At 71.3% G+C, this 56,946-nt stretch carries 48 protein-coding genes and 2 tRNA genes (2 of these 50 cut by a window edge); 23 read left to right on the top strand and 27 right to left on the bottom strand.

Features of this window, described 5'->3' with window-relative positions; all coding sequences use genetic code 11:
• Both ACGWYJ_RS06835 and ACGWYJ_RS06830 read right to left on the bottom strand, forming a co-directional pair.
• Window positions 1–355: the start of an NUDIX domain-containing protein gene (locus ACGWYJ_RS06835; RefSeq protein WP_395104721.1), read on the bottom strand. 602 nt of this gene lie to the left of the window's left edge; only the first 355 of its 957 coding nucleotides appear in the window; its start codon is at window positions 353–355; its stop codon lies off the left edge, out of view.
• Window positions 348–2,432 carry an RNA degradosome polyphosphate kinase gene (locus ACGWYJ_RS06830; RefSeq protein WP_395104720.1) on the bottom strand — a complete coding sequence of 695 codons (2,085 nt, stop codon included), beginning with the start codon at window positions 2,430–2,432 and terminating at the stop codon, window positions 348–350. The genes ACGWYJ_RS06835 and ACGWYJ_RS06830 overlap by 8 nt, the downstream gene beginning before the upstream one ends.
• A gap of 304 nt (window positions 2,433–2,736) precedes the next feature.
• Between ACGWYJ_RS06830 and ACGWYJ_RS06825 the strand changes: the two genes are divergently transcribed.
• The gene (locus ACGWYJ_RS06825) at window positions 2,737–3,495 is read left to right on the top strand and encodes a metalloregulator ArsR/SmtB family transcription factor (RefSeq protein WP_395104718.1); all 759 of its coding nucleotides are present in this window, start codon (window positions 2,737–2,739) and stop codon (window positions 3,493–3,495) included.
• Between the two features lie 507 nt (window positions 3,496–4,002).
• On the opposite strand, the gene ACGWYJ_RS06820 is transcribed toward ACGWYJ_RS06825, so the two are convergent.
• On the bottom strand, window positions 4,003–4,326 hold the full coding sequence (locus ACGWYJ_RS06820; protein WP_395104717.1) for an STAS domain-containing protein: 324 nt from the start codon (window positions 4,324–4,326) through the stop codon (window positions 4,003–4,005).
• Between the two features lie 238 nt (window positions 4,327–4,564).
• Between ACGWYJ_RS06820 and ACGWYJ_RS06815 the strand changes: the two genes are divergently transcribed.
• The 3 genes from ACGWYJ_RS06815 to ACGWYJ_RS06805 all read left to right on the top strand — a co-directional run bounded on the left by ACGWYJ_RS06815 (window position 4,565) and on the right by ACGWYJ_RS06805 (window position 6,973).
• Entirely contained in the window at window positions 4,565–5,044 is a 480-nt protein-coding gene (locus ACGWYJ_RS06815; protein WP_395104715.1) for a MarR family winged helix-turn-helix transcriptional regulator, read from the top strand.
• 283 nt (window positions 5,045–5,327) lie between these two features.
• Window positions 5,328–6,149: a L,D-transpeptidase gene (locus tag ACGWYJ_RS06810; RefSeq protein ID WP_395104714.1), complete on the top strand. Its 822-nt coding sequence runs from the start codon at window positions 5,328–5,330 to the stop codon at window positions 6,147–6,149.
• A 50-nt stretch (window positions 6,150–6,199) separates the two neighbouring features.
• A complete protein-coding gene (locus ACGWYJ_RS06805; RefSeq protein ID WP_395104713.1) occupies window positions 6,200–6,973 on the top strand; it encodes a choice-of-anchor P family protein in 774 nt (257 codons plus the stop codon).
• 196 nt (window positions 6,974–7,169) lie between these two features.
• On the opposite strand, the gene ACGWYJ_RS06800 is transcribed toward ACGWYJ_RS06805, so the two are convergent.
• From ACGWYJ_RS06800 to ACGWYJ_RS06765, 8 genes are all read right to left on the bottom strand, one after another.
• Window positions 7,170–7,559, bottom strand: coding sequence for an ATP-binding protein (locus tag ACGWYJ_RS06800; protein ID WP_395104712.1), 390 nt, complete (start codon window positions 7,557–7,559; stop codon window positions 7,170–7,172).
• 291 nt (window positions 7,560–7,850) lie between these two features.
• Window positions 7,851–8,945 carry a hypothetical protein gene (locus tag ACGWYJ_RS06795; RefSeq protein WP_395104711.1) on the bottom strand — a complete coding sequence of 365 codons (1,095 nt, stop codon included), beginning with the start codon at window positions 8,943–8,945 and terminating at the stop codon, window positions 7,851–7,853.
• 15 nt (window positions 8,946–8,960) lie between these two features.
• Window positions 8,961–13,190 carry an FxSxx-COOH system tetratricopeptide repeat protein gene (fxsT, locus tag ACGWYJ_RS06790; protein WP_395104710.1) on the bottom strand — a complete coding sequence of 1,410 codons (4,230 nt, stop codon included), beginning with the start codon at window positions 13,188–13,190 and terminating at the stop codon, window positions 8,961–8,963.
• On the bottom strand, window positions 13,190–14,272 hold the full coding sequence (locus ACGWYJ_RS06785) for an AAA family ATPase (RefSeq protein ID WP_395104709.1): 1,083 nt from the start codon (window positions 14,270–14,272) through the stop codon (window positions 13,190–13,192). Before ACGWYJ_RS06785 ends, fxsT (ACGWYJ_RS06790) begins: the two co-directional genes overlap by 1 nt.
• A 19-nt stretch (window positions 14,273–14,291) precedes the next feature.
• Window positions 14,292–15,854: a hypothetical protein gene (locus ACGWYJ_RS06780; RefSeq protein WP_395104708.1), complete on the bottom strand. Its 1,563-nt coding sequence runs from the start codon at window positions 15,852–15,854 to the stop codon at window positions 14,292–14,294.
• 243 nt (window positions 15,855–16,097) lie between these two features.
• Window positions 16,098–17,525, bottom strand: a complete 1,428-nt coding sequence (locus ACGWYJ_RS06775) for an MFS transporter (protein WP_395104707.1) — start codon at window positions 17,523–17,525, stop codon at window positions 16,098–16,100.
• 456 nt (window positions 17,526–17,981) lie between these two features.
• Complete coding sequence (locus tag ACGWYJ_RS06770) at window positions 17,982–20,060, bottom strand: hypothetical protein (protein WP_395104706.1); 2,079 nt, start codon at window positions 20,058–20,060, stop codon at window positions 17,982–17,984.
• Window positions 20,061–20,304: 244 nt separating this feature from the next.
• Complete coding sequence (locus ACGWYJ_RS06765; RefSeq protein ID WP_395104705.1) at window positions 20,305–20,490, bottom strand: hypothetical protein; 186 nt, start codon at window positions 20,488–20,490, stop codon at window positions 20,305–20,307.
• A 350-nt stretch (window positions 20,491–20,840) separates the two neighbouring features.
• Here ACGWYJ_RS06765 and fxsT (ACGWYJ_RS06760) point away from each other — a divergent pair, with 350 nt between their 5' ends.
• Entirely contained in the window at window positions 20,841–23,372 is a 2,532-nt protein-coding gene (gene fxsT, locus ACGWYJ_RS06760; protein WP_395104704.1) for an FxSxx-COOH system tetratricopeptide repeat protein, read from the top strand.
• A gap of 9 nt (window positions 23,373–23,381) precedes the next feature.
• On the opposite strand, the gene ACGWYJ_RS06755 is transcribed toward fxsT (ACGWYJ_RS06760), so the two are convergent.
• From ACGWYJ_RS06755 to ACGWYJ_RS06705, 11 genes are all read right to left on the bottom strand, one after another.
• On the bottom strand, window positions 23,382–24,638 hold the full coding sequence (locus ACGWYJ_RS06755) for an FxsB family cyclophane-forming radical SAM/SPASM peptide maturase (RefSeq protein ID WP_395104703.1): 1,257 nt from the start codon (window positions 24,636–24,638) through the stop codon (window positions 23,382–23,384).
• 84 nt (window positions 24,639–24,722) lie between these two features.
• Window positions 24,723–25,241, bottom strand: coding sequence for a GNAT family N-acetyltransferase (locus tag ACGWYJ_RS06750; RefSeq protein WP_395104702.1), 519 nt, complete (start codon window positions 25,239–25,241; stop codon window positions 24,723–24,725).
• 363 nt (window positions 25,242–25,604) lie between these two features.
• A complete protein-coding gene (locus ACGWYJ_RS06745; RefSeq protein ID WP_395104701.1) occupies window positions 25,605–26,459 on the bottom strand; it encodes an MBL fold metallo-hydrolase in 855 nt (284 codons plus the stop codon).
• A 375-nt stretch (window positions 26,460–26,834) separates the two neighbouring features.
• Window positions 26,835–28,091 (bottom strand): ABC transporter substrate-binding protein, encoded by a 1,257-nt coding sequence (locus ACGWYJ_RS06740; RefSeq protein ID WP_395104700.1) that lies wholly within the window; start codon window positions 28,089–28,091, stop codon window positions 26,835–26,837.
• Entirely contained in the window at window positions 28,009–29,121 is a 1,113-nt protein-coding gene (locus tag ACGWYJ_RS06735; RefSeq protein ID WP_395104699.1) for a branched-chain amino acid ABC transporter permease, read from the bottom strand. The genes ACGWYJ_RS06740 and ACGWYJ_RS06735 overlap by 83 nt, the downstream gene beginning before the upstream one ends.
• Entirely contained in the window at window positions 29,114–30,001 is an 888-nt protein-coding gene (locus tag ACGWYJ_RS06730) for a branched-chain amino acid ABC transporter permease (RefSeq protein WP_395104698.1), read from the bottom strand. The genes ACGWYJ_RS06735 and ACGWYJ_RS06730 overlap by 8 nt, the downstream gene beginning before the upstream one ends.
• A complete protein-coding gene (locus ACGWYJ_RS06725; RefSeq protein ID WP_395104697.1) occupies window positions 29,998–30,756 on the bottom strand; it encodes an ABC transporter ATP-binding protein in 759 nt (252 codons plus the stop codon). The genes ACGWYJ_RS06730 and ACGWYJ_RS06725 overlap by 4 nt, the downstream gene beginning before the upstream one ends.
• Complete coding sequence (locus tag ACGWYJ_RS06720; RefSeq protein ID WP_395104696.1) at window positions 30,753–31,541, bottom strand: ABC transporter ATP-binding protein; 789 nt, start codon at window positions 31,539–31,541, stop codon at window positions 30,753–30,755. Before ACGWYJ_RS06720 ends, ACGWYJ_RS06725 begins: the two co-directional genes overlap by 4 nt.
• Before the next feature lie 130 nt (window positions 31,542–31,671).
• Window positions 31,672–32,541, bottom strand: coding sequence for an IclR family transcriptional regulator (locus ACGWYJ_RS06715; RefSeq protein WP_395104695.1), 870 nt, complete (start codon window positions 32,539–32,541; stop codon window positions 31,672–31,674).
• 191 nt (window positions 32,542–32,732) lie between these two features.
• Window positions 32,733–34,274, bottom strand: a complete 1,542-nt coding sequence (locus tag ACGWYJ_RS06710; protein WP_395104694.1) for a class I adenylate-forming enzyme family protein — start codon at window positions 34,272–34,274, stop codon at window positions 32,733–32,735.
• 159 nt (window positions 34,275–34,433) lie between these two features.
• Window positions 34,434–35,084: a TetR/AcrR family transcriptional regulator gene (locus ACGWYJ_RS06705; protein ID WP_395104693.1), complete on the bottom strand. Its 651-nt coding sequence runs from the start codon at window positions 35,082–35,084 to the stop codon at window positions 34,434–34,436.
• Between the two features lie 116 nt (window positions 35,085–35,200).
• Between ACGWYJ_RS06705 and ACGWYJ_RS06700 the strand changes: the two genes are divergently transcribed.
• From ACGWYJ_RS06700 to ACGWYJ_RS06660, 9 genes are read left to right on the top strand one after another with little or no spacing between them, the layout of a single operon-like run.
• Complete coding sequence (locus ACGWYJ_RS06700; protein ID WP_395104692.1) at window positions 35,201–36,043, top strand: alpha/beta fold hydrolase; 843 nt, start codon at window positions 35,201–35,203, stop codon at window positions 36,041–36,043.
• On the top strand, window positions 36,040–36,351 hold the full coding sequence (locus tag ACGWYJ_RS06695; RefSeq protein WP_395104691.1) for a hypothetical protein: 312 nt from the start codon (window positions 36,040–36,042) through the stop codon (window positions 36,349–36,351). The genes ACGWYJ_RS06700 and ACGWYJ_RS06695 overlap by 4 nt, the downstream gene beginning before the upstream one ends.
• A 2-nt stretch (window positions 36,352–36,353) precedes the next feature.
• On the top strand, window positions 36,354–37,196 hold the full coding sequence (locus ACGWYJ_RS06690; RefSeq protein ID WP_395104690.1) for a hypothetical protein: 843 nt from the start codon (window positions 36,354–36,356) through the stop codon (window positions 37,194–37,196).
• A complete protein-coding gene (locus ACGWYJ_RS06685) occupies window positions 37,186–37,533 on the top strand; it encodes a non-heme iron oxygenase ferredoxin subunit (RefSeq protein WP_395104689.1) in 348 nt (115 codons plus the stop codon). Before ACGWYJ_RS06690 ends, ACGWYJ_RS06685 begins: the two co-directional genes overlap by 11 nt.
• Window positions 37,530–38,831: an aromatic ring-hydroxylating dioxygenase subunit alpha gene (locus ACGWYJ_RS06680; RefSeq protein ID WP_395104688.1), complete on the top strand. Its 1,302-nt coding sequence runs from the start codon at window positions 37,530–37,532 to the stop codon at window positions 38,829–38,831. Before ACGWYJ_RS06685 ends, ACGWYJ_RS06680 begins: the two co-directional genes overlap by 4 nt.
• The gene (locus tag ACGWYJ_RS06675; protein WP_395104687.1) at window positions 38,828–39,334 is read left to right on the top strand and encodes a 3-phenylpropionate/cinnamic acid dioxygenase subunit beta; all 507 of its coding nucleotides are present in this window, start codon (window positions 38,828–38,830) and stop codon (window positions 39,332–39,334) included. The genes ACGWYJ_RS06680 and ACGWYJ_RS06675 overlap by 4 nt, the downstream gene beginning before the upstream one ends.
• Window positions 39,335–39,347: 13 nt before the next feature.
• Window positions 39,348–40,166, top strand: a complete 819-nt coding sequence (gene hcaB, locus ACGWYJ_RS06670; protein ID WP_395104686.1) for a 3-(cis-5,6-dihydroxycyclohexa-1,3-dien-1-yl)propanoate dehydrogenase — start codon at window positions 39,348–39,350, stop codon at window positions 40,164–40,166.
• The gene (locus ACGWYJ_RS06665) at window positions 40,163–41,134 is read left to right on the top strand and encodes an LLM class F420-dependent oxidoreductase (RefSeq protein WP_395104685.1); all 972 of its coding nucleotides are present in this window, start codon (window positions 40,163–40,165) and stop codon (window positions 41,132–41,134) included. The genes hcaB and ACGWYJ_RS06665 overlap by 4 nt, the downstream gene beginning before the upstream one ends.
• Entirely contained in the window at window positions 41,131–42,327 is a 1,197-nt protein-coding gene (locus ACGWYJ_RS06660; RefSeq protein WP_395104684.1) for an NAD(P)/FAD-dependent oxidoreductase, read from the top strand. The genes ACGWYJ_RS06665 and ACGWYJ_RS06660 overlap by 4 nt, the downstream gene beginning before the upstream one ends.
• On the opposite strand, the gene ACGWYJ_RS06655 is transcribed toward ACGWYJ_RS06660, so the two are convergent.
• The 3 genes from ACGWYJ_RS06655 to ACGWYJ_RS06645 all read right to left on the bottom strand — a co-directional run bounded on the left by ACGWYJ_RS06655 (window position 42,317) and on the right by ACGWYJ_RS06645 (window position 43,543).
• Entirely contained in the window at window positions 42,317–42,751 is a 435-nt protein-coding gene (locus ACGWYJ_RS06655) for a hypothetical protein (RefSeq protein WP_395104683.1), read from the bottom strand. The two genes, ACGWYJ_RS06660 and ACGWYJ_RS06655, sit on opposite strands and share 11 nt — an antisense overlap.
• A gap of 622 nt (window positions 42,752–43,373) precedes the next feature.
• Window positions 43,374–43,447: transfer RNA gene (locus ACGWYJ_RS06650), tRNA-Phe, on the bottom strand.
• Between the two features lie 18 nt (window positions 43,448–43,465).
• A tRNA-Asp gene (locus ACGWYJ_RS06645) sits at window positions 43,466–43,543 on the bottom strand.
• A 400-nt stretch (window positions 43,544–43,943) separates the two neighbouring features.
• Between ACGWYJ_RS06645 and ACGWYJ_RS06640 the strand changes: the two genes are divergently transcribed.
• The 6 genes from ACGWYJ_RS06640 to ACGWYJ_RS06615 all read left to right on the top strand — a co-directional run bounded on the left by ACGWYJ_RS06640 (window position 43,944) and on the right by ACGWYJ_RS06615 (window position 49,374).
• Complete coding sequence (locus tag ACGWYJ_RS06640) at window positions 43,944–45,731, top strand: adenylate/guanylate cyclase domain-containing protein (RefSeq protein WP_395104682.1); 1,788 nt, start codon at window positions 43,944–43,946, stop codon at window positions 45,729–45,731.
• A gap of 111 nt (window positions 45,732–45,842) precedes the next feature.
• The gene (locus tag ACGWYJ_RS06635; protein ID WP_395104681.1) at window positions 45,843–46,697 is read left to right on the top strand and encodes a glycerophosphodiester phosphodiesterase; all 855 of its coding nucleotides are present in this window, start codon (window positions 45,843–45,845) and stop codon (window positions 46,695–46,697) included.
• Between the two features lie 58 nt (window positions 46,698–46,755).
• Window positions 46,756–47,019 carry a hypothetical protein gene (locus tag ACGWYJ_RS06630; protein WP_395104680.1) on the top strand — a complete coding sequence of 88 codons (264 nt, stop codon included), beginning with the start codon at window positions 46,756–46,758 and terminating at the stop codon, window positions 47,017–47,019.
• On the top strand, window positions 47,012–47,299 hold the full coding sequence (locus tag ACGWYJ_RS06625) for an SH3-like domain-containing protein (protein WP_395104679.1): 288 nt from the start codon (window positions 47,012–47,014) through the stop codon (window positions 47,297–47,299). The genes ACGWYJ_RS06630 and ACGWYJ_RS06625 overlap by 8 nt, the downstream gene beginning before the upstream one ends.
• The gene (nthA, locus tag ACGWYJ_RS06620; protein ID WP_395104678.1) at window positions 47,286–47,909 is read left to right on the top strand and encodes a nitrile hydratase subunit alpha; all 624 of its coding nucleotides are present in this window, start codon (window positions 47,286–47,288) and stop codon (window positions 47,907–47,909) included. The genes ACGWYJ_RS06625 and nthA overlap by 14 nt, the downstream gene beginning before the upstream one ends.
• A 154-nt stretch (window positions 47,910–48,063) precedes the next feature.
• Window positions 48,064–49,374: a sensor histidine kinase gene (locus ACGWYJ_RS06615; RefSeq protein WP_395104677.1), complete on the top strand. Its 1,311-nt coding sequence runs from the start codon at window positions 48,064–48,066 to the stop codon at window positions 49,372–49,374.
• A gap of 38 nt (window positions 49,375–49,412) precedes the next feature.
• Here the strand turns inward: ACGWYJ_RS06615 and ACGWYJ_RS06610 are convergent, their stop codons facing one another.
• Entirely contained in the window at window positions 49,413–51,068 is a 1,656-nt protein-coding gene (locus ACGWYJ_RS06610; protein WP_395104676.1) for a cyclic nucleotide-binding domain-containing protein, read from the bottom strand.
• A gap of 877 nt (window positions 51,069–51,945) precedes the next feature.
• Here ACGWYJ_RS06610 and ACGWYJ_RS06605 point away from each other — a divergent pair.
• From ACGWYJ_RS06605 to ACGWYJ_RS06595, 3 genes are all read left to right on the top strand, one after another.
• Window positions 51,946–52,818: a helix-turn-helix domain-containing protein gene (locus ACGWYJ_RS06605; protein WP_395104675.1), complete on the top strand. Its 873-nt coding sequence runs from the start codon at window positions 51,946–51,948 to the stop codon at window positions 52,816–52,818.
• Window positions 52,819–53,119: 301 nt separating this feature from the next.
• Window positions 53,120–53,338, top strand: a complete 219-nt coding sequence (locus ACGWYJ_RS06600) for a DUF397 domain-containing protein (RefSeq protein WP_395104674.1) — start codon at window positions 53,120–53,122, stop codon at window positions 53,336–53,338.
• A gap of 281 nt (window positions 53,339–53,619) precedes the next feature.
• Window positions 53,620–56,472, top strand: a complete 2,853-nt coding sequence (locus tag ACGWYJ_RS06595) for an FAD-binding and (Fe-S)-binding domain-containing protein (protein WP_395104673.1) — start codon at window positions 53,620–53,622, stop codon at window positions 56,470–56,472.
• A 13-nt stretch (window positions 56,473–56,485) separates the two neighbouring features.
• Here ACGWYJ_RS06595 and ACGWYJ_RS06590 read toward each other — a convergent pair whose 3' ends face one another.
• Window positions 56,486–56,946 carry the final stretch of an ABC transporter substrate-binding protein gene (locus ACGWYJ_RS06590; protein ID WP_395104672.1) on the bottom strand. Its footprint extends 814 nt past the window's final position, so only the last 461 of its 1,275 coding nucleotides appear in the window; its start codon lies beyond the right edge, outside the window; its stop codon occupies window positions 56,486–56,488.

The following is a 56,946-nucleotide window of genomic DNA, read 5'->3' as shown; positions in this document are numbered from 1 at the left end:
CGGAATGCTCCGTGGACAGCGCGGCCTGCCGGGCGGCCCAGTAGTCGACGCGCTTGATCCGGTCGTCCTTGGGATAGATGACGGACGGCAGCCGGCGCCCCAGCCGCGGCACGATCCCGGTCTCCTCCGCGACCTCGCGGACGACGCCCGTCAGCACATGCTCGCCGCTCTTCAGCTTGCCCTTGGGGAACGACCAGTCGTCGTACTTGGGACGGTGGACCAGCGCCACCTCCGGACCGGCCACCCGGGTGGCGCCGTCGCGCCACAACACGGCGCCCGCCGCCTGGATCGGCTCGCGCTCCTGCTTCGCGCCGGGCGCCTTGGAACGGCCGCCCTGGCGGCGCCGCTCACCCATCGACCGTCCTCCAGCGCCTGCTCCGCACCAGGTACGTCTGGATGTCCTGCAACGGCTCGTCGGTCATCTCCGCCCGCCGCGTCCAGGTCCCGTCCCCGGCAAGCCACCAGGTGGCGGTGCGGTCGTCCATCGCCCGGTCGATCAGGTCGATCAGCTCGGCGCGATGCACCCGGTCGGTCACCGTGACCAGGGCCTCCACCCGGCGGTCCAGGTTGCGGTGCATCAGGTCGGCGCTGCCCAGCCACACCTCGGGGTCGCCGCCGTTCTCGAACGCGAACACCCGGGAGTGCTCCAGGAACCGGCCCAGCACGCTGCGCACCCGGATCGTCTCCGACAGCCCCGGGATCCCGGGGCGCAGCGCGCAGATGCCGCGCACCCAGATGTCCACCGGCACGCCTTCCCGCGAGGCCCGGTAGAGGGCGTCGATGACGTCCTCGTCCACCACCGAGTTGGCCTTGATGCGGACGCGCGCCGGACGTCCCGCATGGTGGTGCTCGATCTCACGCTCGATCCGCCGTACCAGCCCCGACCGCAGCCCCTGCGGCGCGACCAGCAGCCGGTTGTAGGTGCTCTGCCGCGAGTAGCCGGTCAGGTGGTTGAACAGGGCGCTGACGTCCTCGCCCACGTCCGGGTCGGCGGTCAGCAGCCCGAAGTCCTCGTACAGGCGGGCCGTCTTGGGGTGGTAGTTCCCGGTGCCGATATGGCAGTAGCGGCGCAGCGAGCCGTCCGCCTCCTGCCGGACGACCAGCGCGAGCTTGCAGTGCGTCTTCAGCCCCACGAAGCCGTACACGACATGGCAGCCGGCCTTCTCCAGCTTGCGCGCCCAGGCGATGTTGGCGCGCTCGTCGAACCGCGCCTTCAGCTCCACCACGACCACGACCTGCTTGCCGGCCTGGGCGGCGTCGACCAGGGCGTCCACGATCGGGGAGTCGCCGCTGGTGCGGTACAGCGTCTGCTTGATCGCCAGCACCCGCGGGTCGTCGGCCGCCTCCTCGATCAGCCGCTGGACGGTGGTGGTGAACGAGTCGTAGGGATGGTGCACCAGCACGTCGCGCTCGCGGATCGCGCCGAAGATGTCGGCGTCGGCGGGCAGCGCCTCCTTGGAGGGGACGAAGGCCGGGTAGCGCAGCTCGGTGCGGTCCAGGTCCGCGATCGCCGACAGCCCGGCCAGGTCCAGCGGGCCGTCGAGCCGGAAGATCTGGCCCTCCTCGATCTCCAGCTCGGTGGTGAGCAGGTCGAGCACGCCGTCGGAGATGGAGTCCTCCACCTCCAGCCGGACCACCGGGCCGAAGCGGCGGCGCAGCAGCTCGCGCTCCAGGGCCTCCAGCAGCCCCTCGCTGATGTCGTCGTCGATCTCCAGATCCTGGTTGCGGGTGACCCGGAACGCGTGGTGCTCCACCACCTCCATGCCCACGAACAGCTGCCCCAGGTGCGCCGCGATCACGTCCTCCAGGGGCGTGAACCGGTTGGGGGACGCCTCGATGAAGCGCGGCAGCACCGGCGGCACCTTCACGCGGGCGAACATGGTCGCCTCGGTGTTCGGGTCGCGGACGATCACCGCGAGGTTGAGCGACAGCCCGGAGATGTAGGGGAAAGGGTGCGCCGAGTCCACCACCAGCGGCGTCAGCACCGGGTAGATCCGGTCGCGGAACAGCCGCCGCATCCGTTCCCGCTCGGTCTCGGCCAGCTCGTCCCAGCGCAGCAGCTCGATGCCCTCCTTGGCCAGGGCGGGCAGGATGTCGTCGCGGAAGGCGGCGGCATGCCGCAGCATCAGCTCGCGCGCCACGGCGGAGGTGCGCTCCAGCACCTCCCTGGGCTGCCGTCCGCTCGCGGACTGGACGGCGAGGCCGGTGGCCATCCGCCGGGCCAGGCCCGCCACCCGGACCATGAAGAACTCGTCCAGGTTGCTGGCGAAGATGGACAGGAAGCGCACCCGTTCGAGCAGCGGCAGGCCGGGGTCCTCAGCGAGTTCGAGGACGCGCTGGTTGAACCGCAACCAGCTCTCCTCGCGGTCCAGGAAACGGTCCTCGGGCAGCTCATCGGCGCCGTGGGGGAGAGGTCCTGGCTCGATGCTCATGACGGTGATAATCCCCGATCAAGATGAACGAGAGTGGAACTTTGATGTTGCGGATGTTTCAGTGCTGGATTGGATACGCGGTTCATGCCCGCGGTTCCGTGGAGCAACCGATCGCGGCGGTCGTTCCTTCGCGCACGGCTCGGTCACGCCCCCGTGTCCGTGGGGCGCGTCGCCGCTGTGAACGTGCGATTCCTCCACTACAAACAGGGTACGTCGCGGCGAATCAGGCAAGTCAGATCATCAGACGCTATGGAGTGCTATCCGGTGATCTAGTCCTGGCGGGCGCCGCGTACCGTATGCGCTCATGAGGGGAAGCGACCTGTTCGTCTACGGAACGCTGCGGTTCCCCGAGATCCTGGAGATCCTGCTGGGTCGCGTGCCCGCGCTGTCACCGGCGTCCGCGCGGGGCTGGCGGGTGCGGGCGCTGCCCGGGGTGGCCTATCCCGGGATGGTCGCCGATCCGGACGGCGTCGCGGACGGGGTGCTGCTGGGCGGGCTGACCGAGGCGGAGTGCCGGCTGCTGGACGCCTACGAGGACCCCGAGTACGAACCCACGCTCATCACGCTGGACGGTGGCGGGCGGCGGGCGCGCGCCTATGTCTGGACGGGCCCGACCGAGCCGTACGACTGGGATCCCGTCCATTTCGCCGAGCACGAGCTGGCCCGCTTTCTCATGCACGCCTTCGACGTTCTCGGCGACCCGGTCCGGCGCCGGATCCTGGAACTGCTCGCCGACGGCGAGCGGGCGGCGGGCGAGATCAGCGCCGTGGTGCAGGAGGAGTTCGGGATCTCCCAGCCCGGAGTGTCCCAGCACCTGCGGGTGCTGCGCGAGAACGGCTTCACCACGGTGCGCGCCGCCGGGACCCGCCGCCTGTACTCGGTCGACCCGGCTCCACTCCGCGAGATCGACATCTGGCTGGAGCGCTACCGGCGGTTCTGGACGCAGCGGATGGACGCCCTGGACACCGAGATCGCCAGGGGAAGGCGGGAGCGCGGGCAGCGAGGCGACGGCCGGGTCTCGTCCGCGCAAGAAGGCGCGGGGGAAGAAGGCACGGGCTCCTGACGCGCGTCGCCCCGAAAACCGCAGGAGAATTTGTCAGACCCATGGGGAATCATTCGTGGTATGAGCAGAGACTCCCATTCGGGGTTGCAGTGCCCGCACTGCCGCACGCATCTCACGCTCGTCGCCGCTCCGGGCCAAGACTCCACTTCCCCACTCCTGCCGCCGCCTCCCGTCCCCGCTCGCGAGGAATGGACCCCGCCGCCCGTCGGTGAGGTGCTGGCCGAATACGCACACCGATCCATTGACACCGCCACGGCACGCCGTGGCGCCGCACGCGTCCGCGACAGTTTCAACAGGGCCCGTCAGGCCGCCGCGCAAAAGCGCAACGAACAGAGGGCCGCCCGGCGCGGCGGGGCGTCCGGAGACCATTCGCCTCCGGACGCCGCGCCGCCGGGCAAAGCGCCTTCGGGCAGGTCAAGCCCGCGTCGAGCGGCTCCGGGCAAGGCCGCGGGCGATGCGGGAGGCGCGTTCGGAAGCGCGGTGATCCGCAGCGCCTGACACGGGCTTTCAGGAACCGGGGTGGTGACGCGGAAGGACGAGCAGCCGCTCCAGCCCGCAACGTTCAATGAGCATTCGCACCTGTGGCGAGACGCCGGACAGCCGCAGCGTGCCCCCGCGTTCCCGCACTTTCTTGGCCGCGTACACCAGGACGGACAGGCCATAGGAGTCGCAGAAGGAGAGATCGCGGAGATCGAGCGCCAGCAACGGCCGCTCCTGCGCGGCCAGCGTCTCGTCGATCGCCGTCCGCAGCGTTCCGGCGCGCGCGAGGTCGAGTTCCCCGCTGAACGTCAGCACCCGCCAAGACGCCAGGGCATCCGCTCTTGTGGACATCGCCCCTTGCGGCATGCCGCATCACATCCCCCCATGTCGGCGCTTTGCGTTCCCGTCGGCCCCGTCCAGTAATCACCCTTCACTCGGTGACCTGGTGTCATAGGGACAACATCTGACCGCCGCATTACCTCGATCTCACCTTTCGGACACCCGCGTCCCCTCAGCCCCGCCCCGTAGCGTCCGCCGTGGCCGCCGCACCGGTATGCCGGCACGGACGGGGTGTGTAACAGTGGAGGGCATGGTCGCCACGCCGGGTCAGGGAGCCGCCGAGTCGGCGGCCGCGCTCGACGAGGTGGCCGGAAGCCTGATCGACGTGTGGGCGCGGACGCACAACGCGCCGGACGTGCCGGTGCCGGCGACCCAGTTACGGGCGCTCTTCGTTCTGGAACGGGGCCCGGTGAACATCAGCAGCCTGGCGACCGAGATGGGCGCCCTGGTGTCGTCGGCGAGCCGGCTCTGCGACCGGCTGGAGGCCGGGGGCCTGCTGCTGCGCGACCCGGGCCGTGACCGGCGCGAGGTCACGGTACGGCTCACCGCGGAGGGGCGGGAGCTGCTCGACCGGCTGGGGCGGCGGCGGCGCGAGGAGCTCGCGCGGGTGCTGTCCACGATGTCGTCCCCCGCCAGGAACGCCCTTCTGTGGGGGCTGGCCCAGTTCCACGAGGCCTCGGTGACGGGGCAGGACGGCGAGGGCGAGTCCTCCTTCCCGATGCCCGCCTGAGGCCGCGTGCGCGCCCGGCGGAGCGGGCACGCGCGGAACGCGCCGGAAGCGGTAGTCGCGTAACCGCTATTTCCCTGGTTCGGCACCGCTTCCGGGTTGCCTGGTTTTCCGGGATTCATTGGATATCCAGCCGGATCTCGATAATTTCGTGTGGCAAAACTGCATGGCCTTGCTGGAATTCCGCGCACGGCCCCGGTGACCGGCGTTAGCATCCCGGCAGTACGGTGACCGTCCATGGGCATTCCGGGGGAATGTGGAATGCGTTCGGCTTCGGGGGGAATTGTTGACGCTTCGTGAACGCGCCGTCGTGGCCGCGCGCCCGGCGGGGGCGCGCGTCCTCCTCTCGGCCGGTGCCGCGGCGGCGCTGGCGCTGGCGGGCGGCTGCACGGACGCCCCCGAGCGCTCCGCCGCGGCCAAGGGAGCGGACCCGTCGGCCGCGCCGTCCGCCGAGGTGCCCGAGGCCACGACGCACACGACCGTGCACGGGGCTCCCTACGACCTGGCGCCGGCGTCCCCGGCGGGCGGGCTCGTCGTCCACCCGATCACCCGGCAGACGGTGCTGGACGCGCCCGGTGGCCGTCCGGTCGCGACCCTGCCCACCACCCAGCTGGGCAGCCCGACCTGGGTCCCCGTGGTGAGCCGGTCGGGGGCCTGGGTCCAGGTGCTGCTGCCCAGCAAGCCCAACGGGTCGACGGGGTGGATGTCCACCGCGCAGGGCGGCCTCCGCACCGCGCGCACGTCCTACCTGGTCAAGGTGGACGTGTCGCGGCGGCGGCTGACGCTGCTGCGGTCCGGCAGGACGGTCGGCCGATGGACGGTCGCGGTCGGCGCGCGCCGCACGCCCACGCCGGCCGGGCGGACGTTCCTGCTCGCGCTCCTGCAACCGTCGAGCCGCACGCCGAGCCCGTTGCTCATCCCGCTGGGCACCCATTCGGCGACCCTCGACAGCTTCGGCGGGGGTCCCGGCACGGTGGCCCTGCACGGCTGGCCCGACCCGTCGGTCTTCGGCAAGGCGGTCACCCACGGCTGCGTCCGGGTCCCGGACGCCGCCCTGCGCGCCCTGTCCCACGTACCGCTCGGAACCCTCGTGCTCATCACCGGCTGAACGGCGCCGAACGCCGTCCGGCCTCAGATATCCCGAAAGAGGAAACCATCATGCGTACCCGCACGTCTTTTGCCAGAGCGAGCCTGCTCGCCACCGTCACCGTCACGATGGCCGCGGCCGTCACCGGCGTCGTCATGGCGCCCGGAGCGCGCGCCGACAACGGTGGGGAGGAACGCAGAACGCAAGGCTACGGCTCGTCCGCCTACGGGCTGTCGCTGACCGGGCCCATCCCGGTCCAGCCGTTGCCCTCCGTCTGGTCGGCCTCGTCCGAGGTGCGCAGGAGCGTGCTGAAAGAGAACAGCACCCGGCTGCTCAGCGCCAAGGCGCTGGAGAGCGGCGCGGCGGCCGGCCGGGCCGACGCCACGGTCAGTGACCTGCGCATCCCCGCCCTGGAGCTGATGGCCGAGGCGATCACGGCCAAGTGCGGCATGGGCGGGGCCTCGTCCCGGCTGGTCAACGCCAGGCTGGCGGGGCAGCCGCTGGAGTCGGCGCCCCGTCCCAACACCACCGTCCCCGTGAAGCTCCCCGGCCTGGGGCCGGCGTGGGTGACGCTCAACAAGCAGGAGCGGCTGAGGGACGGGCGGCTGTCGGTCACCGGGATGGAGACCTCGATCCCGCTCGGGCCGCTCGGCAGGGAGACCGTCAAGACGGCGAACGCCGTCTGCGGCCATGGGAAGTGGGCGCACGACCACCCCTGGGAGGCCACCGAGCAGGACTCCTCCTCCGGCGAGTCCGCCGCGGGCGGCCCGGCTCACGGGCAGCAGCCCGCCGCTCCGGCTCCCAAGCCGTCCCCGGTGCGGGGCGACCTCGCGGTGACAGGCTGATCCCCGTTCCGTGCGACCGCCCGGCCGTTCTCCGGCCGGGCGGTCGCCGTTGTCGTCGTCGTGCGGTGCCGCGGTGCTTAGGCGGTGGGTGCGGTGCTGTGGCGGTGGGTGCGGGGCTTGGGGTGGGGGTGCGGGGCTGAAAGCGGGTGCGGGGCTCGGGACGGTTCCGGTCGTGTCCCTCACGCTCGGGCGGCGGCTAACCGGCCAGGGACTTCTCAAAATGAACGATCGCGCCGTTCCTGTCGGCGCGATCGGTGATGTCGAGTTCCTCGGTGAAGGCCCTCATGAGTTGCAGGCCCCGTCCGTTCTCGGAGATCGGTAGGACACCGCGCCCGCGTTCCCAGACCGTGGTGTCGCCCGATCCTCCGCCGTCTATCACGTCGACCACGACCTTCGTGCCGTCCATCTGCGCGCGGACCTCGTACTCGCGGCTGTCGTCGGCGTGCTGGATGACGTTCGCGCACGCCTCGCCGACCGCCAGCGCGATGTCGGCGCGGACGTCGGAGGTCACGCCCAGCCCTCGCAGCGACGCGTCGAGCGTGTGCCGTACCAGCGGCGCGCTTTCCGCGGCCCGTGGCAAGGTCATCTCAATAACGACCTCCATGGCACCCTCCATCCTCCTTGATCGACCAAGGTTTCCCGGCCCGTCCGGGAGAAAACAGCATGCGGCACCGCTCAATCGCATACCCGGCGGTTGCTCGCCGAATCGTTAAGACCTGCCTGTGTTTCCCCTCGCCGCCGTAAAGCAATGGCCGGTCCGGTGGCCTCCGAGCGATCGGAGCGGGACGCGAAGTTCATCCGCCTTGGCCGGCAAAAGACCGGGAATTATGTGCGCGGGAACCCGTGCCGGCGCGGGCGGAGAACGCGGCCGTTTCGGCTATTCCGGTTCAAAGAGGAGGCGGACGATCGCCCTCTTGAACTCCAGGAAGGCCAGCGACTCGCCGCCGAGTCCGTGCAGCGCCACGAGCAGGGCCTGGAGGCCGCCGGGATACCCGAGGCAGGTCCTGATGATCTCGTAGACGTCGGCGCGCGCGGTGCGCGAACGGGGGATCACGCCGGCGATGTCCCGGGGCAGCGCCCCCACCGCGCGTTCCCGCTCCGGCTCGCTCATGAGCTGGGCGATCTCCAGCGCGCGGTCGACCAGCTCGAACAGCACCGGGGGCGGCACGTCGCCGCCCGCGTACCGGAGGTCGCCGAAGCGTCCCAGCCCGGCCGGGCCGGAGATCTCCTCGGGCCGCACCGTCCGCGGCGCGAGATCCTCCGGTGTCCGCACCAGCGTGCCCGTGCCCGGCTCGGCGGGCAGGCCGGGCGGCGGGCCCAGTCCCGGCAGCGTGGCCCAGGCGGTCTCGCGCAGCTCCTTCACCGCGATGTCCAGCGGACGGTAGTCGTGCCGGTTGAGGAGCCCCCTGCCCTGGCTGACCACGTCGTCGTAGACGCGCCGCGTCACGATCAGCGCCAGGTCCGCGCCCGACGCGCTGAGCACCCGCTTGAACGGCCCGGCGTCGAGGATCCGGAACGCGTCGTTCACGGCCTTCCCGACCACCCCCTGGCCGTCCCATTCGACCGGCCCGGTGTTGACCGCGACGCGCAGCGGCATCCGCGTCGCCTCGCTGGAGAACTCGTTGTGGCGGCGCACCTCGGCGCGCAGCCGGAACGCGATCGAGGTGATCAGCAGGGCGGTGTCGACGTGCGGCGGGACGATCAGCATCACGCCGTCGCCGCGGTCCTCGCGGTAGCAGGAGTCGAACGGGCATCCCTCCGCGTCGAAGGCGGTCCGCAGCGCGGCGTACAGGGCCTGCCGCAGGTGCGCGCGGGCGGCGTCCCCGCGGGTCGCGGCGCCGAACGAGGCGATGTCGCAGACGAACTGCGAGCAGAGACCGGACGGGCGCCATCCGCCGTGGTCGTTCGGCGGGGGGGAGGCGGCCGCCGGGGGACGGTTGTCGGAGGGCGGTTCCGGGGCGTAGGTGTGCACGTCGTCCCCTCGCTGCTACAGGGATGGGAGGTCGATGTCGCATTCGAGGAGGTCGTCCCGGGCCGCCGCCCGTACCTCGGGATGGCCCTCGCCGAGCAGTCCGCTCAGCGCCTCGCGTGCCGCTGTGCCGGTGCCGGGGTCCGGCGTTCCGGACAGGGCGCGGCCGATGACGGCGAGGTTGTGGGCACAGGCCAGTGTGTACGGATGGCTCGGGCCGTGCCGGGCCTCGAAGCCGTCACGGGTGCGGGAGGCGAGGTCGTGCGCGGCCTGGAGTTCACCGAGCAGGTAGAGGTCGTTGGCCATTCCGGCCGCGCCGCACAAGGCGTGGAAGTGGTCGCGGCCCGGCCCGCCGTCCCGCTCCAGGGCGGCGACGGCGTTCCGGTCCAGTTCCAGGGCGGCCTGGACGTCACCGACGCGGCGCATGACGGACGCGAGGTCGATGGCGCAGGCGCTGGTGAACGGATGGTCGTCGCCGAGCGTCCGGCGATAGCCGGACAGCGCCTCCTCCGCCAGGACGCGGCCCAGCCCTGGGGCACCGGCGGCGGACCCGGCGAGGGCGGCGGTCGTCTTGGCCGCGAGCGTGGCGGGGTGGTCGGCGCCGAACCGCCGCAGGTGGGCATCCACGGTCTGCTCTGCGAGCCGTGCCGCGTTTGTGAGCCGTCCGGCCTTGCGTAGGGTCGCAGCTCGGGTTCGCTCCGCGTGCAGGACGAGCGCGTGGTCACGGCCCAGAACGTCGAGTGCCGGAGTGAGGACCGCATCGAGCCTGCGCAACGCCTCGTCGTACGAGCCCAGCGCGTGCAGGTCCCTGGCGAGGCGCTGGGTGGCTTGGACGACGTCACGGTTCACCGTTCCGCCATCGTGCACGGCGCTCAGCCGGTCGAGCAGCGTGGCGTCCTGGACGTGCGCCTCGTGGAACCGTCCCAGCAGGTAGAGGCCGGTCGCGACCTGCCCGGCGGCGTGCAGAGCGTTCGGATGGTCGCCGCCGTACCGCTGCCGCGTCCGTCTCCAGATGGCGTCGTCCAGGTCGTAGGCGGACGCGAAGTCGCCCTGGTGGCGGAGTCCCCGCCCGCCTCCGAGGCGTCCGGCGGCGAGCAGGACCGCCGTGTCGTCGGGTCCGTGCGTGGTGCGGAGGCTCCGCAGGATGTCCTCGGTCAGGGCCATCGCCTCGGTGACCTGTTTGGGACGGCCGCTCGCGTACAGGACGTCCGTGAGGACGCTCACGGCGTCGAGAACGAACGCGTCGTCATCGCCGTGACGTTCCCGCCACCGTGTCACGGCCTCCTCCGCGAGCGCGCGGCACCCCTCGAAATCGCCCGAGTGGTAGAGGAACCGCGCCTGGTCGACGAGGACGGCGCGGGCGTCGTCCCCGTCCGCGCTGACGATGTCGGACGAGGCCAGGTGCGGTGTGATCGACGCACGGGTCGTCCAGGTCGCCTCGTCCTCGGGGCCGCTCGCGGGGGTCATGGCGCTGAGTCGGGCGTGGACGCGCTCTCGTGCCTGCACGGCCGTTTCCTCGGGGAGCGCGTCCCTCACCGCCTCGCGCACCCACCTGGGAACCAGGAGGGACCGGGTTTCCTGATCCATCCGGCCCAGGTCCAGGCGATCGAGCGTGCGCGTCATGGGCGGTGGTCCGGCCTCGCCGGGGCGGCCCGGCGCATAGCCCGCCGGGCCGAGGTACGAGCATTCCGCCAGCAGGCCGTGCGCGTCCGGGTCACGGCGGGCCAGCCCGTCGAGGGTGATGCCGAGGGCCGCGAAAGGCCGGTTCTCACGCGACTCCGGCGGCCGTCGCTCGGAAAGGCGCAGCCGGAAGAGCCAGAGGTAGTCGTCGATGCCCTGACCGGTGGTCGTGATGTGAACGGCGGCCTGCACCAGGGCCGCCGGGGAATCGCCGAGGACCTCCGCCAGCGTTCCGGCCTCGGCCTCGGACAGGCCGGGCATGCGCCGCCGCAGGAACGAGACGCTCTCGGCACGCGTGAAGGTGTCCACCTCGACCGCGGTGGCCACCCGGCTCCACGGCCGGTCCCGCGAGGTCACCAGCACGTCCCCCACCGCGTCCGCGGACCGCGGCATCAACGGCATCAGCGGTGTGAGCTCGGTAAGGTCGCCCGCGTCGTCGTACACCAGCAGCCAGCGGCGCCCATCGGGAAGGCCGTTCCGCAGTGCGTGGAGGAGATTGGCGACCGTCACCGAGAGGTCATCGCTGAGCGGTGTGCCCAGGCGGCGTGCGAGCCTGCCCAGGGAGGCCCGCACCGATCTGCTGTCGCCCGCAGGGATCCACCAGACCAGGCCGTACTCGCCCAGGTGCGCATGCACCAGTTCCAGCGCGATCTCCGTCTTGCCCAAGGCACCGGGCGCGCTGGGGAGGAGAACGGTGGCGGCGCCGTCGTCCCGCAGCGATTCCCACACGCGCGACATGAGGTCGGCGCGTCCATGGAAGAACGGATTGCGCGGAGGCAGGCCGCCCAGAAGGGACGGTGCCTGCGACCCTTTCTTAGGGGGCCGCGCCTGAGTGTGGCCGTTGCGTTGCGCGTCGCTGGTCCCGTTCCGCCGGGCCGACTGGCTGAGGAACCGGGCGACCTCTCCGTAGGTACCGCCCAACCGTGCCAGGACACCCGTGGCGACCTGCGCGAACGGCTGGTCGGGCGGAAGGGCGTCCGGATCCTGCCTGACGGCGGCCAGCAACGCGGGAAAGTCGAGGGTGGAACCGAGCCTGTCCCGTACCGTCCCCCACACCTCGCGCAGGACGTGCAGCGCGTCGTCACGGCGCAGCCCGCCCAGCAGGACGTCCCTGACGCCGTCGTGGAACTCGTAGGCGACCTCTGACGGGTCCTGCCGATCGGACTGCGCGGAGTCCACGCGGAGGAGGCCGCCCAGGAACACCTCCGCCAGGTGAGCGGGCGTGGACCCGGGCATCATCGTCCCCTGGACGAGGCGCATCACCGGCAGGCGCAGCGGCGCCGCCGCGAGATACCCGGCCAGCTCCACCGCCTTCGGCGACGCCGACGCGCGGAACCGCCGGACCCGTTCCCGCGCCGACGGCTCCACCACCTCGGCATCCCCTTCAGGCGCGGGCTCCGGCTCGGGAAGCGCGGCCGGGGCGGAGGGACGGCCCGTGAACAGCGCCACCCCGGAGATCTCCGTGCCGGAGCCCGCGACCATCGCGGCCCACGGCCCCAGCCAGCGGCGATCCAGCTCCAGCACGGGCACGGCGATCCCCGGCGGGACGGCGCCCGCGTGCCGATCCCGCATCCGCACCGACAGCCCGGCATTGGGCGTTCCCGTGCCGGCGGCGCGCAGCCACACCCGTTCCGTGGCGGCGGCGCATCGGCGCCACAGCCGTTGCGGCAGCGGCTGAACGATCGCGACGGAGGCGGACCGGCCCCAGCGTTCCAGCAGCGCGGCGGCCCGTCCGTCCTGCCACGCCGCGCCGATGCAGTCGCTGACGACCAGGACGATCCGGCGCGTGCCCGCGCCGCCCACGACGTCCGGCAGCTCGGCCGGCTCCGTGTCGGTGGAAGTGTCGGTGGAAGTGTCGGCGGAGGCGTCGGTGTCGAGGTAGCGGATCCGCACGTCCCGGAAGGCGCCCAGCCGTTCCAGCAGGAGGCGCAGCTCGTCGGCGGTGTGCCGCCACACGACCATGGACCGCGCGACGTCCACCACCAGCACCAGCTCGAACCGTCTCTCGGCGGCCGCGTCGAGCTGGGGCTCCCAGATGAGCGTGTCGGCGAACCGTACGGCGGTGCGCTCCTCGTTCAGCCGACCCGGCCGAGGGGACGGTACGGCGAGACGCAGCGGGCGCAGCGCGCGGGCGAGCGCCAGCGTGTGCGGGAGCGCCGGGAGCGTGGGCGCGCGGACGGGAAAGGACGGTTCACCGCCGCCCGCGAAGCCGCCCGGCAGGAAAAGGCCCGCCTGTTCCGTGGACGCCGAAGGGTCCTCGGAGGCCCGCCCGCCCCGGCCGTCGATTCCCGGCTGCGATCGCGGGCCTTGGACGTCCGAGACACGGGCGTCGCCGTCCGGACCCGTGGGCTCGGGACCAGGCCGGTCCGGAGCGGTGCCGTCCACGTCGGGCTTGGACGTCGCCTGATCGTCCGGGTCCCGCCTCGTCCCGGCCTCCTCGGACGCACCGGGTTCCGCGCGCGCGTCCGGGGCGCCCAGGAGCCGCGCGATCCACAGCACGTCCGCCAGGTCCTCCGCCGAGAGGTCGGGGTCGACCTCGCGGAGCCGGTCGGCCAGCCTCTCGATCATCACGGTCCCTTGGTGTTCAGCGGGCGCAGGATCTCGTCCATCAGCTCGTCCCGGGTGGTCTCCGGCGGGCGCGACATGGCCAGGAAGATCGCGTTGAGCAGCTGGTCGGTGGCCAGGTCCGCACGGGTGCGGCGGGCCAGGAAGTCCCTGATGACGTGCGCGTACTCGGCGTCGGCCGACGCGCCGAGATGAGCGGTGACGATGTCGGCGAGCTGGTCGCGGTCGGGCGGCTCGATCGCCACCCGCAGGCAGCGCCGCAGGAACGCGGGCGGGAACTCGCGCTCGCCGTTACTGGTGATGATCATGATGGGGAAGTCGGAGCAGCGCACCCGCCCCCGCCGGATCGTCGCCCGGCCGCCCTCGTCGGCCGTCATCACCTCCACCAGCGGCCGGTCGTCGGGAAGCCGTTCCAGCTCGGGGATGCCGAACCTGCCCTCCTCCAGCACGTTGAGCAGGTCGTTGGGCAGGTCGATGTCCCCCTTGTCCAGCTCGTCGATCAGCAGGACGCGGGGGCGCTCGCTCGGCAGCAGCGCCGTGCCCAGCGGCCCCAGCCGGATGTACCGGCCGATGTCGGGCACGTCCTCGCCCGCGTCGTCCTCGTCTCCGGAGGCGTGGCCGGGCCGCGGTCCCAGGACGCTCCAGCCCTTGCGGAGGCCGGTGTCCTGGAGCCGGGCTATCGCGTCGTAGTCGTACAGGCCGTCCCGCAGCGTGGTGCGGCTGTTGATCGGCCAGCGCAGCACCGGTTCGAGCCCCAGCTCGTAGGCGATGTTGTAGGCCAGCGTGGTCTTCCCCGAGCCCGGCTTCCCCGTCACCAGCAGCGGGCGGCGCAGGTGCAGGGCCGTATTCACCATGTCCACGATCCGCTCGTCGGTGCGGAAGGTCACCGCCCGCTCGCGGTCGCCCAGCCGGCTCGCCGCGACCGACCCCCCGGGACCGAACCGCCGCCACGGCGGAGGCGGCGGACGCCGGTCGATCCCGTCGTGCGGCTCGCGGTTGCCGTGGAAGATGCGGAAGCCGCCATCGCTCGGAGGCGCGTCGTCGCCGGGTGCGGGGTCCTGGGGTGCGGTATCGGACATCGACATTGAGCCCTCCGGGGAACGTTCAGGCGGGCGGCCTGAGCCGGTCGTACGGTTCGGGTACGCGGTCGGCGTCGTCGTAGAGCAGGGCGAGGTGCATGCCCAGATGCTCGGTCTCGTCCCTGTCGTTCGCGTCCTCAAGCGCCCCGCCCCCGGGCAGCGTCTGCGGACGCCTGTTCTGGCGCCGGTCCTGGGACAGCACCGCCTCACGGCGCAACCGGCGTACCGTACGCGGCAGCGTCGCGGGATCGGAGCCGCACAGTTCCCTGGCCTCTTCGGTGAAACGCTCCGGCGCCCTGCTCTTCCGGCACCACACCACGATGGGGACGCCGGTCTCGAAGGCGACCCAGATCTCGTCCACCCGTCCGGGCCCCTCGTCCATCGGCGGGTACGCCATCGCCAGCCCGACCGCCTCGGGGTCGGAGAGCACGGCGAACAGCCTCTCGCCGTCGTACTCGCCCGGCTCGCACACCGGATGCACCCGCGCTTCCCCCGCGCCCTCCCGCAGCAGGTTCCATTTGCTGCGCCACTTGGGCCACAGCCAGACCTCGTCCATGCGGTCCAGGCTGCGCAGGACGACCGGGTACTCGATGCCCAGCCGCCGAGGCACCCCGCCAAGGGTCACCACGAACTGGTCACAAGGCAGGTCCAGCAGGTCGCGCGGCAGCGCGAACTCGATGGTCAGCTCGCAGGGCTCGGCCGCCAGCAGGCCGCGTTCCCGGTTCAGCAGCGCCTCGACCAGCGCGGGCAGCCGCTCCACGGGCTCGGGCTCCTCGTCGCAGCGCACCATCGCGACCGTCCCGTCGGCGCGTTCGAGCCGGGCGCTGACGGCCAGGCGGTCCGGGTCCGCGCCGTCCGGACGGCACTCGAACACCAGGGACGCCGCGCGCTGCGCGTTGTCCAGCGCGGGCCGTTTCTCCGTCGCGGTGAGAAGCCGCCGCCAGTCCTGGCCCAGCCCGGTGCGTTCCGCGAACCGCGTCATCCACTCCGCGAACGCGGTCGCCACGGGCGCCTTGGCGTACCCCGCGAGCTCGTGGACGAAGCGGAGCAGCGGCGCCACGCCGTCCGGGCCGAGCGGCGCCTCCTCCAACTGCTCGATCAGCAGCCGCACGTCCACGATGTGCCGCTCGTCGTAGACCTCCGGGCGCGGCGGCGGGCCGAACTCGCCCACCGCCCTCTGGTAGGCCGGCACCAGCTCGGCGTGCTGGATCAGGGTCAGCCCCTGCCGTTCCAGGTGCTGGACGAGCTGGGCCAGCAGCCGCCGTTCCTCGGTGGTCAGCAGCGGCTCGGGCAGCACCGCGTCGGCGAGGGCGCGGGCCTCCCTGAACGCGTGGCTGCCGCGGTCGAAGAACTCCACCACGTCCAGCAGCGTCTGGATCCCGCCGGGACGGCCCAGACACGCGACGGCCAGCCCCCACACGTCGTGCAGGGCACGCTCGTCCCGCTCCCATTCGAGGGGACGGCTCAGGGTGTTCTGCAGCTCGGTGACGCACGCTTCGCGGGTGCTGCGGACGCTGAGGGCGTCGATTCGCAGCAGCGCGTCGATCAGGCGCCGCCGTTCCCCGGGCCCCAGCGTTCCGGCCGTCATTCCACACTCCCGTCCGCAGGCATGCAGAATTCCCTCGCCCCACTGGCGGCACTTAGCGTACCCGCCGTACTGATCACCATGAAGGGCGGGAGAAGGCGCTTCCGCGACGGCCCCTCCCGGCGGGAAATCGCGGGCGGTGACGCGTCCCGCCACCGCACCGTTCATCTTGACAGTAGGCCATGGGACGCCGTTCCCGGTGATGTCGCATGACACAAATCAGGGCGTGCCACGACCTTCCGGGCGTCACCTCCGGGGGCTCGCCGGCGCCACCCTCTCCGCGGGCAGATCGAAATCGGCAATGATCGGGGGCGGGGCGATCACCTCGTGCCCGATGCGCGCGGTGACCGTGTCCTTCGGAGTGACGGCGTCGTGGGCGGTGATCGCGGCCTCCGTGGCCTCGTCGCGGTCGCCGAGCAGCATCCCGGCGGTGACCACGAGCACCAGCGCGCCCATGACCAGGGCGACCAGCGCGGCGGCGCCGACCGGGTTCAGCGCGGCGATGAGATAGCCGCCGCACAGCGCCCCGAGCGGGATCGCCCCGCTGGTGAGGAACCGGCCGATACTGGTGATCTTCCCCTGGTGCTCGCGGGGAACTCTGTCGCCCTTGTGGACCTCCAGCGCGATGTTCACATGGGCGCCCATGTAACTACAGCTTCCCCACGCCAGAAAGCCCACGAGCGGATGGCGGACCAGCGCCACCAGCAGCACCAGCACGAACCAGCTCCACACGCACCACAGCACGATCGTCTGCGGGCGTCTCTTCCGCAGCAGCCGCGGCGCCGCGAACGCGCCGGCCATTCCCCCGATCCCGGACGCCGACAGGAGCAGCCCGGTCAGGGAGGTGGAGGTGCCGCGCCGGTCCGCGGACACGATGAGCAGCAGCACGACCACCTGGAAAAGGAAATTGGCCACCGTGCAGACGGTCAGCACCGTCAGCAGGAACCTGTCGCCGGTCAGTAATTTCCGGCTGCTGGCGATCTCCTCCCGCGCGCGCTGGAAAAAGCGGCGTCCGGAATCGGCTCCCTGCCTCCGCCGGGGCGGCCCGTGCTCGGCCGCCCCGGCCCGGCCGGTGCCGATGAGCCGCATCATGAAAAGCGAGAAGAAGGCGGTGCCCGCCTCGATGACATAGGGCAGCAGATGCGAATAGCCGAACAGGAGGCCGCCGAGCGGGCGGCCGGTCACCTGGGCGATATGGACCCGTGCCTCGTGCCCCGCCATCGCGGACTTTCGCTTCGTGGCCATGTCGGCGTCGTAAGGGCGCGGCGTATCGTCCACCCCGTACAGGATGTCGCGCACCCGCGCGTTCTCGGCGATGTCATGGAAGACCGCGGCGACGCCCACCACGACCACCACCACGATCAGCAGCCAGAACGGCCCGCCCACCAGGCCGAGTCCGACGATGAGCACCAGCGTCGCGACCAGCCGCACGCCCTGGCTGGTCATCATGATGCGGTGCCGGTCGGCGCGGTCGGCCAGCCAGCCGGCCGGGAGCTGGAACATCAGTCCGGGAAGCGTGCCGGCGGCCGTGGCCAGCCCCGCGGACACCGGCGACCCGCTGAGCGACAGCGCGAGCAGCGGTGTCGCCATCGTGGCGCCGGCCGCCCCGAACTGCGATACCGCCGAGCCGGTCCAGAGCAGCCTGAACTCGCGTTCCCAAGAGTAAGACGGCATCTACTCGCGCTTGCCGGATAGCATCGGTCACCGACCATTCTTTGAGCTCAGGCGACAGGCGACCGGCAAGACCATGTCAAGGACCGCCCTTTTGTTCGCCACGACATCGTCTCTCTCGGTCTTCCTGCCGCTCTGCGTGGAAAGCATGCGGAACTCGGACTGGTGACGCCATAGGCACGTGAGGGCGGGCGCGACGCTGCCCGTGGCCCGCCCTCCGGCACACAGGGGAACATACCCGAAACGATCTACGGCACCGGCCGGATTGGCGGGATCGGACGCCCACCGGCGCCCGTACCGTGCCGGGTGGTGTCGCCTATTTTCGTGACACCGGGACCTGATGAGAGGGTTTTTTATCCGTTGCGCCGTAGCTGCGTTACTTGCCCCTGTGTGGGGCCTGTGGCCGGGTGTTCGGGAATTACCGCGTCACGCGCCGCCGGGATCGGCCACCGCCGCGCGTCAGCCCCCGTCGGGCACTCCGGCCGTCCTGAGCCGGTACGCCTCGTCGCGCATGTGCGGAGGCAGCGGGGGACATCCCGCGGTGACGGCCCTCGACGCCAGTTCGGCAGCGTCCTCCGCCTCGCCCCGCAGCATGTGGGCGCGCGCCACCCGCAGAAGCACCGGCCCGCTCTCGGCCGCCTCCTCCACGACGGCGGCCAGGTCGTGGCCGTCCTCCCGTGAGGCCGCCGCGGACACGCTGGAGCCCCCGCGATCCCCGGTGGTGCCCCGTGCGCCGTCCGGTCGTAACGCGGGAGCCGCGGTCTGCGGCCCTCCGCCCAGACGGCACGAGATCTCGGCGAGCATCCGGGCGGCGCGGGTGGACGGCCGGTCCTGGTGATCGACCCTGCGCAGGTCGCGCAAGGCGGGCTCGGCCTTCCCCAGGTCCGCCAGGATCTCACCGCGGGCGCGCAGCGCCTCCAGCGTGTCGCCGTCCCGTGTCAGCACCGCGTCGAGCATGGCCAGCGCGCCCCGGGTCTGGCCCGCCTGCCACAGGGCCTGCGCCAGCGCCGTCTGGATCACCAGGTCGTTGGGCAGCCGGTTGGCCGCCGTGCGCAGTTCACGGACCGACTCGGCCGCGCTGTGCCCCATCAGCAGCCGCCCCAGCGCCGCCAGCAGCATGCCGACGGGACGGGCGTCCTGGAGCACTTCGAAGAGCCGGGCCGACTCGCGGTAGTGCTCCGCGGCCACGTCCGCCCTTCCCTGCTCGTAGGTGATGTTGCCGAGCAGGCGTTCCGCCTCCGCCTGGAGGCGCAGGTCCTTGCCCGCGCACGCGCGGATGACCGCCTCGGCGTGATAGCGGGCCAGTTCCGTGGATCCTTCGCACAGGGCGCGTTCGGCGGCGCGCAGCCGTTCGGACGCGTCGGGGCTCCTGGCCCGCCCCGGCAGGTCCCGCGAGGAGCGCAGCGGCTCGATCATGCGGGGGTGGTGCAGCTCGTACAGGCGCGTGCCGGCGCGCCGCCCGAGCCGGACCAGGTGCAGGTCCTCCACGGCGCGCAGGACGGACTCGGGCATCTCCGCCCGCGCGCGCTCCACCGTGACGCCCGTGCCGTCGGGGCCGGCGAACGCGTCCCGGAACCAGGCGGCGAGCCTCGCGGGCGCGACACCGCACTCCGCCGCCACCGTGGCGAGCGCCTCACCGCAGAAATCCGCGATGACCTGGTCGACGTTCGCGGCCAGCCGCTCGGCGAAGAGGCCGGGCTCCTCGGTGAGCGGCGCCCACAGCCGCTCGCACACCAGCTGGAGCAGCGCCGGGGCGACGGCGGGGATGCGGCGGGGCGTCATCGACCGCGGCGTCCTGATCGTGCGGAGCTCGTCGACGAGCGACCCCGCGGTCTCCGCGTCGATCTCGTGCCCCCTGGCCGCGAGGGGACGGCGGACCGCCTCGACGGCCGCGCTCCGGTCGAACACGCGCAGGGCGTAGGCGGTGCCCGTCCCGTCCTTCATCCTGGCCCGCAGCGCGCGCAGCTCCTCGGGGTGCTCCTCGCGCGCCACGAGCAGCAGATGCAGGTCGGGCTCCTCGTCGAGGGCCTCGACGAGCTGGTCGAGAAAGCGGCGGCGCTGCCGTTCCCCCGAGGCGGGGCCGCGGAACAGCAGGTCGGCCTGGTCGATCGCCGCGAACGTCCGTACCGGCAGGCCGAACCTGTCCTTGCTGCTGTGCCTCCGCAGGAAGGTCAGGACGGACAGTCCCGCCACGCGCGCCGGCGGCTCGTCGGGGGACCAGGACGACAGCAGGGCGAGCGTGAAGGCGTTCTGCTCGGGAAAGGCGGCGGTCGGGAAGACGTTGCGCCGCCAGACATGGCCGAGCGGAAGGACGCGCCCGCCCTCGGCCCGCAACTTGGGCATCAGGCCCGCGCAGACGAGCGACGTCTTGCCCACTCCCGCGGCGCCGTGCAGAAGCGTCAGCCGCCGGCCGCGCCAGAGCGCGGACAGCTCCTCGATCTCCCGGTCGCGGCCGAAGAAGATGCGGTCATCACCGATATCGAAGGGTCGGGCTCCGACAAAGGGCGGGGAGCCCTTGACTACGGAATTGGTGATCACCGGACGACCTCCGCACGGGATCTTCTCGGACGGCGAGCCGACATCCGGGAAGACGATGTCCGACCAGAGTAATACCGTGCCGGGTCGCTGACATGCTCAACTTCTCGGCCCGTCCCGGCCGATTTCGCGCGGCACGGCGACGCCGCCCTTTCCCACGGGCCTCCGGCCGGGGCATCGCCCGGCCGCGGTCAGGGGATTCGCGCCGGAGGGGAATGGTGAGGTTACCGTCCCGTCGTCCGTGTGATCAGGGCCTGATCTTGTTCCCGAACCCGCCGGCGCACGCCAGCCGGTCCTCCCGGGTCACGTCGAAGACGTCCATCAACGCCTGTTTCAGGGCCGTTTCGGGAAGGGCGGACAGCGCGGGGATGGAGAGGTGGGAGGTGTCGATGGTGTCGAGGTGAGTGCGCGATCGCAAGGTCTGTTCCGTCATGCGCTCTCCCGGTGAAGACGTGACCGCCGTGAATGCCGCCCGCCATGGCCCGATCGCTGTCCCGTCATGGTCTCGTCGGCGATCCCGGCGGACCACGGTGACGCGGCACCCAGTGCCAGCGTGATTCTTTCACCTCATCCACCGGGCGTCCACCCCCGGTTTTCGGCTAACGAAATCGGTATTTAAGGGACATCCGGATCGGGGGGCGGCCGCCTTCACTTGTGTCGCTTGACACAATACTCATTTGCCACGAAAGTTTCGCAGGACTTCGCACATATACGGGGTTGTCCGAACGGTAAGTAATACGGAAAATTGCAGGGAATCCGAGGGCGGCGACGCGGAGGTGGCTGATGTCCAACCCACGCCCCGGCGGGGCACGGTCGACGGGGGCGGGGCGTGTACCCGAGGTGTGGGGCAGGATCCCGCCCCGCAACAAGAACTTCACCGGACGCACGGAGCTGCTCGCCCGGCTGCGCGACGGCATCGCCGACCAGGTCACCGCGGTGGTCCCGCACGCCCTGCACGGCCTCGGCGGCGTCGGCAAGACGCAGATGGCCGTCGAGTACTGCTACCGGTTCCGCTCCGAGTACGACCTGGTCTGGTGGATCCCCGCCGACCAGCCCGTCCTCGTCCGCTCCTCGCTGGCGGGGCTCGCGCCGTTCCTCGGGCTGCCGCCCGCCACCGCCAGCGGCATCGAGGAGGCGGCCGGCGCCGTGCTGGACGCGCTGCGCCGCGGCGACCCGTTCGACAAGTGGCTGCTGATCTTCGACAACGCCGACCAGCCCGAGGACCTCAACGACGTCCTGCCCCGCGGCCCCGGCCATGTCCTGATCACGTCCCGGAACCACCGGTGGGAGGGCGTGGTCGACACCGTCGCGATCGACGTGTTCAGCCGTGACGAGAGCATCGAGTTCCTCAACAAGCGCGTGCCCAAGGGCATCAGCAAGGCCGACGCCGACCGGCTCGCCGACGAGCTGGGCGACCTGCCGCTCGCGCTCGAACAGGCGGGCGCCCTCCAGGCCGAGACCGGCATGGGCGTCCGGGAGTACCTGAAGCTGCTGTCGGAACGCACCAGCCAGCTCCTCGCCGAGGGCAAGCCGACCGAGTACCCGGCCTCGATGACCGCCGCCTGGAGCCTCTCGGTCGCCAGCCTGAACGAGAAGCTCCCCGAAGCCGTCCAGCTCCTGCGGCGGTGCGCGTTCTTCGGGCCCGAGCCGATCCCCAGGGACGCCTTCAGCCAGCCGCGCCTGGAGCTGGGGACCGAGCTCACCACCCTCATCGGCGACCCCATCCGGCTCAGCCGGGTGATCGGTGAACTCGGCCGGTACGCCCTGGCGCGGCTCGACATCCCCGCCCGCACCCTCCAGGTGCACCGGCTGATCCAGGCCCTCCTCCGGGACGAGCTGCCCCCGGAGGAACAGGAGCGGATGCGCCACGAGGTGCATCTGATGCTCGCCGGCTACGCCCCCGCCGACCCGTACGACCCCACGAGCTGGCCGCGCTATTCCAGCCTGCTCGGCCACATCCTGCCCGCGGCCGTCGGCGAAAGCTCCGCGCCGGAGGCCCGCCGCCTGTCCATCGACATCGTGCGTTACCTGTACGGGATCGGCGACCTCGGATTCGCCCGCGCCCTCGCCGAGAAGTTCCTGCCGATCTGGACGAAGCAGTCGGGCGAAGAGCACAAGGACGTCCTCGAGCTGCGGATGGAACACGCCAACATCATGCGGGAGCTGGGCGAGTACCAGCTCTCGTCCGAGCTGAACCAGGCGACGCTCGCGGTCGCCGAACGGGTCCTCGGTGAGGACGACCCGCTGACCCTGCGGTTCTTCCGGGGCGAGTGCGCCGACCTGCGCGCGCTGGGCGAGTTCGAGAGGGCGCGTGAACACGACGAGCGGCTGCTGGCCCGGTACGAGGCCACCTTCGGCCCCGAGCACCCCGGGACCATCCTGACCATCAACAACCTGGCCGCCGACTGCGGGCTCAACAGTCAGTACGTGCGTGCCAAGCAACTGCTGGAGGGCGCTTACCAGAGCCTCCTGGCGGCCGGTGGAGCGGACAAGTCGACCCTGCTCCTCATCTGGAGCGGCCTGGCCAGGTCGGTCCGGCTCTGCGGTGACTACTCCGAGGCGTGCGACCTCGGGGAGGACGCCTACGCGTTCGGCCTGGAGGAGTTCGGCATCGAGTTCAGCTGGACCCTGCGCACCGCCAAGGACCTCTCCATCGCCTGGCGGCGGCTCGGCGACCTCGAACGCGCCGGTGAACTCGCCGAGGACGTGCACACGCGTACCGTCAGGCAGTACGGCCTCGACCATCCCGACACCCTGGCCGCCGCGATGTGCCTAGCGAACTACCTGCGGACCCGTGGCGAGATCGACGCCGCGATGGACCTGGCCGCCGACACCGTACGGCGCTACCCGCGGGTCTACGGGCACACCCACCCGTACAACTACGGCTGCATGGGCAACCTGGCCATCATGCACCGCGTGCAGAACGACCCTCAGGCCGCCAGGAAGCTGAACGAGCAGGCGCTGGCCGGGCTGGAGAGCAAACTGGGCCGCGACCACCACTACGCGCTCACGGTCGCCACGAACCTCGCCAGCGACCTGGCCGCGCTGGGCGACTACGAGAACGCGGCCCGCCTTGGACGCGACACGCTCCGCCGCCTGCGCGCCGTGATGGGTGACATGCACCCGATGACGCTGTGCTGCGCGAGCAACCTGACGGCCGACCTGAGGGCGCTCGGGGAGAAGACCGAGGCGGAGAAGCTCTTCGAGCAGACCAAGGCGGCCTACGCCCAGGAGATGGGCCTCGAACACCCCGACGCCGTGGTGTTCCTCGAAGGGCGCCACCTCGACGCCGACTTCGACCCGCCGCCCATCTGATCCGCGCTCTCAGGTGCCCGGCTGGAGGGCCCGCACGTCCGCGGACACGACATCGTGGATGTGGGTGACGAGCCGGTAGAGGTCCTCGCAGTAGACCGAAGGGTTCAGGAAGCCGCTGCCCGAACGGTAGCGGTGCACGTAGTGGCCGCCCCCGCACACACGCTGGACCGCGCAGTCGCGGCAAGCGGACGCCAGCGCGCGCGGCCCGATCTGGCGGGCCACGATCGGCGGCAGCATCAGCGCCGAGTCGAACGGGTCGCGGGAGACGTGCAAAGGCGTTCCCGTGGCCCCCTCGAACGCCGACTTGAGCGAGTCCACCTGCTCGATCTGGCCGTTGGCCTCCACCACGACCACCGAGATCGGGCCCAGCCCCACCGTCTCGTGGGCCACGCGCAGGCCGAGCAGCAACCTGAGGATCGAGGTGAACAGCCGGATCCGGGTCTCCCGCACCTCCGCGCCGTACCAGCGGTCGAACACCTTGATGAGCCAGTCCCCGTACGGCGTCGACCCGTCCCTTGGCCGTCCCGGCGGCGGGGCGTCCCAGTTGCCGTGCGGCAGCAGGAAGTCCACGGCCGGAGGGTCGAAGTCGAGCAGGGCCTCGTAGGTCCGCACCGGGTCGTTGCGCAGGTCGATCGTACTGAGCAGGCCGCCGAAGAGCCGCCGGTACCGCGGCGAGGTCAGCGCGGCGAGCCCCGCGCGCACGGCCTGGTAGCTCCCGCGCCCGTCGGCCCGCCGCCGGTGCAGGTCGTGGGCCTCCTCGTCGCCGTCCATGCTGACGCCGACGGAGATGTCCAGCTCGTCGAACAGGTCCAGGAAGAACGGGTCGAGCAGCACCCCGTTGGTCTGGACGGTCAGCACGACCTCCACGTCCGGCATGGCCTCGCGCAGGGTGGTGGCGACATAGCGAAGGTGCTCCACGCCCGCCAGCAGCGGCTCGCCCCCGTGCAGGACCACGTCCACCTTGGGAAGCAGGTTCGCCCTCGCGTGCTCGGCGATCCTGCGCGCCACCATGTCCACGATGGGGCGGCTCATGCGCCGCGGCTGACGGCGCCAGCCCTGGTCCGCCATCTCGTACATGTAGCAGTAGTCGCAGGCCAGGTTGCAGCGGCTGTGCACCTTGATGACGAACTCGCGGAAGGGCGTCGGGCGCCATCCCGCTTCGAGCAGGGCGCGGACGTCCAGCGTGTCCGGCCACTCCGGCCGGCGGACCTCCGGCCCCCGCCCCTCGGGCCGCCGGGGCGGCGCGTTCCTCTCGTCAGTGGCCACGCGGACGACCTCCCCGGGGTGAGTCCCAGCGCGGCACTGCGCATCATGACCCTTTTGCCCGCTTATGAGGCATTAACAAGATCACTAAACCCGGTCGTCGATGATCGCCCACCGTTCGTGATCGCGCCAGACACCGTCGATCCTGATCAGCCCGCGGGACAGTCCCTCGCGGCGCAGCCCGGCCTTCGCGGCCACCCTCATCGACGCCACGTTCCCCGGCTGGATGTCCGCCTCCAGCCGATGCAGCCGCAGCGCGCCGAACCCGTACCGCACCGCCTGCCGCACCGCCTCGGTCATGTAACCGTTCCCCTGATGCGGCACGAACGCCCCGTACCCGAGCACCCCTCGCTCGTACGCCCCCCGCTCGATCCGGCTGATGCTGACAAAGCCCACGATCTGCCCGGTGGACCGCAGGCACACCACGAACCCCACGCCCGTGACCCCGTCGAACCCCGCCACGTACTCCGTGTAGTCCTGCGGCGACGTCGGCACCGACACCCACGGACGGTGCAACCCGATGCTGTCCTTGGCGAGCGCGACGAACTCGTCCCGATCCTCGATCGACATGCGCCGCAGGACGACCCGCGACTCCTCAACCTCCACCGCCCAAAATCTACGCGATCCCCCAGAAAACCCACGCCCCACCGCCGCCCATCGCGCGGCGATCACTTCGTGGATTGCCGCTTGCGGGCTCGGGAGGCGCGCAGATTGGCGGGGTTGCATCAGCACCGCGGAGGCGACCCAGCGCCGGCCTTCCCGGTAGGTGCGGTGACGGAACGCGGCCCCGGGCCTGCCTCGATCGTCACGGTTGCGGTCGCGAGGCGAGTGGGCTGAAAGACGTCCTTGGCATCAGCGGGCCTGGAGACGAGTCGGCGGACTTCCTCTCTGACTTCTCGCAGGGCGGGGAGGTCCCTCTCCGGCAGAGAAGGGACGGCCAGGTTCACACCCCGGACCTCAAGCACTTCCTCACTTGTAGAGGGCCTGGGCTCCGGACCACAGGGCACCCGGGTTCAGCCGCTCGGGGAAGCGCTCAAGCATGGCGTTGAAGAAGTCCAGGGCGTTGTCGCAACGGGGAAGCAGTTCCCCGGCGGCGCGCAGGTAAGCGCGGGTCTCCCTGATGAGGCGCTGCGCTTCATCGTCGAGGGCCTTGTTCTTGTGGCCTGCGACGATCCAGCGGGGACGGAGGTCTTCGACGATGCCAATGGCGGACTGCCAGCGTTCCAGCCCTCCGCCGGCGGACTCGCTGAGGTATTGGTGAACGCCGTTGTAGATGACGTCGCCCGCCACCACCAGGTCGAGGTCGGGGACGTGCAGGACCGAGGTGTCGTCGGTGTCGCTGTGCCCCACCTCCACGATGGCCAGATCATGGCCTTCGAGCTGGAAGCGATTGTCCGGCACGGTCTCGGCGTGGACGGGCGTCGTGGGAATCTGCCCAGGAAAGGACTTGTCCCAGATCGCGGCTCGGACCTCGGGGGAGGCATGCCGATTCATCGCCGCGATGGTCCCCGCGCCGGCGACGACCTTGATGCCGGGGAACCGTTCCACGAGCGGACCCGTGGCGAACCAGTGGTCGCCGTGCCCGTGGGTGACGAAGATGTACGTGACCGACGTGCCCGACGCCTCGATCCAGTCGCCTACAGGGCCGGCCTGGTCATAGGTCATCGGCGGATCGACGAGGACGGCGTCCTGCTCGCCGTACACCAACGTGGTGGACAGCGGGGAGAACATGCGCCGGTCGCCGTTGGGAACCGGCTCGCGGATATTCAACGGGATCGGGTCGGAGATGAAGATCTCGTAACCGAGGGCATCCTGCGTGGACATGTACTTCCTTCGCCGATCGGTATGGACTGGCCTCGGCCGTCGCGGCCGACGCACACGAGCGAGATGCCGAAGCGCTCAGGCGTTGCGAAGGAGAAGGTGCCCTCCGAGCGCCGGATGGCAGCAGTCGGGAGCTGAGATTTGCCCGCTCAGGGGGCGAAACGATCCCCGTTCATGGCCCTGGGTCCGCTATCCACCCCGCAACCGATGTCTGCCGCGACCAGGGCGGCGGCCCCGCCGATCCACAATCGTGGCCTGCCCACCCTTCGGCGAACCTCGAAAGGCATGGTCGGCGGTGGTAAGGGACGACCACGGCGCTCCCTCCCGCGATCTGGTCGGGAACGCCGTGGTCTGTGAACGCTTCGGCCGGAGCGCCGGTCAGTTCGGCCTGTAGTCCGGGGTGATCTTGGCGCGATAGAGGTCCGTGGCCGGGACGAGGCCGCCCTTGACCGATGCGTCGACCTTGGTGATGAAGGTCTGGGTCGATGCGGGCGCGCCCGGGACGGTGAAGTCCATCGGGGCCATCAGACCGCCGGTGTCGACGCTCTTCAGCTTCCGGTAGGCGGCCCGCACCCCCTCGCGGGTCAGGTTCTTGTCCGCGCACGCCTGCTTCAGCACCTCGCCGATCACCTGGGCGGAGACATAGCCGTAGCCGACCAGCGCGTCGGCCTTGGCGTCCGGATGCTTCGCCTCGAACGCGGCGGCCACCTCCTTCGGACCGGGGGCGTCCGCCCCGTAGGGAGCGTAGGACGTCAGGACGGTCAGGTGTTTCTCCAGACCGTCGCGGACGGGGGTGTCCAGCAGGGCGGGGTCGAAGCCGGGCGCCTGTGTCAGGACCGGCACGTCCATGCCGATCGAGCGGGTCACGCCGATGACGGACGCCGTCTGGCGGGCGGAGGCGCTGAGCAGGATCGCCTTGGCGCCCTCCGACTTCAGCCTGGTGACCTGGGCGGTGAGGTCCGCGTCGGTCGCCTTGATCTGGACGCCTCGCACCGTCAGGCCGAGCCGCTCCGCCGCCCAGGTGCTCCCCTTGAGCGCGTTCTCACCGTATTCGCCCTCGAAGTGGATGTGGCCGACCGTGTCGCCCTTGGCGAGCCTGCCCTCCCGCACGAAGTAGTCCAAGCCGTTGATCATGTCGATGTCGTAGGTGGTGCCCAGCACCGCCAGGTAGCCGCTCTTCAGCAGGGAGGAGGCGAACGAGGACGGCACGGTGAGCACCTTCTTCGCCTTGATCTCCGGTTCGAGCGCGGCGGTCATCGGCGAGCCGAGCAGGTGCGTGATGGCGAGCACGTCCGGCTCCAGTTCGCTGAACGCCACGGTGGCCTTCTGGACGTCGTAGCCGTGGTCCTTGACCACCAGTTCCAGCCGGCGTCCGCAGATGCCGCCGGCGGCGTTGACCTTGTCGATGTAGAGCTGGTTGCCCCGGATCTGCGTACGGCCGAGCGGCCCGAAGACGGCGCCGGACAGGTCGCTCATCGCGCCCAGCCGGATCGTCTTCGCGCTGACGCCGGGCCCGGTCCTGACGCCGTCGGCGCCCGCGCCGTCACCGCCCTCAGCGGCCTTGCCGCTGCAGCCCGAGGCGAGGACCGCCAGGCAGAGCGCGCCGAGCACGGTCCAGTACGGTCGTGATCGCATTGGGTCTTCCCTTCTTGGCCGAACTGACGACGAACGCGACGATGGCCGCGCCGTAGAGCATGCGGACGGCGGTGGCGGCGTCGAGGCCGCCCTGGCCGGGCTCCGCGAAGAGCCCGATCGCGCCGCTGTAGTGGGAGAGGACGAGGGGCAGGCCCGTGATGAAGGCGGCGCCCACGGCGGCGCCCCGGACCGAGCCCAGTCCGCCGATGACGACCATCGCGAGGTACTCGACCGACAGGACGAGGCCGAAGTGGTCGGGGACGACGCGGCGCGCGGTGAGCGCGAGCAGGATCCCGGCGAGCCCGGCGTACATGGCGGAGAACACGAACGCGCCCGCCCGGTAGCGGCGCAGCGGCACGCCCATGCAGGCGGCGGCGATCTCGTTCTGCCGCATGAGCCGCATGGCGCGGCCTGGCCTCCCGCGGACGATCCGCCGCGCGGCGACGTAGACGGCCACGGTGCAGCCGAGGGCGACGTACCAGAGGCGCTCCCTGCCCCCGAACGGCACTCCGAGCAGCACCAGCTCGGGCTCGTCGCCGCTCAGCTGGAACCCGAGGACGGACAGCTCGGGGATCGAGCGCCCGTTGTAGCCGCCCGTGACGGGCCGGGCGTTGAACAGGACGTGCTGCCCCAGGAACACCAGCCCGAGCGAGGCGACCCCCAGGTAGAGGCCGCTCAGCCGTCCCGCGACCGGGCTGAACGCCAGCCCGGCGCACCCCGCGAGGGCGATGGCGAGCAGCGCGGCGGCCAGGGGCGGCAGACCGGCGCCGGTCGGCGCGGCGCCGGCGGACCCGCCGGCGGGCTCGCCCGCGAGGAAGGCGTAGCCGTACGCCCCGACGGCCAGGAAGAAGGCGTGCGCCAGCGAGAGCTGCCCGGCCGAGCCCACCAGGACGGTAAGCCCGATCGCGCCGATGATCGCGGCCATCGCGAACGCGCCGGCCTGGAGCCAGAACGCGTCGAGGTAGTAGGGGACGGCGAGCAGGACCGCGGCCACCGCGGCCGTCCCGGCGAGGCGCGGGAACCTAGACACGTACGGCCTCCCTGCTCCCGAACAGCCCGGACGGCCGCCACAGCAGAACGAGGATCATCAGCAGGTAGGGCGTCACGTCGCCGGCGCCCTGGCCGAGCACGCCCAGCTCGTCGGCGTATCCGGCGACCAGCGTCTCGGTGACGCCCACCGCCACGCCGCCCAGCACGGCGCCCTCGGGGGAGTCCAGCCCGCCGATGATCACGGCCGGGATGGCGCGCAGCGCCAGCAGCCCCGTGTGCGCCTCCACCCCGGTGCTCGGGAACGCCACGAGGAAGAGCCCCGCGAGCGTGGCGAGCGCGCCGCCGATCAGCCAGGAGGTCGCGCGGACGCGCCGCAGCCGGATGCCCATGAGCGTCGCCACCTCGGGATCCGCCGCGGCCGCGCGCCAGGAGACGCCCCAGGCGGTGCGCCGGAACACCGCGAACAGCAGCCCGATCACCAGCAGCGCCGACAGCAGGGCGGCGATGCGGGAGTGGGGCACGACCAGGCCGCTGAGCCGTGCGACCCCGTCCCCCCACGGGTCCCCTGTCGGCATCACCCGCGAGCCGATGCGGCGGGCGAGCTCGGTGGCGAGCAGGACGTCCGCGCCGATGGTGAGGATCGACAGCGTCATGTGGTCGCCCTGCGGGACCAGGCTCACCAGCCCGTACATCACGAGGCCGCACAGGGCGCCGGCCGCGAGCCCGATGCCGAGCGCGGGCCAGAAGCCCGTGCTCTTGGACAGCACCGCGACGACGTAGGCGCCGAGCAGCAGGACCGAGCCCTGGGCGAAGTTCACCACCCGGGTGCCTTTGAAGATGACCGCGAAGCCCACGGCGACGAGCGCGTAGATGGACCCGAGCGAGACGCCGATGACGGCGAGCTCCAACAGCCGGCTCATGAGTGCTCTCCCAGGTAGGAGCGGAGGACGTCCGGATGCGTCCGGACGTGGTCCGGCGGCCCGTCCGCGATGACCCGGCCGAAGTCGAGCACCGTGATCCGGTCCGCCAGCCCCATGACGAGCGGCATGTCGTGTTCCACGAGGACCACCGAGACGCCGAGCGACTCGCGCGTCCGCCGGATCAGCGCGACGGTGGCCGCCTTCTCGTGGTGGGTCATGCCGGCGACGGGCTCGTCCAGCAGCAGCACCCGCGGTTCCGCCGCGAGCGCGCGGGCGAACTCGACCCGCTTGCGGACGCCGTAGGGCAGTTCGGCGACCGGGCGGTGCAGCTCGTCCGCCAGCCCGGTGAACTCCGCGATCTCGGTGACCCGCCGGCGGTGCCGGCTCTCCTCGCGGCGGACGCGGCGCAGGTTGAGGGCGGTGGCCGCGAACCCGGCCCGGGTGAGGTGGTGCCGGGCGACCATGAGGTTGTCCAGCACGGTGTCCGCGCCGCCGAGCGCGATGTTCTGGAACGCGCGCGCGACGCCCAGCCCGGCGATGACGTGCGGCGGGAGCCCGGTCAGCTCCTGGTCGCCGAGGCGGATCGAACCGGTGACCGCGTAGAGACCTGAGATGGCGTTGAAGCACGAGCTCTTGCCCGCGCCGTTCGGCCCGATCACCGCGTGCACGCTGCCGGGCTCGACATCGAAGGAGACGGAGTCGAGCGCCTGCACGCCGCCGAAGCGCAGGCGGACCTCCCGCAGGCTGAGCCTCATGACGCCCACACGCTCAGCGGGCGTCCCTCGTGGGTCGCCGCGGCCTCGGTCTCGGGCGCGTGGGGGTCCCCGAGGTAGCTGGCCCGCACCTTGTCGGACGCCTCCAGCTCGGCGGGGGAGCCTTCGAGCACCACCGTCCCGGCCTCCATCACGTAGGCGTGGTCGGCGATCGACAGCGCCATGGCCGCGTTCTGCTCGACCAGCAGCACGGCGGTGCCCTGCTCCTGGATCTCGGAGATCACCCGTCCGATGTGCGCGACCATCTTGGGGGCGAGCCCGAGCGACGGCTCGTCGAGCAGCAGCAGGTCCGGCTCCGACATCAGGCCCCGGCCGATGGCGAGCATCTGCTGCTCGCCGCCCGACAGCAGGCTCGCCCGCTGCGCGCGGCGTTCGGCCAGGACCGGGAACAGGGTGTACACGCGGTCGTACGCCTGGGCGCGCACGGCCCGCGAACCCGCCCGCACCGCTCCAGCCCGCAGGTTGTCCTCCACGGTCATCTCCGTGAAGACCCGCCGGCCCTCGGGGACCTGGACGACCCCCGCCGCCACGATGGCGGCCGGGTCACGGCCGCTGATCACCTCCCCGCGGAAGCCGATGTGCCCCTGCGCGATGCGACCGCCGTGATGGTCGAGCACCCCGGAGATCGCCCGCATCAGCGTCGTCTTGCCCGCTCCGTTGCTGCCGAGCACCGCCACCACCCCCGAGGCGCGGCACGTGAGCGTGCATCGTCTGAGAGCGGTCATGTGCGGTCCGTACCGCACGGTCAGGTCCGTGACTTTCAGCATCTGGACAAGCCCTCCTCCACGGGAGTACCTGGCTGTTCTGGAGACCGACTGTGAAGGAGCGCACAAAATGGAGAAAGCGGTTGTGCCGCTATGTGGCACGCGTGCGGGCATGCCAGGTGTGAGCAGAGGGCTAGGGCCGCCGCGGGAGTCTCGTCGTGGCGGACAACGTGCGTGACGCCTGGTGCGCGACCCGCCGCAGCGCCGGGGCGATCCGGCCCGGGTCGAACCCGCGGTCCGTGGTGGCGACGGAGAGCGCCGCGATCGGCCGTCCCCCGGCGCCCAGAATGGGGGTCGCCACGCAACTGAGGCCGACCACGGTCTCCTGGCGGTCGAACGCGATCCCGTTCTCCGCGACGCGCCGCAGTTCCCGCCGCAGTTCCTCGGGAGTGCGGATCGTGTATGGCGTGTACGCGGCAAGGGGTTCCTCGAGGACGGCTTCGGCCGCGTCGTAGTCGAAGGCGAGCAGGGCCTTCCCGATGCCGGTGGAGTGCGCCGGCATCCTGCCCCCGATCTCGGACGGTGCGCGGGCCGCCCGGTGCCCGTGGAGCTTGTAGACGTACAGGACCTCGGTGCGGTCGAGCACGGCGAGATGGACCGTCTCGTGCGTCATCTCGTACAGGTCCACCAGGTGGGGGAGCAGCCGTTCACGGAGCAGGCGGGGCGTTGGGCCGTAGGCGCGTGTGCCGATGTCGAGCAGCCGCAGGCTGAGCCGGTAGCCGCCGCTCGCCCGCTCGACGAGCCCGTTGCGCTCCAGGATGCCGAGCAGCCGGAAGGTGGTGGACTTGCTCAACCGCGTGTGCCGGGCGAGCTCGCTCCCCGCGATCTCGGTGCCGTGCTCGGCGATCGATTTCAGCAGCATGACGGCCTTGTCGACCGCCGTCCGCCTGTCCTCGCAGGTGTTCTCCGCGGCGGTGACCAGGGAAAGAAGGGAGTCCCGGTCGGCCGCCCGCGGTCCGCCGCCGTTCGCTGCGACGCCTTGTCGAAGAGGTCCGCCCGCCATGAGTGATCACTTCCATCAGGCCGTCCGGCTTGCCGCGCGTGCCGGCGCGTTGCGGGATCTCGTCGGCGGACCGTCCGTGGCGTGCGCCGGCCTGTTTCGTCGGTGGTCTGGAAAGGGAGCCGGAGGAGACAGCACTCCTGTGCGATCCGGGGCGGGTGCCGTGCAGCGGGCACCCGCCCGTCCGCGTTCTCTCAGCGGGGCTCGGCGACCGTGCCGGTGGTCCGCCCGTCCTTCGTCTCGACGGACGCGAGCACGGGGTGGTCGCGCAGCGCGATCCGGTCGATCTTGTTGGCGGGTGTCCGCGGCAGTTCGGGCAGGACCAGGATCCGGGACGGCTGCTTGTACGCGGTGAGGTGCTCGGCGCAGTGGCGTTCGAGGTCGCTGACGTCGACCGGCGTGCCCGGCGTGGTCGACACGAACGTGACGGGCCGTTCGCCCTTCCGCTCGTCCGGGACGCCGATGGTGGCGGACTCGGCCACCGCGGGGTGGGAGAGGAGCGTGTCGTCGATCTCGCGGGGGTAGACGTTGAAGCCGCCCACGATGATCATGTCTTTCACCCGGTCGACGATGCGCAGGTAGCCGTCGTCGTCGAAGCGCCCGATGTCCCCGGTGGGGAACCAGCCGTCCCGGTGCGCGGGGATGATCTCGCCGTCCAGGCCGCGGTAGTGGCGCAGCATGTGGGCGGCCTTGACCCTGATCTCGCCGGTCTCCCCGGGAGGAACGGGTGTGCCGGTCTGGAGGTCGACGACCTCCACCTCGACGAGGGGGGAGGGGATCCCGACCGAGCCGGGGCGCGGCGGCCGCCCGACCGGGTTGTAGGTGATCGGTGCCAGCTCCGTCATCCCGTACGCCTCGTAGATCGGCCGCCCGGTGGCCGCCTGCCAGCGCTCCTGCAGGTCGGCGGGGATGGCCGAGCCGCCGCCCTGGCACAGGCGCAGCGCCGTCAGGTCGGCGCCGGAGAGCTCGGGGACGGCGAGGACGCCGCCGTAGATGGCCGCCGGTCCGCCACTGAAGATCGTCACGCGGTGCCGTTCCAGTTCCGCCACGACCGTCGCGGGGACGAACCGCGGCACCATCACGAGCCCGCCACGGCGGTAGATGGCATGCAGGAAACCGACCGCCAGGCCCCAGATGTGGAACATCGGCGCCACGTTGAGCCAGGTCTCCTCTTCCGGGCGCGTCGGCCAGCACATCTCGGCGCCCTCGATCGTGGTCAGCAGCGTCTCGTGGGTGTACTCCACGCCTTTCGGCAGACCGGTGGTGCCGCCGGTGAACAGCACCGCGGCCATGTCGCCGGGCGCCGGGCCCTCCGCCGGGACCGCCGGGTCCGGAGGGCCGGCCGGGCGAAGGTCGGCGTCGGTGACCCGCAGGACGTCCAGGCCCAGTTCGGCGGCGGCCGCGAGCGGACCTGCCGCGGTGGCCTCCGCGTCGGTGAGGACGAACGCGGGCGCGGCCCCTTTCAGCAGGGGGACCAGCTCCGCCGTGGTGTAGCCGGGGTTGAGGCAGGCGATGCTCCCGCCCGCGGTCCACACCGCGAAGATCGCCACCGCCATCCGGGGGCTGTTGGGCATGGCGATCGCGACCGTCGCTCCGCGCGCGCCCGCCGCGGCGAGCCGCGCGGCGAGGGCGTCGACCGCCCTGCCGTACTCGGCGTAGGTCAGCGTCTCGGCTCCGCACGCCACGGCCATACGGCCGGGGGCCAGGGCGACCGCGTCGCGGAGCGCGGCGACCATCGTGTCCGGCCTATGCCCGCGCGTGCTCGAGGGGACGGTTCCATCCAGGGCATGCATGGCTGCACTCCTCTCAACCGGAGTGCTTTTTTCTATCGGTCTATCGATAGAACGTCAATAGCCCAGTTCACAGCGGTGGTGCCCGAAGGGGAGCGGGGGCCGTCAGTTCCCGGTCGGCAGGCCGATCAGGTCGCAGAAGGCGGCGGCGACCTGATCGGGGTCGAACTCGTCCGGCCTGTACCACCAGTGCATCCAGCTCATCATCCCCAGGATCCCCTCGCTGATGATCCGGGTCGGGTGCTCGGCCGGCAGGACGCCCTCCTTCTGCGCGCGGGAGACGACCTCTTCGACTCGGGTGACGAAGTCACGCTCGTGCCCGCTGACCTCGCGGCCGACGTCCTCCGGAAGGGCGCGGAACTCCTTCCAGTACACCGCGAACGTGCGCTGGTTGATGGCGAGGGAGCGGACGAAGGCGCCGATGATGCGGCGCAACTGGGTCGCCGTGTCGGCGGGCACCGCGAAGGCGTCGTCCAGCGCCTTGGTGAAGTCGCGGTCGACCTGGCGGGCGATCTCCGACATGAGGACTTCCTTGGAGCCCACGTAGTGGTAGATCGTCGGCTGGCTCATCCCGGCGCGCTCGGCGATCTCCTGCGTCGTGCCCCGGTCGTAGCCGCGGACGAAGAAGACCTCCGCGGCGACGTCGAGGATCCGGCGCCGCTTGTCCTCCCAGTCGTCGTTGCGGCGCCCGGGCCTGCGGCCCGGACGCCTGCGCGTCGTGGTCTGGTCCCGCCGTGCCGTGTCCTCTGGTGCCACGTCCCGATGGTAGCGGACCGGTCGATCGGTCGATCGGCCGCCGTTGCGGGCGCGGCGGCCGGGCTGGTACAGTCCGCGATTAAATCGATTAACCGATCGAATGAATGGGAGTTGCCGTGGTGGGAGACCGACTCCTCGACCAGGGCGCGCGGGTGCACCGGATCCCTGCCGCGGGGCACCAGACCGCCTACCACGAGGCCGGCGACGGGCGGCCCGTCGTCCTGCTCCACGGGTCCGGCCCCGGCGTGACGGCCTGGTCGAACTGGTCCGGGGTGCTGCCCGCGCTCGCCGATGACCACCGGGTGCTCGCCCCCGACATCGCCGGGTTCGGCGGGACCGTCTTCCAGGAACGGGCCGAGTACGGGATCAAGCTCTGGACACGGTGGCTCTTCGAGTTCCTCGACGCCCTGGACATCCCGTCCGCCGTGCTCGTGGGCAACAGCTTCGGCGGCGGCCTCGCGCTGGCCGCCACCCTGCGCGACCCGTCCCGCGTGGACGGCCTCGTCCTGCTCGGCACGCCCGCCGGCACGTTCACGATGACCGAGGGGCTCCGGGCGGGCTGGCACTACGAGCCCGACCCGCACCGGATGAGATCCGTCCTGCGGCTCTTCCCGTACGACAAGGACCTGGTCACCGACGAGATGGTGCGGGTGAGGTACGAGGCCAGCGCCGTTCCCGGCGCCCAGGCGGCATACCGGAAGCTGATCCCGGAACCGGCCCCTGGGGACACGCCGGTGAAAGGCGTCCCCGAGGACAGGCTCCGCACGATCGGCAAGCCCACGCTCATCGTCCACGGGCGCGAGGACCAGGTCATCCCGGTGGAGCTCGGCTGGCGCCTCGCCCGCTCGATCCCGGACTCCGAGCTCCACGTGTTCGGGCGGTGCGGCCACTGGGTGCAGCTCGAACGGCCCGCCGCGTTCATCGCCCTCGTCCGCGACTTCGTCGGGAGGCTGCCATGAGCCTGAACGGCGTCGAGAAGGCGCTCTACGACCTGAACGTCGACCGGCGCGCCCGGGAGACCTTCATCGAATCCCCCGGCCGGTTCGCCGACCGGTACCGGCTGACCGAGGAGGAGGCGGCGATGCTGGCCGACCGGGACGTCCGCGGCCTCGCCGCGCTGCCCGCGAACCCGATGCTCGTATGGGGCTTCTGGCTGATGCTCGCGCCCAAGGGAGAGCGCGGCACGCCGGCCTACCTGGCCAGGCTGCGCGGTGAGACGCCCGCCCGGCGACCCGTCCGCGCGTCCGGTGACCCGGAGGGAGACTGACCATGGGCGCGATCGTCGGCGGCTTCCTGCTGCCCCACGACCCGATGATGTTCACGCACCCGGACGCCCCGGACGCGCCGGTGCGCGACCGCGTGCACGAGGCGTACCGGGAGATCTCCCGGCGGCTCGCCGCGCTGGACCCGACCACGGTCGTGATCATCGGCACCGACCACTACATTCTGTTCGGCCCCGGCTGCCTGCCCCAGCTGCTCATCGCCACCGGGGACCTGGACGGCCCGATCGAGCGGCTGCCCGGCCTGACGCGCGGCCCGCTGCCGGACAACGCGCCGCTGGCCCGGCACATCGCCGCGCACGGGCACCGGAACGGCGTCGACTGGGCGGTCGCGCCGACGTTCACCGCGGACCACTCCGTGGTCATCCCGTACCACCTGGTCGCCGAGCCGCTCGGCCTGCCGGTCATCCCCGTCTACCTCGCCTGCGGCGTCGAGCCGCTGCTGCCGCTCGCCCGCGCCGCCCGCGCCGGAGAGGCGATCCGGGAGGCGGTCGAGGCCGCCGGGGACGACGAGCGCGTCGCCGTCATCGGCAGCGGCGGCATCAGCCACTGGGTCGGGACCGCCGAGATGGGCCGGGTCGACACCGGCTTCGACCGGATGGTGCTCGACCGCGTCGCCGCCGGCGACACCGCCGCGCTGGCCGGCCTGGACGACGCCGAGATCCTGGCCCAGGCCGGGAACGGAGCGCTCGAAGTGCGCACGTTCGTGGCGGCGATGTCGGCCGTGGGTCCCTGCCGCGGGGACGTCATCGCCTACGAGGCCGTCCCGGAATGGATCACGGGTCTCGGGTTCGCCGAGCTGGTCCCGCTGGAGGCCGCCGATGTCCGCTGACCTCAAGAGCGCCGGACGCCGCACGGTCCTGTGCGCGGCGGACGACGTGCCGCCCGGGCGGATGCTGCGCGTCCCCGTCGGCGACGAGGGGCCGCTGCTGGTCGCGAACGTGAACGGCACGATCCACGTCACCGACGACACCTGCACCCATGCCGAGGCGTCGCTGAGCGAGGGCGACCTGGAGGAGGGCCGGGTCGTCTGCCCCGTCCACTGGGCGGAGTTCGACCTGGCCACGGGCGAGGCCCTGTGCTTCCCCGCGTCCAAGCCGCTCGCCGTGCACCAAGCGGCCGTCGAGGACGGAATGGTCGTCGCGTACCTCGCGCGGAGGACGGCATGAGCGGCGTGCCGAACGACGAACCGCTCGCGCTGTACGACCTGGACGACGGCTGGCTCGACCGCCGCGTCTTCTGGGACCGGGACCTCTACGAGCTGGAGCTGGAGCGGATCTTCGCCCGGTGCTGGCTGTTCGTCGCCCACGAGTCCCAGCTGCCCAGGCCCGGGGCCTTCCTCACCACCTGGATGGGCGAGGACAACGTGCTCGTCGTCCGGCGGCGGGACGGCTCCATCGGCGCCTACCTCAACAGCTGCCCCCACCGCGGCAACCGCGTGTGCACCGCCGAGGCGGGGACGGCCCGCGGGTTCGTGTGCAACTATCACGGCTGGTCGTTCGGCCTCGACGGCGCGCTCACCGGCGTGCACGAGTCCGCGGCGTTCGGCCGGGAGCCGACCTTCGACCGCTCCCGGCTCGGGCTCACGCCCGTCGCCCAGCTCGACACCTACAAGGGGCTGGTGTTCGCCACGTTCGACCCCGCCGCGCCGCCGCTGCGGGACTACCTCGGCGACTTCGCCTTCTACCTCGACGTGATGCTCGACAACGACGAGGGCGGCACGGAGTTCGCGGGCGGCTCGATCAAGTCCGTCCTCGGCTGCAATTGGAAGATCGCGGCGGAGAACTTCGCCGGCGACGCGCTGCACGCCGGCTGGACCCACGCGTCCGGCGCGCAGGCCATGCTCGGCCGCGACGTCGCCGAACTGGGCGCCGAAGACGCCGAGAGCTACCACGTCAACGTGAACGGCCACTGCTGGGAGTTCAACCTGGACGGCGTCGGGAACGCCGCGACCCTCGCCGACCCGCTGGTCATGGCCTACCTGCGCGACAACGAGAAGCGCTTCGCCGAGCGGCTCGGCCCCCTGCGGGCGCGGATGGTCGGCTCGATCAGCTCGGTCAACGTGTTCCCGAACTTCTCGTTCCTGCCCGGCCAGAACACCTTCCGGACATGGCAGCCGAAGGGACCACACCGCACCGAACTGCACACCTGGGTCCTGGTGAACCGGAACGCCCCGCAGGAGGTGAAGGACGCCTGGCGCAAGGGAGCCATGATGACCTTCTCCCCGTCCGGCGTCTTCGAGATGGACGACGGCGAGAACTGGGAGCTGTCCACCCGGTCCAACCAGGGCGTGGTGACGCGGAGGCAGCGGCTGTACTACGGCCTCGGGTCCGGTACGGCGATCGAGCACCCCGAACTCCCCGGCAACGTGCACCGCGGCCAGATCAACGACGCCAACCAACGGGCGTTCTACCGGCGCTGGTCGCAGCTCCTCCGCGCCCGCACCTGGGACGAGGTGGCGTCATGACCACGATGGAGACGTACTGGGAGGTCCAGACGTTCCTCGCCTATGAGGCGCGGCTGCTCGACGAGGAGCGGTACACCGAATGGCTCGACCTCTTCACAGAGGACGCGCACTACTGGGTGCCCGGCGTGGAGAACCGGGGCCGGTCCGACGCGGAGGGCCCCAACGCGCCGTCCCGGATGGCCTACTTCGACGACGGCATCGAGGACCTGCGCCGCCGCGTCATCCGTTTCACCGCGCCCACCGCGTGGGCGGAGGACCCGGCGACCCGGCACCTGCACGTCGTGTCCAACATCGAGGTGGAGCTGGCGGAGACGCCGGGCGAGCTGCTCGCCCGGTCGGTGATCGTCAACTACCGGAGCCAGGGCGACACCGACTCCGCGACCCTGTACGGGCGGCGGGAGGACGTCCTGCGCCGGGTCTCGGGCGAACTGCGGATCGCCCGCCGGCTCGTCCTCCTGCGGCACGCCGTCCTCCCCGCCAAGAACATCAACACCTTCTTCTAGGGAACGCCACGAGATGACCGCGACAGGTACGACACGGCTCGACGGCCGGGTCGCGCTGGTGACCGGCGGCGGAAGCGGCATCGGCCGCGCCGTCGTCGACCGCTACGTCGCCGAGGGAGCCCGCGTGGGTGTTCTCGAACGCGACCCCCGCCGGGCCGAGGCGCTCACCCGCGACCACGGCGACCGGGTCACGGTCGAGGTCGGTGACGTCAGGGCACCCGAGGCGCACGCCGCTTCGGTGGCCCGCACGCTCGACGTCCACGGCCGCCTGGACGCCTATGTCGCCAACGCGGGCGTGTACGACTACTCGGCCCGTTTCGAGGAACTCGGCGAGGACCGCATCATGGCCGGTTTCGCCGAACTGTTCGAGACGAACGTCCTCGGCTACATGCTCGGCGCGAACGCGGCGCTCCCCGCGCTGCGCGACAGCGGCGGAAGCCTCATCTTCACCGTCTCCTCCAGCGGCCTGTACGCGGGCGGCGGCGGGGCCCTGTACGTCGCGTCCAAGCACGCGGTGGTCGGGCTGGTCCGCCAGCTCGCCCACGAACTGGCCCCCGACGTCCGGGTGAACGGCGTGGCCCCGGGCGCGACGCTGACGGCGCTCGGCGGACTGGCCGCGCTCGGCACCGCCGAGCGGCGCCTGGACGCCGACGTCGGCGGGCTCGGCCGGCACATCCCGCTGGGCTTCGTCAGCGAGCCCGCCGACCACGCCGGCCTCTACGTCCTGCTCGCCGACCCGCGCGACTCCGGCTTCATGACGGGTGCCATCCTGCCGAGCGACGGCGGACTCGAGGTCCGCGGCGCGCCGCGTCGATCGAAAGGCAACCGATGAACGCGAAGCTGACGGTATCGCTCGGGCTGTGGCAGGACAGGCCCCCGCGGGAGGCGCTGGACACGGCCGCCCTCGCCGACGCCCTCGGCTTCCCGGAACTGTGGATCGGCGAGATGGCCACCTACGACGCGTTCGCCCTCGCGGTCGCGGTGGCCGCCCGGACGTCCTCGATCACACTGACGCCCGGCCCGCTGCCGGTCGCCGTCCGCGACCCCATGATGATCGCGATGGCGACGGCGTCCCTCGCCGACCTGACCGGCCGTGCCGCCGGCGTCGCGATCGGCAGCTCCAGCCCGCACGTCGTGGAGCGCTGGCACGGCCGCGAGCGCCGCGATCCACCGGCGGCCCTCGCCGAATCCGCCGAGGTCCTGCGGCACCTGCTCGCCGGGGAGCGCGCGGCCTTCGACGGCCGCACCGTCCGCGTCCAGGACTACCGGCTGCGCCTCCCGGCGCCCCGCACCCCCATCACGATCGCCGCGTTCGGGGCCGCGGCGATCCGCGTGGCCGCCCGCCACGCCGACCGCATGGTGGTCAGCCTGGTCACGGCGGAGTCGGCGGGACGGCTCGCGGCGCGGCTGCGCGCCGAGGCCGACGCGGCCGGCACCGGCGCGCCTCCGGTGGCGGCGTGGGTGCCGGTGGCCGTGGACGGCGGCCCGCGGGCATGTGAGCAGGTCCGCCGGGCCGTCGTCGGCTACCTTGCCGCACCCGGGTACGCGCGAATGTTCGAGGAGGCGGGCTTCGGCGACGTGGTCGCCCTGGCACGCAGCCGGCCCCACCCGTCCGAGCTGCTCGCCGCCGTCCCGGACGACCTGGTCCACGCGGTCGCGGCGCTCGGCGGGCCTGAGGAGGTCGCCGCGCGGCTCGCGTCCTACGCCGTCGACGAGATCGCCGTCCTGCCGTGCTGCACCGACGAGGACCCGGCGGGTGAGCACACCCTGCGAACCCTGGCCGCCTGGAGAACACCGTGAACCGGCCCGCCCTCCGCCGGATCGTCGTCGTGGGCGGCGGCCTCGCCGGGCACACCGCCGCGACCACTCTGCGGGCCGAAGGCTACGACGGCGACCTGGTCCTGCTCACCGACGAGCCGTGCCCGCCCTACGATCGGCCGCCGCTGTCAAAGGAACTGCTCGCCGGGACGGTCGACGACACCGCACTTCGCATCAGCGACGACATCGAGGTGCGCACCGGCTCATCTGCCCTCCGGCTGCTCCCCGACGCCGTCGAGACCACGACCGGCACCGAACCCTATGACGGGCTCGTCATCGCCACGGGCAGTTCCCCCGTCCGGCTCGCCGACCCGTCGCCGCGCGTCCACGAGCTGCGCACCGCGTCCGACGCGCTGCGCCTGCGGGAGGCTCTGCGCACCGCCTCCTCCGTGGCGGTCGTCGGCGCGGGCTGGATCGGCAACGAGGTCGCCACCCGGGCCGCCGCGCTGAACCTCAAGGTCACCGTGATCGACGCCGCGTCCGCCCCGCTCGCGCGGGCGCTACCCGCCGCGCTCGCTCGACACCTCATCCCCTGGTACGCCGACCTCGACATCGACCTGCGCCTGGACACCCCGGTCGACCGGGTCGACGAACGCGGCGTGCACCTGGCGTCCGGCGGGCACGTCGACGCGGATCTCGTCGTCATGGGGGTCGGCGCACGCCCGGCCACCGCCTGGCTGCGCGGCAGCGGCGTCCCGCCGGCCCTCGACGGCGCCATCGAGGCCGACGCGACCCTCCGCGCAGGCCGGGGTCGCGTCTTCGCCGCCGGGGACATCGTCCGCTGGCCTTCCCGGCTGTTCGGCGACCGGCTCCGCGTCGAACACTGGGAGCACGCCGCGGCCTCCGGCCAAGCGGCGGCCCGCAACCTCCTCGGTCTCGCCGAGCCCTACGACCCGGTGCCCTACTTCTGGTCGGAGCAACTCGGACACCGAATCCAGTACGTGGGCCATCACCGTCCGGCGGACACGTTCGTCCTGCGTGGAAACCCCGCAGGAGCGGCCCCTTGGGCGGCCCTGTGGTTCGAGGGCCCGCGCCTGCGCGCCGCACTCTCCATCGACGACCCCCGCACCGCGAGGGACGCACGACACCTCATCGCCGACCAGGTTCCCCTTTCCACCGACCGGGCCACAGACCCAAACGTCCGCCTGAACCAAACCGCCAACCTCAAGTCGTGACCCTGCTGGAGGATGTGGCCTCCAGATCCAATCGGGTGGAGACACGACGGCCGTACCGAAGCCGAGCAACTCGGTGCGGCAGGTGCTGGCGGTGGACGGCCACGTGCAGCTTCCCGTCGTCCGCCAGTAGCAGGCCGGGTTCGGCGTGCAGGTTCTTCAGCAGGTCGCAGAGGCAGATGCCTTGATGATGCGTTGGGCGGCCTCGCCGGGCTCGGTCTGGTCGGTGTGGATGCGGCATGGGGATGTTGGCGGAGTCAAGGTCGGTTTTCGTCTCGTCCCATGCGATCAGGCGCTTGGCGGTGTCGGAGTCTTCTCCGTTCGCGGCCCTCTGGACGCACACTTCGCGTGGGATCCAGAGCAGGACGGTCGTCCAGTCGAGCGGGACCGACGCGCGTAGGCGGTGCAGATCGGCGAGGTTGCCCATAACTGGAACTTGCCCGGCCTGCGTGAGGGCGTTGATCGGTCTACCGCGTAGATGTTGCCGTATCGGCGGGTCTCCACGACCAAGCGGCCAGCGACGCGCAGCGCGGCCAGCTCGTCGATCGGGACCAGGCGATAGCCGGCGGTGCGTCCCGTGCCGGTCTTGAGCTTCGGCAGCAACGCGAACCGGGCGTCCTGCCGGGTCAGCTCGGCGGTGATGGTGTCCTTCCCGCTGGTGGGCGGACCGTACAGAATCACGCCTTGCCTGCTCAAGGACCCTACGCAGGGCGTCGCGCGTCGAGTCCGCGATGCTGATCGCGGTCAACAGCTACGCCGGTCAGCCCACACCGCCATGCCGTCCCATGGGCCAGGGAAGTGAGCGCACGGCCAGTCGATGTATGCGCTCGCACATGCCTCACGCGGCTGACAAATCCTCCCTCTCACCGCGCACGATAGAGCGCCCGTGCACGGTTTCACCGATTGGAGCGGCACGCGGGTCAGCCGCACCCACTTGCAGCGTATTGGGCACGATCAACCGCCGTGAGCCGGTGACGGCCAAACAGCACGAGAGAAGCCCCCGACCGCGTATGCGCTGGTCGGGGGCCTCTTTATGATGCTTACGGGTGTGGGCAGGGGCGGGGTCGAACCGCCGACCTTCCGCTTTTCAGGCGGACGCTCGTACCGACTGAGCTACCTGCCCAGGACGCTGGTTGGCGTCTGGCGGTCCTGACGGGATTTGAACCCGCGGCCTCCACCTTGACAGGGTGGCGAGCACTCCTAACTGCTCCACAGGACCTCGTTGGTCCGAGCTTACTCGCTCGGGACGGGTGCGCCCGACCGGGGCTGGGCCGGTTCTTGGCGACCTCCGGAAGCATACGCGATGGCCGAGGGCGGCGCCAACTCGTTAACGGATACGGGTGGGGCGTATGAGGGGGCGGAGGGTGGGCCGGTTGTTCTGTATTGGGGGTGGATTTTGGGGGTGGGCACGGTTTGTTAAAAGGTGGGGGGTGGTTTTCCCGGGGCGGTAAACAGGGGGTTGAGCTGCGGTGATGGGGAAAGTGGCATTCCGGCGTTACCGGAAGGTGATGCGCGTGTGCCTGTGGCGACCGACATAGTACGGTGATCCTCATGTGTTCCGGAGGTGCGGCGCTCTAAAGTGAGAGCGTCCGCAGACCCCCTGAGGGCTGGAGACACAGGTGACGGGCAGAGCGATGGCGCGCAGCATCGGTGCCCGGCTGGACGTTCTCGGGAAGCCGCGGTCGCGTCTGGAGCTGCGGGTCCGGTGGGTGCTGTTCGTCGTCGTGGTGGTCGCGAACGTCGGCGGTGGGGGCGTGGTGCTGTTGTTCGCCACGTTCGTGGTGCCGGATCCTCCGCTGGCGGACGTGGATCGGGTGCGCCAGGTGAACACGCTGGCGTTCTTCAGCTATCCGCTGGTGGCGGGGCCGATCGCGTTGCTGCTGGGGTTGCGTCTGTGGCGTCCCGTCGTACGGCTCGCGCGGATGGGGGGCGTACCGGACGAGACGCAGCGTCGTGCGGTTCTGCTCGGGCCGTTCCGGCTGGCGCTGCTGGTCGGGGGGCTGTGGGTGGTCGGGGCCGCCGGGTGGGCGGTGCTCGATCTGCTGATGTTCAGTGCGCGGCTGGCGGTGAAGACCGGGCTGACCTGCCTGCTGGGCGCGATGACCACGTGCACGATCGTCTACCTGCTGTCGGAATGGGTGCTGCGTCCGGCGGCGTCCCTGGTGCTGGCCAGCGGGCAGCCGAACGGGCGGCCGCGCGGGATCATGCTGCCCGGCGTCACGACGCGGGTGATGCTCGCCTGGGCGCTGGGGACCGCCATCCCGGTGTTCGGGCTCATCTGCGTGGCGGTCGCGGCGCTGGTCGCGCCGGGGATCGACACCACGCAGTTAGCCGTGACGATCCTGGGGCTGGGCGGGGCGGCGCTGATCGTCGGGCTCCAGGTGACGTACATGGCGACCCGGGCGATCGCGGACCCGATCAAGTCGGTGCGCAAGGGCATGAGCCGGGTGCAGCGGGGTGATCTGCGCGCCGAGGTCCCGGTGTACGACGCAGGCGAGGTCGGACGGCTCCAGGTCGGCTTCAACCACATGGTGGCCGGGCTGCGCGAGCACGAGCGGCTGCGGGATCTCTTCGGACGGCATGTGGGCGAGGAGGTCGCGGGGCTGGCGATCGAGCGCGGCGACATCGAGCTCGGCGGGGAGACCCGCGAGGTGGCGGTGCTGTTCGTCGATCTGACCGGGTCGACAAGGCTGGCGGAGACGCGCGCGCCGGACGAGGTCGTGGGCCTGCTCAACCGGTTCTTCGGCGTCGTGGTGGACGTGGTGGCCGCGCACGGCGGCTGGATCAACAAGTTCGAGGGCGACGCCGCGCTGGCGATCTTCGGTGCGCCCGCCGAGATGGACGACGCCGCGGGCAGCGCGCTGGGCGCCGCGCGTGAGCTGGCGCGGCGGCTGCGCGCGGAGGTGCCGCAGTTGGACGCGGGGATCGGCGTGTCGGCGGGGCCGGTGGTCGCCGGCTATATCGGTGCCGAGCGGCGGTTCGAGTACACGGTGATCGGTGATCCGGTGAACGAGGCCTCCCGGCTGAGCGATCTGGCGAAGGTCTCGCCGGGACGGGTGCTGGCGTCGGGCACGGTCCATGAGCGGGCCCATGCGGGCGAGGCGGCGGCGTGGGCGGTCGGCAGGCCCGTCGCGTTACGGGGACGCCGCCGTCCGACCCACCTGGTCACGCCGCGTCCGACGACCGTGGCGGAGACGGTCGGCGTGTCGCCGCCGGTCGTGTACGGGGTCCCGGAGGCGGCGGTGTCGGCCGCGCGCCGCCTGAGGTTGCCGCGCCGGCCGCGTATCCGGCGTCCACGGCTGATCCCGCCGTCCATCCCGGTGCCGAGGATCATTCGCAGCGCGCGTGAGGCCACTCCGCCCAACCCGGCCCCCGAGGTGGACGCCGACGCCGAGGTTCAGCAGTAACACGAGTTTGGGCGTCGTGGTCATGGCTCTGATCCCCGCCATTTCATTACTCTGTGCATTGTTCTCTGCACGAAGAGTGGATAGCCATGTACCTGGCCATAAGAGGTGGCTATGTTCGGACGGCTCGGACTCGCGGTCGCCGTGCTCGCCGCCGCCACGATGATGCTGATCGCGCCCGCCGCGTCGACGTCCGTCGCGGCGGCCCTGTCCTGGGACGAGGAGGTCGTCAACATCGCGCACCGCGGCGCGTCCGCCCACGCGCCGGAGAACACCATCGCCGCGCTCAGGCTGGCGGACGTCCATGACGCCGACATGGTCGAGATCGACGTTCAGGAGACCAAGGACCACCAGCTGGTGCTCATGCACGACGTCACGCTGGCCCGCACGACCGACGCCGAGTCGGTCTACCCGGACCGGTCCCCGTGGGACGTCTCGTCGTTCACGCTTGAGGAGATCCGCGAGCTGGACGCCGGTTCGTGGTTCGGGGATCGGTACGAGGGCGAGCGCGTCCCCACCCTGCGCGAGGCGCTGAGCGCGATCCGGGACACCGATCTCGGCCTGCTGCTGGAGATCAAGGCGCCCGAGCGTTACCCGGGCATCGAACGGCGGATCGCGGACGAGCTGCGGCGGCACCCGTCCTGGCTGAGCCCGTCCGAGCTGGTCGTGCAGTCCTTCGCGGCCGGCTCGCTGCGCCGGTTCGACGAGATCATGCCGGATGTGCCGCTCGGCCTGCTCGGCGCGCCCCCGGTCGCGGACCTGCCGGAGCGGGCGCGGTTCGTCGATCTGATCAACCCGCCGCAGAGCGCCGTGGACGAGGACTACGTCGACGCCGTCCACGACCTGGGGATGGAGGTGTTCACCTGGACGGTCGACAGCGCCGCCGCGATGCGCCGCGTCATCGCCGCCGGTGTGGACGGCGTCATCACCAACAGGCCGGACGTGCTCGACGACGTCATGGACGACTGACCGGCGCCGCCCGGTATGGGTCTTTGCCGGACGCCCGGCGCGGTCTAGCGTCGGACGCATGAGCCGAGTCCACGACATGGGAGGCCAGCAGGGCTTCGGGCCCGTGCCGGTCGTCGTAGGGGACGAGCCTCCCTTCCACGCCGACTGGGAGGCGCGCGTGTTCGCCATGAGCTCCGCGCTCCTGCGCGCCGGTGCGTTCACCGTGGACGAGTTCCGCGACGCCATCGAGAACCTGCCACCGGAGACCTACCTGGAGTCGTCGTACTACGAGCGGTGGCTGATGGCCATGGAGTCGTTGCTGGAGGAGAAGGGCCTTGGCTGACCGTACGGCGCCCGCGGCGTACGAGGTGGGCGATCGGGTGCGCGTGCGCACCGTCGATCCCGACCACCACACCAGGGCGCCCCGGTACGTGCGCGGGCAGCAGGGCGAGATCGTCCTGTCCCACGGGGCGTTCGCGCTGCCGGACGACACGGCGCGCGGCATCGATCCGCCGCGCGTCGAGACCGTCTATGTCGTCCGGTTCGCGGCCCGCGACCTGTGGGGGTCCGGTACGCACACCGTGGCCGTCGACCTTTGGGAGTCCTACCTTGAGCCATGCTGACGACCCCGCCTCCCACGACCATGCCTCCCACACCGATCTGCCGGTGGCCGCGCGGGTGCGGCGGCTGGAGGAACGGGTGATCGCCGCCGGGCTGACGACGGACGAGGAGCTGGACTCCTTCCTGCGGACCTTCCTGGAGCGCGCCTCGCCGCTGAACGGGGCGCGGCTGGCGGCGCGGGCCTGGACCGATCCGGCGTTCCGTGAACTGCTGCTCGCGGACGGGAACGCGGCCGTGGCCGAGCTCGGGCTCGCCCCGGGCGACCCGGCCCGGCAGGGGTACCGCCTCCAGGTCGTGGAGAACACCCGGGACACCCACAACGTGATCGTCTGCACGCTGTGCTCGTGCTACCCGCTGTCGCTGCTGGGCCCGTCCCCGTCCTGGTACAAGAGTCACGCCTACCGGTCGAGGGTCGTCCGGGAGCCGCGTGCCGTGCTCGCCGAGTTCGGGCTCGAACTGCCCGGCGAGGTGGAGATCGCGGTCTGGGACTCCACGTCCGAGGCGCGCTACATGGTCCTGCCGCGCCGCCCGGACGGCACCGAGGATTTGGACGAGGAGCGGCTGACCGGCCTGGTCACCAGGGAGGGCCTGATCGGCACCGCCCTCGTCTGACCCGGCCGTCCCGCCCCCCGCCGGATGGCCGAGTTTTTGGGTGATCTTGGCCGATCGCCTCCCGTCGCCCGACCCCGGAGCCGCGCCCGAGGTGGTTACCTCACCGGTGGGGGGACGGTTGATCGGCGGACGCGCAAGGTCGCTACGGGCTCGCATGGCCATGAAGGCCGGTGCCGTGACGGCACTGGTCGCCATGGGGATGTTCGCGGTGCTGCTGTTCTCGATCCGGCATCAGGTGGCCGAGTACCACCAGATCCAGACCACCGGTGCCGGGTTCCGCTACATCCATCTGATCAAGAGGAACCGGCTTCCGCCGCGGCTGCCGGACGGCGGGAACCTGGCCGCGCAGGTGCTGGACGAGCGGGGAGCCGTGATCGCCGCGACCCCGAACATGGCGGGGTTGCCGCGGATGGCGACCTTCCGGCCCTCAGAGGAGACGATGTCCATCGCTCGGGAGGTCGAGGACCTTCCCGGGCCCAAAGGCCGGATGCGGGTGCGCGTCTTCCGCGTCTACCAGCCCGGCGGCGACTGGCTGGTGTACGTGGCGAACCGGAGCGTGCCCTGGTTCGTCAGCGACGAGGTCAGCACGTTCCTGCTCGCCACGGCGGTGCTGATCGGCCTGCTGGCGGGGGCGCGGACGTGGCGGACGGTCGACCGGACGCTGGCGCCGGTGGACGCCATCAGGGCGGAGCTCGCGGAGATCACCGCGACCGAGTCGGGGCGCCGCGTGCCCGTGCCGGAGTGCCGGGACGAGATCCGGTTGCTGGCCGAGACGGCCAACGCCACCCTGGACCGGCTGGACGCGGCCTTGGAGCGGCAGCGGCGCTTCACCTCCGAGGCGTCGCACGACCTGCGCAATCCGATCACGGCGGCGCGCACGCGTCTGGAGGAGGCGCTGCTGTTCCCCGAGGAGTCGGACTGGCCGCAGGTCGGCCGATCGGTACTGGAGAACCTGGAGCGGTTGCAGGCCATCGTCACCGACCTGCTCGAACTGGCCAGGCTGGACGCGGAGTCCCCGGACAAGGCCGGCGAGGTGATCGATCTTGCGGAACTGGTCGGCTCCGACCTGGAGGACCGCCAGGGGGGCATGAAGCGGATCGTCCCGCGGCTGGAGGGGGACGTGCGGGTGCGCGGTGACCGGCTGCGGCTGTCACGCCTGCTGTCCAACCTCCTGGATAACGCCGAACGGCACGCCGAGGAGGAGATCACCGTCACGGTGCGCGCGGAGGGCGACACGGCGGTCATGGAGGTGCTCGACGACGGGCAGGGCATCCCTCCGGAGCACCGCGAGCTGGTGTTCCAGCGTTTCTCCCGTCTCAAGGCGAGCCGGGAGCGCGACCCGGAGGGCACGGGTCTCGGCCTGCCCATGGCCCGTGAGATCGCCAACGTGCACAACGGCACGCTGACCATCGAGGACAGTCCCCGCGGCGCGCGTTTCGTCCTCCGCATCCCCCGCGTCACCTGATCCATGGACGCGCGGGCGGGGCCGGCCGGACGCCGCGTTCAGGCGGCGTCCGGAGGAGCGGTCGCGGCGGACAGGTGCATCCAGCCGGTCAGGTGGGATTCCTTCACGGTGCAGGTCACCTTCTGGTACGTGGCCGGGATGACGTACCCGGGAGCGTCGGCGATCACGTTCTCGTAGACGAAGGTCGAGGTGATGATGCCGAGGTCGGACTGGGTCGTGGCGAGCCAGTCCTTGAACACGGGAGCGTCCAGCAGCCGGGCGGTGTGGATGACGGCCGAGCTGGAGACGCCCTCGTCGTCCTGGGTGACGGGGCCGACGTGCAGGGCGAGCCGTAGCTGGATGCGGACGGCGGCGCTGGACCGGCGGTTGTGGGCGCGCAGGCCGGCCGCGAGCCGGGCCAGCAGCGGGTCGACCACGGCACGGGTCGGCACCTCGGGCGGCACGACGATCAGGGCACCGTCGCCGCGGTCTTCGCGGTGGCAGGCGTCCCAGGGGACCTGTGAATGTTCGAAGGCGTCGCGCAGCAGCTCGTACATCGTCCCGCGGATGGCGAGCCGGTCGTCGTCGTTGCGGTGCGGGCCGCTGAACCCGGCGATGTCGACGAACACGATGGAGCAGTTCTGCCCGGCCCAGGCACGGGACGGAACGAGGGCGTCCGCCATGGGCGCCGGCCGCTTCCAGTTGGCCGCGAGCGTCTGATGTACGGCGGGCATGGTCGGCACGGTGGGCATGCCCGGCGTCTCGCGTCCTGTCGGACGGTGGGCGCCGCCGTGCTCGACCGGAGTGGTGGTGGGCACGTAGGAGGCGGTGACGACCACGTCGGGCGGGAAGGCGACGTCGCCGGACTGGGTCATCCGTTCGTAGAGTTCCCTCTCCATGACGGCCACCACGCGGGGGTGGCGCGAGAGGAACGCCGCGAACTGCGCCGTGGTCAGGCGCAGGGTGCTGACCGTGTCGAGCGCGACGATGGTGGCCGAGCGCTGCCGCAGCATCAGGGCGGCGCGCTCGCCGATGATGTCGCCGGGGCCGCGGAAGGCGATGATGCGCTCCCGCCCGTCCCGGACCACGCTCACCCGCACATAACCGGACACGATCACGACCAGGTGGTCGGCGACGTCGCCCTCCTCCCAGAGCACCGCCCCCATCGGGTAGAGAGAGGCGCTGGCGCCCAAGGTGAGGGCCTGCCTCTCCTCCGGGGTGAGGGCGTTCCAGAACCCGCCGGTCGGCGCGTGCAAAGGCGGAGTGGGCGCGTGCATAGAAGATTGCGCTGACGGGTGCGGCGCGTGCTGGATCGAAGGGCAGTACGCGCCCAGCGCCTCACGGGTCGGCTGGGACGGGTGCGCGCGCCTGCCGAACCGCCGAGGGATCCGCCGCCCACCGTGGCCGGGCAGGTGGCCCCAGTCGCCGCTCGGAAGGCCGCCGGGAGCCATCGGGACGGACTGCGCGGGCTTGACCGGCACTCCGGGCATCGCGGGCGGGCGTCCGTCTTCCCACGGCCCGTGCGCCTGCCGGGCGGAGCCCTCGGCTCCTTCCGGAGGACGCCCGGAACGGCCGGATCGCTCGGATCGCTCGGAGTGGCCGGAGCGTTCGAGGTGCTCGGGTCGTGCGGGTAGGTCGAGCCGGCCGGGTCGGCCGGTCGCCTGGCCCAGGCGGTCCGGGTCGTGGCCATCGCGGTGCGCCGGTTCGATGATCACAGGACTCCCTTCCGCGCGGGTCGGCGGCCGGAGGTGGAGCGGCCGGGGATGGAACCGATCGTGCGAACGGGGTCTGCGGGGTTTATACCGCCGTTCGGGGCTGGATTATGGTTTGTGCGCATGTCGAGGTACATGTCAGCAACCCCTTATCCCAGCGCGACTTCTCCGGCGCTGTGGCCGCCGGTCCTCGGGCCGCCCGGTCGGGGCGGCGGGCCGATCGGAAGTCGCGGTCACCTATAGCCTGCACCGCACGCCGCGGTTAGACTTGGTGAGTCCGATAGGGCCGTTTATCCAGGTCAGCGGCCTATGTCCCGGCGGTGATCCAGGGCTTTCCCTGGTGGTTCCGGGGGCGAGGCCGATGGCCGGTCAACGGTCTTAACGGGCCCGTGGGGGTCGCCCTCCCTTTCCTTCGATCCGCTTGGCTGGCTACCGGGGATTGAAGGGGAGCGAGGGCGACTCTATTTATTTGTGGTGAAATGCCGGTATTCCGGTGTTCTTCGTGGTCTGGACGTGCCTCCTGATTCGCATGACCGGTACCGCCGCCGGCTTCGGACGCGGGGCGCGGGCCCGGGAGCCACTCCCCGCCATGACCGAGCTTCAAGATCTTTCCCTGTTTCGGCTGGCTCTTCGCTCGGTGCCGGTCCGGTCCCTGCTAATCTGCTATCTAGCACGCTACAACATAGAAGGCCGACATGCAGCAACCTGCACGCTGGATTCGCGACTTGCGCCCCCGGAACCTGCACCTCCGTGTTATGGCAAGGTCGAGTTGCGCAGATGACGGTCTGGCAGCCCCTGTTGTGGCCGATGTCCGTCTGCCAGGTGGCAAGTTGCAGGTGGCAGGTCGGTCGATGACACCGACTACATAGAGTGAGCGAAGATGGTTAGTGATCAGGGGCCCGTCGTCGAAAGCGCCCTGCTGCGAAGCGAACTCATCCGGCTCCGCAAAGAGAAGGGGATGACCCAAGAGCAGGTCGCCGCTGCCCTTGAGTGGTCGCCGTCCAAGCTCATCCGGGTGGAGGGGGGAAAGAACGCCATCACCCGCACCGACCTCCAGGCGCTGCTGATGGTCTACGGCGTGACCTCCGAGAGCCGCCAGGAGCGGCTCCAGGCCCTCGCGCGCGGCGCTCGCGCGACGGCGTGGTGGGACGCCTACAAAGGGCAGGTCAGCGATGTCTTCCTCTCCTTCATCGGATACGCCTCCGGCGCCTCCTACATCCGGCACTTCCACAACACCATCGTCCCCGGGCTGCTCCAGACCCGCGAATACGCGGAGTACTTCGTCACCGGCCGGGCGAGCGAGATGGTGCGCGCCCGCGCGGTGCGGCTGCGCCTCCAGCGGCAGGAGGAGATGGCCAAACGCGAGAACCCGCCGCGGCAGTACTACATCCTCGACGAGGCGGTCATCCGCCGCCATGTCGGCGTCAAGACCGATCCGGGCATCATGCCAAGGCAGCTGACGTCCATCGCCGACCAGGCGGAACAGCGGGACGAGCTGACCGTGCGGGTGATCCCCTTCAGCGCCGGCGCCCATCTGGGCGTGTACGGGCCGTTCACCCTGCTGGAGTTCGACGGCGGGCTCGGCGACGTCCTCTACATGGAGGGCATGATGGGGCCGAGCGCCCTGATGACCGGGGACGACGAACGGATCGCCGATTTCCGCGACGATTTCGAGACCCTGCTGGAGGAGGCGCTGCCCCAGGAGGAGTCGATCGCGCTGATGCGCCAGGTCGCCGAGGAGCTGATGAACTGATGAGCCGGCGGCCGGTCCGTGCCGGACCTGTGCCGGCCCGTGCCGCCCGTCCCTTCCTCGACCCGAATCCCAATGGAGGTGACCCCCTCGACCGGTATCCCCAAGGCGAGCAGGCCATATATCGCATGAGCTGATCTTGTGCTTCCGGAGTAGGCGGGATAACCCGGACCGTTTAGACTCATGAACGGGAAAATTTCCACAAGGTCGTGGTTAGTTATGCCCTGCTTGGCTCGGCCCGGCGGGTGTCCTGGCCCGATCGACGGTGAAACAGGCCCCGCCGGCAACGGATGGAGGGTGCCGGATGCTGGACCGGACGAATCGGGGGGTCGCGCTGAACTGGCGCAAGAGCAGCGCGAGCGGTGAGGGTCAGGATCAGGATTGCGTCGAGGTGGCGGCGGTGGATCGGTCGGTGTTGGTCCGGGACTCGCACGATCCGTCCGGTGGCATGATCGTTCTCGATTCCGTCGAGTGGCGCGCGTTCCTGAGGCGCATCGTGGACGGCGTGGCGGACCGCCGTTGAGTCCGGTGACGCCCAACGCCGTCCGATGACACCCCCGATGGTCCATGGAGCGGAACAACGTGGTGGTCGCATTTTCACTTTGAGTGATCATTGGGGAGTGTGTGTCCATTCCGGTGCGTTGGATTGACCGCCGGGAATGGCTGTGGGGACATCGGCCGCATGGCCCGCCCGCGAGGGCGCTCGCGGGACGGGGCGGTGGTGCCTCTAGCCTGGTCCTGACCGTGGAGGGGCGCGGAAACGCGACCAGGGGAGGGGCGACCGTTGTGGGAGCAGGCCGGGCGATGTCATCCAGGGCCGGGGAACGGCTGTCGGCGGCGTTGCCCGGGGTGTTCCGCACCGATCTGACCGCCCGTACGGCGTACTCGTCGGACGCGTCGGTCTACCGGAAGGTGCCGGTGGCGGTGGCCGAGGTCCGGTCCGCCGAGGATCTCGCGCGGGTGGTGGAGCTGGCGGCGGCCGAGGGGCTGCCGGTCACGGCCCGTGGCGGCGGCACGTCCATCGCGGGCAACTCGGTCGGCCCCGGCATCGTGGTCGACACCTCGCGCCGGTTCAACCGGATTCTGTCGATCGACCCGGAGTCCCGCACGGCGGTGGTGCAGCCGGGCGTGATCCTGGACGACCTGCGTGCCGCGGCGGGACGGTACGGGCTCACGTTCGGGCCCGACCCCTCCAGCCATTCGCGCTGCACGATCGGCGGGATGATCGGCAACAACGCGTGCGGGTCGCACAGCGTTGCGTGGGGTATCACGTCCGACAACGTGCAGGCGCTCAGGCTGCTGCTGCCGGGCGGACGCGAACTGGCCGCAGGACGCGGCACCAGCGGCGATCCCCGGGTAGACGCGGAGCTGACCCGGCTACGGGACGCGCACCTGAGCCCGTTCCGGACAGAGCTGGGCCGGTTCAGCCGGCAGGTGGCCGGGTACGGGCTGCACCACCTTCTGCCCGAGAACGGCTTCGACGTGGCGAAGGCGCTGGTGGGAAGCGAGGGCACGTGCGGCCTTCTCACCGAGGCGACCGTACGGCTCGTCCCGGTGCCGAAGGCGCGTGCGCTGGCCGTCATGGGATTCCCGGACGTCTACATAGCGGCCGAGCTCGCGCCCTTCGCCGCCAGGGCGGGAGCGCTCACCGTGGAGGGCATGGCGTCCGATCTCCTTACCGCGTTGCGCGCTCAGCCTGGACGTTCCAAAGCGGGGGCGGATCTCCCTGAAGGGGGAGGCTGGCTGTACTGCGAGGTCGGCGGCGATTCCGTCGCGTCCGCGCAGGAGGCGGCGCATGGGCTCGTGGAGGCCGTGCGGGGCCGTTTCCCTGGCGCGACGGCCGTCGTGGTGGACGAGCCCGCGCGCATGAGGGCGTTGTGGTGGATCCGTGAGGCGGGTGCGGGAATCGTCACGCGCCTCCCCGATGGCGGTGAGGCGTGGCCGGGCTGGGAGGACTCGGCGGTACCGGCCGATCGCCTGGCCGACTACCTGCGCGGCCTGTACGCGCTGATGCGAGAGCAGGGTTTCCGCGGTGTCCCCTACGGCCACTTCGGCGAGGGGTGCCTTCATCTCCGCGTGGACTTCGGCTTGGACGAGCCACGCGGTGTGGCCCGCTACCGGGACTTCATGGAGGCGGCCACGGATCTGGTCCTCACCTACGGCGGTTCCATCTCGGGCGAGCATGGCGACGGACGGGCACGCTCGGAGCTGTTGCCCAAGATGTACTCGCCCGAACTGATGAAAGCCTTCGGGACGTTCAAAGCCGTCTTCGACCCTGAAGGCAGGTTCAACCCGGGCGTGATGGTGGACCCCGCTCCCATGGACGCCGACCTGCGGCCTGGACCCGGACGGGACACCCTGTCGGTCACCCCCGTGCACGCCCTCAGCCGCGACGGCGGTTCATTCGCGGCCGCCGTTCACCGCTGCGTGGGCGTCGGCGCATGCCGCAACCTCGAAACAGGCGCGATGTGCCCTTCGTTCAAGGTGACCCGGGACGAGGTGCACTCCACGCGGGGCCGCGCCCGCGTCCTGGCCGAGATGCTGCGCGGGGAAAGCCTGGTGGACGGGTGGCGTTCCAAGGAAGTCCATGACGCCCTGGACCTGTGCCTGTCGTGCAAGGCATGTGCCAGCGACTGCCCGGTGAACGTGGACATGGCCACCTACAAGGCGGAGTTCCTGCACCGGCACTATGCGGGACGCCTTCGTCCCCTGGCGCACTACTCGATGGGCTGGCTGCCGCTGTGGTCGCGCATGGTGACCGGGGCACCGGGCTTGGCGCGTGCGGCGAACGCGGCGCTCGGCCTACGTCCGGTCGCGGCGGCGGCCAAGAAGCTGGCGGGAGTGGAGCCGCGCAGGGACATGATCCGGTTCGCCGAGGAGCCGCTCCGAGACTGGTTCCGAGGGCGGCCGGGTCAGCGGAGGCCCAGCCGGTCCGGCCGTACGGGCAAGGTGGTGCTGTGGCCGGACACCTTCACCAACTTCCACCAGCCGCACGTAGGCAGAGCGGCAGTCCACGTGCTTGAGGCCCTGGGCTACGAGGTCCTGATGCCGCCCGGACGGGTCTGCTGCGGCCTCACCTGGCACTCCACAGGTCAGCTCAAGGTGACCCAGCGCGTCCTGAAGCGCACCCTGGACATCCTGGAACCGGCCCTGAACGCGGGGCTCCCCATCATCGGGCTCGAACCGTCCTGCACGGTCATGCTCCGCGACGAGGCCACCGAGCTGCTCCCGGACGACCCGCGCGCCAAGCGACTCAGCGCCGGCACCGTGACCCTCGCGGAACTCGTCATCTCCCACGACGGCGAAGGCGACGAGTGGCCCTTCAAGCGCCTGGACGCCGACGCCGTCGCCCAAGTCCATTGCCACCAGGAGGCGAAGGGTTCCTACGACCCTGACCGCGCCGTCCTGGAACGCCTGGGGGTCGCGCCGGACGTGATCGGGGCGGGCTGCTGCGGCCTGGCCGGCAATTTCGGTTTCGAGCCCGGCCACTGGGATGTCTCCCAGGCGTGCGCGGAGCGCGAGCTGTATCCCAAGGTGCGCGCCGCCGGTGACGACGACCTGGTGCTTGCCGATGGCTTCTCCTGCCGGACGCAGATCGCCCAAGGCACGGGTGCCCGCGCCCTCCACCTCGCCGAAGTCCTCCACCGCGCCCTGTAGAGCGCGTAAGAGGTCAGCGGCCTTCGGCGGCGTGGTGCAGTTCCGTCGTGAGGTCGTCCAGCCGCGGTCCCAGGTCGGTGGGGCGGATGAGGGCGTCATGGAGGTTGGACTGGAAGACGCCGGAGACCCGGTGGTAGTAGGGGCTCGGACCGCGGTTCCTGGAGTCCTCGATGGCGTCACGGATGATGCGCAGGTGTGGGTGCGCGGCCTGAAGGGCCGGGTCTTCGTAGAGGGCCTTGCGGCTGGGCGCGAACCCGGCGCCGCTGAAGAGGACGCGCTCGCTCTCCTCGCTGGAGAGGTAGCGGAGGAAGCGCAGTGCGGTGGCGCGGTGCTGCGAGCACTTGGAGATGGCGAGATTCCAGCCGCCCAGGGCCGAGGGCGTCGGCAGCCGGGCGACGTCGAACTTGCCCGCGACGTAGGAGTTCTCCGCGCTCAGCAGTTCGTAGGCGTACGTCCAGTTGCGCATGAACAGGG

Source organism: Actinomadura sp. SCN-SB, assembly GCF_043906805.1.
Lineage (GTDB): Bacteria > Actinomycetota > Actinomycetes > Streptosporangiales > Streptosporangiaceae > Spirillospora.
Note: the sequence above shows the minus strand (reverse complement) of the source record. Positions and strands in the feature narration are given on the sequence as shown.

Bases quoted from the DNA above. Each gene is read 5' to 3' on its own strand.
- ACGWYJ_RS06830 (WP_395104720.1), bottom strand. From the start codon at position 2,432: ATGAGCATCGAGCCAGGACCTCTCCCCCACGGCGCCGATGAGCTGCCC.
- ACGWYJ_RS06825 (WP_395104718.1), top strand. From the start codon at position 2,737: ATGAGGGGAAGCGACCTGTTCGTCTACGGAACGCTGCGGTTCCCCGAG.
- ACGWYJ_RS06820 (WP_395104717.1), bottom strand. From the start codon at position 4,326: ATGTCCACAAGAGCGGATGCCCTGGCGTCTTGGCGGGTGCTGACGTTC.
- ACGWYJ_RS06815 (WP_395104715.1), top strand. From the start codon at position 4,565: ATGGTCGCCACGCCGGGTCAGGGAGCCGCCGAGTCGGCGGCCGCGCTC.
- ACGWYJ_RS06805 (WP_395104713.1), top strand. From the start codon at position 6,200: ATGCGTACCCGCACGTCTTTTGCCAGAGCGAGCCTGCTCGCCACCGTC.
- ACGWYJ_RS06800 (WP_395104712.1), bottom strand. From the start codon at position 7,559: ATGACCTTGCCACGGGCCGCGGAAAGCGCGCCGCTGGTACGGCACACG.
- fxsT (WP_395104710.1), bottom strand. From the start codon at position 13,190: ATGATCGAGAGGCTGGCCGACCGGCTCCGCGAGGTCGACCCCGACCTC.
- ACGWYJ_RS06785 (WP_395104709.1), bottom strand. From the start codon at position 14,272: ATGTCGATGTCCGATACCGCACCCCAGGACCCCGCACCCGGCGACGAC.
- ACGWYJ_RS06780 (WP_395104708.1), bottom strand. From the start codon at position 15,854: ATGACGGCCGGAACGCTGGGGCCCGGGGAACGGCGGCGCCTGATCGAC.
- ACGWYJ_RS06775 (WP_395104707.1), bottom strand. From the start codon at position 17,525: ATGCCGTCTTACTCTTGGGAACGCGAGTTCAGGCTGCTCTGGACCGGC.
- ACGWYJ_RS06765 (WP_395104705.1), bottom strand. From the start codon at position 20,490: ATGACGGAACAGACCTTGCGATCGCGCACTCACCTCGACACCATCGAC.
- fxsT (WP_395104704.1), top strand. From the start codon at position 20,841: ATGTCCAACCCACGCCCCGGCGGGGCACGGTCGACGGGGGCGGGGCGT.
- ACGWYJ_RS06745 (WP_395104701.1), bottom strand. From the start codon at position 26,459: ATGTCCACGCAGGATGCCCTCGGTTACGAGATCTTCATCTCCGACCCG.
- ACGWYJ_RS06740 (WP_395104700.1), bottom strand. From the start codon at position 28,091: ATGCGATCACGACCGTACTGGACCGTGCTCGGCGCGCTCTGCCTGGCG.
- ACGWYJ_RS06730 (WP_395104698.1), bottom strand. From the start codon at position 30,001: ATGAGCCGGCTGTTGGAGCTCGCCGTCATCGGCGTCTCGCTCGGGTCC.
- ACGWYJ_RS06725 (WP_395104697.1), bottom strand. From the start codon at position 30,756: ATGAGGCTCAGCCTGCGGGAGGTCCGCCTGCGCTTCGGCGGCGTGCAG.
- ACGWYJ_RS06720 (WP_395104696.1), bottom strand. From the start codon at position 31,541: ATGCTGAAAGTCACGGACCTGACCGTGCGGTACGGACCGCACATGACC.
- ACGWYJ_RS06715 (WP_395104695.1), bottom strand. From the start codon at position 32,541: ATGGCGGGCGGACCTCTTCGACAAGGCGTCGCAGCGAACGGCGGCGGA.
- ACGWYJ_RS06710 (WP_395104694.1), bottom strand. From the start codon at position 34,274: ATGGTCGCCGCGCTCCGCGACGCGGTCGCCCTGGCCCCCGGCCGTATG.
- ACGWYJ_RS06695 (WP_395104691.1), top strand. From the start codon at position 36,040: ATGAGCCTGAACGGCGTCGAGAAGGCGCTCTACGACCTGAACGTCGAC.
- ACGWYJ_RS06690 (WP_395104690.1), top strand. From the start codon at position 36,354: ATGGGCGCGATCGTCGGCGGCTTCCTGCTGCCCCACGACCCGATGATG.
- ACGWYJ_RS06685 (WP_395104689.1), top strand. From the start codon at position 37,186: ATGTCCGCTGACCTCAAGAGCGCCGGACGCCGCACGGTCCTGTGCGCG.
- ACGWYJ_RS06680 (WP_395104688.1), top strand. From the start codon at position 37,530: ATGAGCGGCGTGCCGAACGACGAACCGCTCGCGCTGTACGACCTGGAC.
- ACGWYJ_RS06675 (WP_395104687.1), top strand. From the start codon at position 38,828: ATGACCACGATGGAGACGTACTGGGAGGTCCAGACGTTCCTCGCCTAT.
- hcaB (WP_395104686.1), top strand. From the start codon at position 39,348: ATGACCGCGACAGGTACGACACGGCTCGACGGCCGGGTCGCGCTGGTG.
- ACGWYJ_RS06665 (WP_395104685.1), top strand. From the start codon at position 40,163: ATGAACGCGAAGCTGACGGTATCGCTCGGGCTGTGGCAGGACAGGCCC.
- ACGWYJ_RS06655 (WP_395104683.1), bottom strand. From the start codon at position 42,751: ATGGGCAACCTCGCCGATCTGCACCGCCTACGCGCGTCGGTCCCGCTC.
- ACGWYJ_RS06635 (WP_395104681.1), top strand. From the start codon at position 45,843: ATGTTCGGACGGCTCGGACTCGCGGTCGCCGTGCTCGCCGCCGCCACG.
- ACGWYJ_RS06630 (WP_395104680.1), top strand. From the start codon at position 46,756: ATGAGCCGAGTCCACGACATGGGAGGCCAGCAGGGCTTCGGGCCCGTG.
- ACGWYJ_RS06615 (WP_395104677.1), top strand. From the start codon at position 48,064: ATGGCCATGAAGGCCGGTGCCGTGACGGCACTGGTCGCCATGGGGATG.
- ACGWYJ_RS06605 (WP_395104675.1), top strand. From the start codon at position 51,946: ATGGTTAGTGATCAGGGGCCCGTCGTCGAAAGCGCCCTGCTGCGAAGC.
- ACGWYJ_RS06600 (WP_395104674.1), top strand. From the start codon at position 53,120: ATGCTGGACCGGACGAATCGGGGGGTCGCGCTGAACTGGCGCAAGAGC.
- ACGWYJ_RS06595 (WP_395104673.1), top strand. From the start codon at position 53,620: ATGTCATCCAGGGCCGGGGAACGGCTGTCGGCGGCGTTGCCCGGGGTG.